The following is a 57,671-nucleotide window of genomic DNA, read 5'->3' as shown; positions in this document are numbered from 1 at the left end:
TAAATCCATTGCCTGCAAAGCCAATCATTGAGCGAGTACCACGGACTAAGAAGCAACCCAAAATGGTTGAGCAAATTAAGTATGCGCCGCAGTTAACCCACATTACGAAAATGCAAGATTTGATCGATGATGAAGGTAATCCTGTTATTGTGAAAGGTCAGCCATTCCAAACCCCTGTTTCTTATATCCACACCGATCAAAACGGTACACCGATTTTAACCAATCAGCCCGTCATTAATGAAAACGGTGAAAATGTTTTTGAACTGGTGCAAATGGTCGATTTAGATGGCCAACCAGTATTTGAAGATGTACCAGTGTTAGATGCAGACGGAAACCAAATCTTTGATGAGGTAATTCATGGGCCTGAACAGTGATTTTCAGAAACTCTATGTCGATGGTTTAATTCGACTCTATGAACTTGATGCTGGTGCTTTGGGCGCTGGCATTTTACGTTTTCATGGGCATATTGCTTATGAGGACTGGCAGCGGATCTACAGCTATGCTGGTTCAGGTACAATGGCAGGTGATACCACTCAAATGGCTGGCAAGTTATTTGAGAATGGCACAGATAAAGTGTGGATGCGAAATATCATTTTCAATGGTCAGACTTTTGAGCCGATGGCTTTAGAAGTTTCAGGTCTTGAAATGCGTAGCGATGGCAAAGCCTCTGCACCCACTTTGAGTATGGCCAATAATATCAATGGTATCCAAAATGCTGTATCTGCCTACTGTTTGAAGTTCGGAGACTTTGCAGGAGCTAGACTCAAAGTTATTACAACTTTGGCTAAGTATTTAGATGCTGCTAATTTCAGTACAGGTAATGCCAGTGCCAACATAAACGAAAAACGAGAACAGCTGTGGTTCATTGAACAAAAGACCTCTGAGAATGCCCAGCAGGTAAGTTTTGAATTATCTAATCCCGTGGACTTTGAAGGTTTAAAGATCCCAACACGTCAAATCACTAACTACTGCGGCTGGGAATATCGTAGCGAAGAATGTGGCTATATTGGTTCTGCTAAATTTACCGATAAAGATGAACCTACAGATAACCCTGCATTAGACCGTTGCAGTTATCGAACCTCAGGTTGCGATTGTCGTGATAATGCAATGCGTTTTGGTGGCTTCCCTGCATCAAGTATGGTGTAAATATGAAACTAACGAAGAAATTAAAAGCCGATATCTTGGCTCATGCTGAACAATGCTACCCCACAGAATGTTGTGGGGTTGTTGTTTTAGGGCGTTATATTCCTTGTCGCAATGTTGCTGAACAAGGGCAATTTCAAATCCATCACCAAGATTTAGCGAATGCTGAGGATATTGGGGAAATTGAAGCCTATGTACATTCCCACCCCAATGCAACGGCACGTGCTTCCGATCTTGATCTGTTACAGATTGAACTACACGAAAAGCCTTGGGTAATTTGCGCATGGCCAGAGATTGAATTTCAGGTCTACGAACCTTGTGGTTATCAAGCGCCTTTGATTGGTCGTGATTATCACCATGGCTATCAAGACTGTTATTCGATCGTACGTGATTTTTATCGTCGTGAGCTCGGTATTCAATTACCTGACTTTGAACGTCAAGATGATTGGTGGAGTGATAAGGATCATCAATCACTTTACCTTGATAACTTAGAGATAGCCGGATTCTATGAAGTCAGTGAACCACGGTATGGCGACATGTTGGTGTGTAACGTAGGTCGCACGGAACATCCGAATCATGCAGTGATTTGGTTGGGTGATCAGTGGCAATTGAAGTCCGAAGAAAGCACTGCGTGTTTTGGTGGGCCTTTGATTTTACATCATCCCTATGGGCGTAAATCAATACGTGAAATCTTTGGCCAGCAATGGCAAGAGCGTGTTGCAAAGATAGTGAGGCATAAAGATGCTTAAAACCATCAAGCTTTATGGGGTACTGGCCAAGAAGTTTGGTAAAGAGTTTAAGTTGGCTGTTGAAAGTACCCGTGAAGCTGTTAAGGCGTTATCTGTGCAAGTACCAGGCTTTGAACAATTCATGATGACAGCACATGAACAGGGTTTAACTTTTGCAGTATTCCAAGATGGCGAAAACATTGGTGAAGGTCAGATTGATTTCGATACTGGTGCCGAAGTTATCAAGATCGTACCAAAGGTTATTGGGGCTGGTGGTAATAGTGGAATTTTGCAGACCATTTTAGGCGTTGTACTTATTGTCGCTGGTGTGGTTGTAACAGGTCTTTCCTATGGCTCGGCTGGTCAAATTGGTGGTGCAATGATTGGTGCTGGTATAGGTATGTTAATTGGTGGTGTTGCGCAAATGCTAATGCCTAAGGTTGATGATCAGGATCAAAACCAAGATGGTAATAGGGCTAACCATGGTTTCGGTGGTGCTGTGACCACTATCGCACAAGGCAATCCTGTTCCAATCCTTTATGGCCAACGTGAAGTCGGTGGCTTCATTGTTAATGCTGGCCAGTTTGCGGTAGATACTTTTAGTTCTGCTGATGCTGGGCATACTGGTGGAAGTGGTAGCGGTGGTAAAAAATAATCTTGGGGAATATATGGGCGCAATAAGCGCCTTTTTTATTGCGTGGTGAAAAGTATGCATAAAGTTGTAATGGGTGCCAAAGGTGGTGGTGGAAAACAACGACAACCCAAAGTAGCTAAAGACACGACTGCATCCAAAACTTATGCTCGGTTGCAATACGGTATGAGCGAGGGAGAGGTTGAAGGTCTAGCTAATGGTCTTAAATCTGTATATCTCGATGACACGCCAGTTGAAAGTGATAGTGGGGCTAAGAATTTTCAAGATTTGACACTAGATTTTCGTACCGGTACAAATGATCAAACCTATATGGAAGGGTTTGAAAGCATCGCCTCTGAGTCGGCTGTTGGTGTAGAGCTAAAAAGCGGTACACCTTGGGTGAAAGGTGTAACAAATTTAGGTTTGGATGCTGTGATTGTACGGGTTCGTTTTGGCGCACTGAAACAACAAGATCCAAGTACTGGTGATGTGAATGGCGTAAAGATTGACTATTCAATCGAAGTCCAAGCAGATGGTGGTACGTGGGAGTTAGCGCTTGAAACTCAGATGTCAGGCAAAACCTCAGCAAACTATGAACGTACACACCGTATTGGCCTACCGAAAGCCAATAAAAACTGGTTAATCCGAGTTACCCGTAAAACACCAAATTCAAACTCTGAATATGTTAGCGACAAGATGTATGTGCAAGCTATTACCGAAGTGGTAGATCTTAAACTTGCATATCCAAATACTGCATTAATTGGTGTGCAATACGACGCAGAAACCTTCTCGAATATTGCAAAACTTGCGGTGGAATTAAAAGGTATCAAAATTAAGGTACCAAGTAATTATGATCCTGTATCTCGTTCTTATGTGGGCATGTGGAATGGCTTATTTAAACGTGCCTATACGAATAACCCTGCATGGATTTATTACGATCTTTGTACCGCAAAACGTTATGCGCTAGGTCATCGATTAACTGAACAAATGATTGATAAGTGGTCCCTGTATCGCTTGGCTCAATATTGTGATCAGTTAGTCCCTGATGGTAAAGGCGGAGAAGAACCACGCTTTACCTGTAATGTGTACATTCAAAGTGCAGAAGCAGCTTTTGATATCTTAAGAAAACTCGCTGGGCTATTCCGTGCGATTAACTATTGGGATGGCACATCTATCATTTGTGAAGCTGATCTGCCTCAAGATACTTATTTTACCTATACGTCAGCCAATATTATTGGCGGTGTTGGGGCCATTAATTCCGTAGGTACAAGGAACCGTGATCGGCATAATGCTGTAAAGGTTGCTTGGGATAACCCACAGAATCGCTATAAAACCGAATACGTTTTTGTACGAGATGAAAAAGCGATTGCTCAAGATAGAACAGTAAAAATGTTAGAGCTTGAGGCATGGGGTTGTACTTCTGAAGGACAAGCACAGCGCACTGGACAATGGGCCTTAAAGTCCGAGCAACTCGAAACGCAAACAATAACTTTTAAAGTCGGTTTGGATGGTCATATTCCATTACCTGGTAAAGTAATCGAGGTTGCCAACCATCTACTTGCGGGTCGTGATAATGGTGGGCGTATTTCAGCAGTATCTAAAGACCGTAAAAGCATTACCATTGATCGTGACGATGTGGTGTGTCGTGCTGGTGATCGATTGGTTGTTAATGGTGAGGATGGCAAGTCCCAAGCACGTACTGTGTCGGGTATTAATGGTCGAGTGGTCACTGTCGTTGCTGCATTTGATAGCGTTGCAGCGCAGAATATTTGGGTTGTTGATGCTAAGGATTTAGCAACGGTTAAATATCGCGTCCTATCAGTTGTACAGGATGAACAACATCAATTTACGATTACTGCTTTACAACATAACCCAGCTAAATATGATGCAATTGATCACGGTGCATTCATTGATGAACGCCCAATTTCTATCATTCAGCCGACCACACAAGCACCTGTTGAATCTGTCACCATTTCTAGTGAGCAGATGGTACAGCAAGGTCTATCAGTTGAAACCATGATTATTGGCTGGCCTCAAGCCAAAGATGCAACCAAGTATCAGGTTGAATGGCGTAAAGATAATGGCACTTGGTTAAAGCTTCCAATTACAGGGAGTAATTCAGCAGAGGTCGCTGGTATTTATGCTGGAAAATATGAAGCACGAGTGATTGCTATTTCGGCTTTTGAGATTTCATCTTTACCGACATATTCCAAATTGACTGAACTCAAGGGTAAGCAAGGTAAACCGCCAAAGTTAGCATTTATTCGGGCTACTGGTGTTTTATTTGGAATGAAGATTGATTGGGGTTTTCCTGCCGTTGGTGCATTGGACACGGCCTTTGTTGAAATCAATGTTAGCCCTGATGGGAAATCAAATATTGCTCAGCTTGGTTTATTTGCTTACCCAACAACCACCCATACAATTCAAGGTTTGCAGCCGAACTTAACACAGTTCTATCAAGGTCGTTTGGTAGACCGAATTGGCAATAAAGGCGATTGGTCAAACTGGGTGAGTGGTACATCGACAGCAGATGCTAAAGATGTGCTGGATTTACTGCATGAGCAAATCTCTGAAAGCCAACTCAGTAAAGATTTAAAGACTAAGGTTGATCATATCGATCAGATTGATACTGATTTATCTGGTTTAAATGCTGCAGTTAAAAATGCTCAGACTACAGCAGATAAAGCAAACTCTGATCTAGCACTTGAACGCCAAGATCGTATCAATGCAATCAATACGACTCAAAATAAAATAGATCAGGAGGTGAAGGATAGAATACAAGATGTTAAAGACATTAAAGCGATAACAGATAAAACGAATGCTGATTTAGCAGCTGAACGTCAAAACCGCATTGATGCCATAAATTCAACACAGAAAAACATTGATAAAGAGGTTGCTGATCGAAAGGCGGCAATTAAGTCATCTGAAGATGGGTTAACACAAGTCATCAATCAGACGAATCAAAATACACTTCAAGTTATAGATACACTTAAAAAGTCTACAGATAGTGGATTTGCAGCTGTACAAAGTGACATGAAGGTCATTGCAGATGAACAAAAAGTTTTATCTGAAAAGACCGATGGTGTATATGCGCAATTAAATCCACAACTTGCTGGATCTGTAACAGATATGGCAGGTAGTGGTGAGGTGTTTGTGGGGAGTTGGTCACTTCAATCTGCCATGATTGAGGGTGATATGGCTCTTGCAAAGCGTGTAGATACTGTAAGTGTAGAAACCAGCAGCAATAAGGCATCAATTCAGCAAGAAATTATTGCAAGAGTTGATGGTGATAAAGCTTTAGGTCAAAAAATTGATACTTTGAGTGTTGATTTTAATGACAGTAATGCTGCGATTCGCAATGAGTTAAAAGTGGTTGCTGATAAAAATGAATCAACAGCATCAACGTTGAATACATATATCACAACGAATGATGGGAAAATGGCGACCATCACCAATGATTTAAAAGCGACAACCAATGCAACGAATGCCAATACCCAAAGTATTCAAGGGTTAAGTTCTGAAGTTGATGTAATTAAAGGAGATACTGATAAGGCACTTAAAAATAGTGCAACTGCTATATCTACAGCAGAAACGGCAGCGAGCGATGCTAAGTCTGCAGCAAGTATCTCAACTCAAGCCCAAGCTACAGCGCAGTCTGCCAATTCAAATTCTGCTGCAGCTGTTAATGCTTCGAATGATGCAGTGAACAAAGCAAATAAGGCGAATGAAAATTCGGCCCTTGCTTTGTCTAAGGCTGAGGTTGCTGCAAATGATGCGAGTGCAGCAGTTAAACAAGTAAATGCTGTAGAAGCTAAATTGGGTGATTACGCTACAACAGGACAACTAACCCAAGTAGATTCTAAGGTAAATACTATTGACCAAAAGTTGATAGCAGAAACTAAACGTATCGATGGCGTTTATGCTCAAGTGAATCCTGAACTCGCAGGTTCAACTACTGATATGGCTGGCAGTACTGCTTCACTTGTTGGTGTTTGGTCGGAGCAATCTGCACGTATTGAGGGAGATTCAGCTTTAGGTCAACGCATTGATACTATCGGTGTATCCGTTGGTGAAAATAAGGCATCTATTCAAGAGGAGCGAACAGCCCGTATCGATGGTGATCGTGTTACCACTGAGGCTTTAAACAGTTATATCTCAAGTAATGATACCGCATTGGCTTCTGTGCGTCAGACTGCCAATACCGCAGTGAATACATCCAGTGCTAATGCCGAAACTATTGATGCCTTAGATGTAAGTTTAAAGAAAACTCAGAAGGACACAGACAAAGCTTTAGAAAACAGTGCAACAGCCGTACAGCAATCTAAGGCCGCTGTTGATCAGGCTGGATCGGCTGCAAGTATGGCATCAAGTGCAACAGCAACCGCACAAAATGCAAACTCAAATGCTGCAAGTGCAGTTAACCAAGCTAACAATGCTGTAAATACTGCAAATGATGCTAAAAACACCGCAAACACAGCGAATCAAAACTCTGCTACAGCCTTATCCAAGGCAACAGTAGCGGCGAATGATGCAAGTGCTGCAGTGCAAAAGGTTGATGCTGTAGAAGCTAAGTTGGGGGGCTATGCAACAACGGGGCAATTGACCCAAGTCGATTCTAAGGTAAATACTGTTGATCAAAAGTTAGTAGTAGAAACAAAACGAATTGACGGAGTTTACGCTCAAGTGAATCCAGAACTTGCAGGTTCAATCAGTGACATGGCAGGCAGTACTGCTTCGCTTGTTGGTGTTTGGTCTGAGCAGTCTGCACGCATCGAAGGTGATATGGCTCAAGCCAAACGTACTGATCAAGTTGCAGCAGAAATGCAGCAGAATAGTGCAGTTGTTTCTAATCAAATTAGTACGCTTGTTGATGCAGATAAAGCTTTAAGTGAAAGCATCTCAACTGTTCGCTCTGATTTTGAAAGTAATAAATCTACGGTTCAAAGTCAGATAAAAACACTATCTGATGATCAATCATCTCAAGCTAATCGTATTGATACAGTGCAAGCTTCTGCTAAATCTGCCAATACCAAGGCAGATAATGCACAGTCTACAGCTAATGATGCTTTATTTAAGGCTAATCAAGCGAACACCAATTTAGCTACATTGAAAACCGAAGTTGATGCGGTGGCTAAGGAGTCTAGTGCTACAGTCAAACAAGTCAACACAATGCAAACAACGGTAAATGGTCATACTGCATCTATCCAAGAGCAAAAGCAGTCGATCGACGGTGTTTATGCTCAGCAATACATGAAGTTTGATGTGAATGGTCACATTGTTGGCCATGGTTCTATGAACGATGGTAAAACAGGGACCATGATCTTTAACTATGATGCAGTGCATTTTGGTGCACCAGTTGGAGTTGATGGTATTCAACCTAAGCCGCTCATGTCCTTACAAACAAAGGCGGATACATTGCCTAATGGCACTATTATTCCTCCTGGTCTGTATGTGTCTAATGGATATTTTGGACGAATTGATGCATCAAAACTTTGGGTTGACGATCTTAGTGCAATTACTGCGAGCTTTGGGAGTTTAAAGGCTACAGCTGCCAATATTGAAGATGGTGCCATTAAAAAAGCTCATATCGGCAGTGCACAGGTAGATACTTTACAAGTTGCAGGTGGGGCGATTACTGCAAATGCTGCTAGTGAATTTGCTGACCGCTATGATATTCCATACTTTGATACAGCTTTTTCTATTGCAGAAGCAACAATTAATCCAGCAGGTGGAAATGTTGTTGCATGGTTTTGTTTTGAGGCAATGGAGGTGTTTGGGGCTTGGACGAGCAGTTATTCCGCTCACGTATTAATTTCAATTAAAAGGGGTAATACAGTGATCAGTCAAGTAAAGTGGGATGCCCCCAAAATCTATTATGATGACAGCAATAGTCTCTATCCACCTATGTTGCAAAAGTTTGATCAGATTATGTTGCCTATTTTTGACAAACCTCCATCTGGTAGCCACAAATACTCGGTTGAGTTTTATATTTCAGGCTGGGGAAATAATCCAAGGGCTTATATTCGAAATCGAAAATTTATTTTACAAGGAGCTAAACGCTAATGCCTTCGTTATATATATTAAATGGTCGTGGTAAGGTCGTGCAGACCATTAAAGGTGATGATCAAACAGTATGTTTAAACATACCAGAAAACGCAGTATTTACGACTATAGAACCCGAAAACATGTACGAGCAATTATTTGATTTTATTAGTATGGAATGGGTCTATCCAGATCAGTGAAATGTTTATGTGGAATAAGTGGGCGCAATAAGCGCCTTTTTTTATATCTAAAATTTGGGGGAATATCATGTCTGAAACATCCGCTGCAGCAGAAGCATCTGTCGCAGCAATCGGATCAAAAGCAACTTTAACTGGTGGTGCGACAAGTGCCGCTGGTTTTTTTATGGGGATTAATTGGATTGGCTGGATCGGTGTAGGAGTTGCTGTACTTGGTCTACTGATTAATTTTTATTTTTCATATCAGCGAGATCGTCGTGAGCGGCGTGAACATCTCGCACGTATGAAGCAAATTGAAGGGGAATGTGATGTCAAAGACTAAGTATTGGGTCATTGGATCCACACTAGCAACCGCCTTAGGAACAGGCGGTTTTTTTATATCTGGTGTAAGTGATCAGCAGGTACAGGCAACTATGGCCAAAGAGGGTTTTACACCTAAACCCGTTATTCCAGTAAAAGGAGATGTCCCTACGATTGGTCCTGGTATTACGGTGTATCCAAATGGCCAACGTGTAAAAATGTCTGATCCGCCAATAACACGTAAACAAGGATTTGAGTATCTTAAGGCCCACATGGATAAAGATGCAGTGCGATTTAACAAGACATTGCAAAACGTAAAGGTGTCTCAAGGCGAATATGATCTGTATTTTGATTTCACCTATCAATATGGCACAGGTGCTTGGTCTAACTCTTCCATGCTACGAAATTTAAAAGTAGGTAAATACAAACAAGCTTGTGAGTCACTACTTAAATACAAGTATGTAGCAAAGCGTGATTGTAGTATTCGATCCAATGGTTGCTATGGCGTGTGGACCCGACAAAAAGAACGCTATGACAAGTGCATGAGGGAGAATGCATGATCGACATATTCTTAGCGAAATTCTATAAAGCCATCATTATCGTATTGATGGCTTTTTTATTACTAGGTGGTATTGGCTTAAGCATTCAATCTTGGCGTGTTGATCATTGTCAAGCTGAGTACCAGCTGCTCGATGTGAAATTCAAAACCCAAGTAGCTGAGTCGCAAGCCTTAACCGAAAAGGCTAAAGCAGAAGCTACAGCAAAAGAAAAACAATGGTCTGAACAACTGTTAAAAGCGGAGCAAAATTACAATGTTAAAATTAAAAAAGTCATGGCTGATGCTACTCGTGCTCAGTCCGTTGCTAATAGCTTGTCAAAGCAACTCGATACAGCCAAAAGCCGTATGTCCACAGCTTCCCGTGAGACCATTATTAAGTACGCCGATACCAGCTCAGACATACTCAAAGAGTGCATCGCTGAATATAGAACGCTGGCAGAAGCGGCTGATGGACACGCAGTTGATGTCGGGCGATTGAGTGAAGGGTGGCCGGAGTGAAAACATAGTCATAAAGCAGTAAAAGCCCTATTTATAGAAATAAGGCTAGTTGTAATTTAAGTGATTAATTAATTTTATTGTGTATAGGTTGTATTATGGGTATATATTACACAATATTTTAATAAATAAAGGATTTATGTGTTGCAATGCCTGTCATTGCACCATCACCGACAGATAAAGCAACAGAACCACCTGCGCGAGTTATATCGCCACACGCATAAATTCCTTTAATATTTGTTTCTTTTACAGGAGATGTTTTAATCGCCTCACCATATTCATTGATATCAATATCTAAGCCTAAATTACGAATCCAATTTGCTTGTAAACGAGTGATTGTGGACACAAATAAACCACTTAAAGTTGTATGATTTCCATCGATAAATACAAGGTCACAATGATTTTCAATACGTGCAATTTTACGACTCTCAATAGTGATTTGACGCTTAGAAAGTTTTTCTAAGAGCATATTATCTAGCTGTTCGATTTTTATAGTATTGTTTAAAAATAATGTGGTCTTTCCCCAATCAGGTAACATTAGTGCTTGATGTAATGAATGCATACCAGATGCAAGGATACCCACTTCCCCCATATTAAGTTCATATCCATCACAATAAGGGCAGTGATGGATAGATTTACCCCAACGCTCTGCTAAACCTTCAACCAAAGGTAATTCATCTTTTACACCTGTGGCAATGATAATTTTTTCAGCTTGGAACTGTTGCCGTCCAGCTATTACCAAATACTGCCCATCTATTGCTTTTACATCCGTTACTGTTTCAGAAAGCCACGAAACATTTGAATATTTTTCAACTTGTGATCGAGCTTTTTCTGCAATTACATCAGGTGCAATACCATCTTGAGTTAGAAAATTATGAGAATATTTTGCGAAGCGGTTTCTACGTTGTCCTGCATCAATAATTAAAATTTGACGACGAGCGCGAGCCAAAGGTAGTGCAGCAGATAGACCTGCATAGCTACCACCAATAATTATAACTTCATAGTTCATTTTTATAACCTAATATGTAACATTTAAAGTTACTATATCATTATTAAAATTAATATGGAACTTTCAATGTTACAATCTATTTAATCCATTCATTTGAAGATATACCAATGCGTAAAGACAGTAAGCTCTCTCGAATGCTTCATGTGCTTTTACATATGGCACGTGAAGATAAGCCTTTCACATCAGATTACATCTCAGAAATGTTAGAGACAAATCCAGTAGTTGTACGTAGAACAATGTCAGGATTAAAAAAGTATGGATTTGTGGATTCAGAGAAGGGGCCAGGTGGGGGGTGGAGTTTGATTAAGTCTTTAAGTGAAATATCTCTTTATGATGTTTATATAGCAGTAGGTGAGCCTTCAATTTTTGCTATTGGTAATGAAAATAAACAACCCAATTGCTTGGTTGAATTAATTGTAAATCAAGCTTTGGATCAAGCATTCATTGAGGCACAACAGTTATTGATGAATCATTTAAAGAATACAAAATTAGATAAGTTAGCACATGATTTTCAGGTTGAATGGGAAAAACATATTGAGACTAAATAGTTTGATTTAACTTTATTAGAGTTATGGGATATGTAATTTAGAATAGATTCTTACACATTTAAAAATGGCAGTTAATTTTCATCGGGATGTTTTGCTTTTCAGTGACGAGCATCATGTCGGGGTGAGATCATCAATTCTATGGTTATAAAATACACTAAGTGTTAGATGAAATATGTTGTTATTGTAGAGTCTATTTGATGTATGGTAATTCGATGATTATTGCTCTAAGTAGATCTAGTGCAATAAAGAAAAGCTTTGATAGGAAAATCAAGGCTTTAAAATAAATATCCAATTGATTTAACAAAGTTAATTTGGTGTGATATTTTTAATTAAATTGTTTTAAGAGCTGTATTTTGTTTCGGGAAGATGAGTTGAATATTCAATTTGAGCGTTTAAAAAAAATTAGCAACCAAGATATTATTGAAGTAAATACAAATGAACATGTGCTCAAACAAATGCCGCTAGCTAATGGTGTCATTTTTGATGAAGAGTTTTGCATTAAGTGGGTTGAAGAAAAAGAAAATCAATGGGAAAAATATGGATATGGTCCTTGGGCTTTTGTGGTTGATGGTAAATTTGCCGGATGGGGTGGATTGCAACATGAAGATGGTGAGGCAGACTTAGCTTTAGTTCTGCATCCATTATATTGGGGGGTAGGAAAACAAATTTTTTATAAAATTATTAAAAAAGCCTTTACTGAAATGAGTTTAGAGTCAATAACAATTTTATTACCATCAACTAGGAAAAAATTGAAAGGTATTTATTTATTGGGATTTGTATTTGATGGTACGGTTACTCTAGGTGGAGAATATTTTGCAAGGTTTAGATTGTATAATCCAAATGTGCTTGAGAAGTTAATAGATTAAATGAAAATAGTTATTGGTAATGTTAAGTCTATGACACAAAAAAAAGAGCCCACATATTTTTAAATGGACTCAAATGTGAGAAGCAGATCTTTTATACTAAACTTCTAAATATTTTTTTAATAGCTGCTCTTTTTCTAAGTCTTGTAGATTTGAATCATTTAACTGTAATTTCAAGTGATTAAATACTTCCGTAGAGCTAATTTGTTTTGTTTCTACAGCATACTGATAACCATAAGACATTCCTTTCATTAAGGATTCATAGGGTAAATTATTCTTGAAATTAAAAATAATGGAGCCAAGTACCCTTTCATTGAGGCTTAATTTTCTTAAAGGATCCCTTGCGACTCTTTCACATGGATCTTTATATGCATTTAAGCAAGCCTTTTTAAAATTCTCTGTAAATACATTTAAATCGCTATGCCTTGATGGGAATTGAAAGGATAGCCCAGACTTAACCTGCTTTAAAGCTTTATCCATAAAAGTAGTGATTCTTTCATCTGACATCGCAACACCTATTGTTTGATACCCTAAAAGTAATGCATACCAAGCCACTATGGCATGTACGCCATTCCATAATCTATTTTTAATGAATTGGATTTCTTTAATATCATCTACGAGTATCATCTGTCTCATTTTTTGTATTAAAGGACTTTGATTTTCAACATAAATAGGCATATCAGTTTCAGCATGAAATAAAATTAAATTTGTAGATTGTAAAGCTTGATTGGGTTTAGAATTATTCATGATTTCGCCCAAGTAAGATGATGCTAACTTTTTTTGATCAATATTAAGTTGTGAGTTGTCTAGTATATTTTTTTGTTCATAATTTATTGTTTTATTTTGGATTTTTATAATATTATTTTTTATTCTTAACTGTTTTAATAAATTTTGCTCTTTCGTTCTTGAGACCATTCGGTTAACAACAGTATCGCAAAAATAATGATGATCTAAAATTTGAACTGTAATTTCTGTAGTTGTAATTTTTTCAAGTGCATTATGAATTTTATCGAGCCATAATTTTTTTGCACCGATTTTATTTAAAATAATTAAAAGTGTTAAAGGGTTTGTAAATCTTTCGAGGTTTGCAATGTATCGTGCATACAAACCTTGAGCAATGATATGAGCTTCTTCCTCTATAGCCTCTTCTGGTAAACAGATGGCGATCATACTTGATTGAATATACATTTCATGCATTTTTTCAATACAATTTGAATTAATAATCTCTATATTTTCGATTCGCTCATCGTAAGAAAATTGATTATAACGAATTCCATAAGAGCCGAAAGCATTTACAGCTGACAGATATAATGGGTTATATGTCGAAGCATAAATTTTTTTTGGGCGAGTATATCCATCCCAATGAGAAAAAATTTGAGCAATATAACCACCACCAATAGCGCCAAATCCATGTATACCAACGGAAAGCTGATTTAAGGTCTGAGGAAATGGATCATTAAGTTGAGGCAAATCTAATTTGGGTGATACTTGATCAAGTGATTCTAAATAATCATACATACTTTCGAAGAAAAAGAACGATTTTGCAAGCATATTTTCAGTTGGTTCTTTTATATCTTGAAATAATACTGTGATTCCATTGGCATCATATGCCGATTGAATACCATTTTCCGAATCCTCAAACATAAAACATTCAGATGGTTTTACATTTATTTTTTCTGCTGCGGAGATAAAAATTTCTGGATTAGGTTTTCCTTTCTGAACTTCATCACCACATACTATTACATCGAAAAATTTATATACATTTGCATTAATAAGGTACTCCTCTGCTATAGCACGCCGACTCGATGTTGCAACAGCCATTTTCAAACCTGATTTACGTAGTCGCTCTAAAACCTGAACCAATCCTTTCTTTATTGGAACACCTGTAGATCTAATACTTTCTAATTCAAGCTCATCTGCACGCTTTCTAATATTAGCGTAGGGGATATCTTCACCATATTGTTGTTGAGCTAAATTATGAGCACTTTTTGCACTTAATCCTAGACAAGCAATTAAGTAAGTATCACTAAATTCAGTTCCAATAATTTCTTTAGATGCCTGTTTTAAAGTCTTGAGCCTTAAACGCTCTGTATCAAACATTGTGCCATCCATATCAAAGATTGCACCATAAACATCATAATTATTAAATTTAATCACTTAAAATCCATCTATTAATCTAAAAAACTAATTAAAGAATAAAAAGAATGGATTGAAATGTTTATAATTTAGGCTGTAAAAGTGTTTATTTGGGTATTTTTTGATCAATGAGGGTCGATATGGGATGTTATCTGTAACTTTATATGAATAAATTCCAGTTTTGATGTGAAGGTTTTTATTTATCAAGTTAACTTTGGCTTGCAAAAAAATGTACGGATTTGTGATCCTGTGACAAAGGTGGCTAGTGAAATGGACAGGTATTTGTTGTAGTCATACCGCTATGTTTGATTTAAAAATCTTTAATAAAATTTCTAATGAGGCACTGAGATTAAAACATGACCTTCAGCTTGGTTGTGACCTGCAATTAATCGATAGATATCACGCCTCTATTTCTAGGGATTGCACACAGGTCATTATTTTGATTTTACGATAACGTGGCTATACATGTTTAGAAATATGCCAATTACTTAAATAAGTTTAAAACTTTATAATTAAGCATATATAGTGTTAAGTCGTAATTAGGCTTAATAAAAAATTAATCCACTTTTTTATTCTATATTTGGAATATATAAGTTACAGGATGCTCTTACGTCTAATATCATAGTATTTGAAATGGATCATTCTGTTCTTACACGCGTACTATACTTATCGATCATAATTGAGCTTGCCTCATTCAGTCCACGTACAGTCACAGTAGTTCCATTTTTCTCAAATTTATTAACAACAGAATCTAGCATAGCTACTGATGTGATATCCCAAATATGAGATTGAGTTAAATCAATAATGACCTCATTGACATTTTCCTCAAAATCAAAGAAGTTAAAAAAACTATCTGATGAACTAAAAAATATTTGTCCTTTAAGGTTATATAATCGAGCTGCACCTTCGTAGGACACACTCACTTTAATATCATTTTCTAATTTGTTGGCCAAAAATAATGCTGAAAGCAGTACTCCGGTTAATACACCTAAAGCTAAGTTATGGGTGGCAACTACAACGAGAACTGTTGAGAACATTACAATACTGCTGCTTTTAGGGTTCTTCTTTAAATGAATTATGGAGTTCCAGTTAAATGTACTGATCGATACCATTATCATTACGGCTACTAAAGCAGCCATCGGAATTACACTTAACCAGTCACTTATAAAGACTACGAGAACAAAAAGAAATATACCTGCCGAAAAAGTGGATAATCGTGTAAGTCCACCTGATTTGACATTAATCATTGATTGTCCAATCATGGCACAACCTGCCATTCCTCCCATAAATCCAGAGGTGATATTAGCAATACCTTGTCCTTTACATTCTCGATATTTATCACTCGGGGTATTCGTCATTTCATCGATAATAGTTGCTGTCATCATAGATTCCAGTAAACCAACTGCAGCTAATGCAAATGAATATGGAAGAATAATCAATAGTGTTTCGATATTTATAGGGATATTAGGGATTAGGAAAATTGGCAGTGTATCAGGTAATGAACCCATATCTCCAACAGTTCTAACATCAACTGCAATAACTACCGAAAGTAAGGTTATAACAATAATACAAACTAGTGGTGATGGTAATAGTTTTCCAAGTCCAGGCATTAAAGGAAACAGATAAATAATAGCTAAACCTAGAGAGACAAATGCATATACATGCCATGTTACATGTAGTAATTCTGGAATTTGAGCCATGAAAATCAAAATAGCTAAAGCATTTACAAATCCAGTGACAACAGATTTGGATACAAACCTCATCAATTTTGCTAGTTTTAAATAACCAGCCAATATTTGAATAACACCAGTTAAAATTGTGGCAGCGAGTAGGTATTCCAAACCGTGTTCTCTAACCAATGTTGCCATAAGTAAGGCCATTGCTCCGGTAGCGGCAGAAATCATGGCTTGGCGACCACCAAAGAATGAAATTACAACAGCAATACAGAAAGAAGCATATAAACCAACTTTAGGGTCAACACCTGCAATAATTGAGAAAGCAATGGCTTCTGGGATGAGTGCAAGACCAACAACAAGTCCTGCAAGCAAATCTCCTCGGATATTAGAGAACCACTGTTCTCGCACACTAGACAGCATAAATATAGCCTTTTTGATTATATAAATAGGCTAGTAATGTGGTACATCAAATATTAAAAATAAATCACATCACTAGGTAATAATGAGAAACTTGCTAATTTAGGGGGTAGAAATATCAATGTGGTGTGAGTTTCATAAACACTTAAGATGATCTTAGAAATGAACTGTTGAGGGTATCAGTTTTTGATAATTCAAACTAGTTAGTGACTAGAGTGCTCAAACTTCTATACTTATATAAATATAAAATTATACTCAAGATAGTTAGTTAAGTAATTATTTGTCTTTGTACATAATATCTATAAATATAATAACTGTTTTTTAGTGTGTTTTAATTTATTTTAGTGATTTATGTAGCATGTACTATTAAGAGTTAGAATGTTTCTATTAATAAAGATAATATGATTAATATTCTTGAAAATATCATGCATTATATGGTTGTTATCTATTGTTTTAACTTAAAATATAGATGAATTTTCATGTTTTATAACTTATTGATATATAAAATATTATTTTATTTATTTTTGGTTTTTCTTGGATTTTATGTGCTAATTATTTAGTAAAATCATAAAGTTAATAAAAAAACATGGTATAATTTTTTCTCATTTATATATGTGTGTTTAGTAAAGTACATTTTAATCTTTACCTTAGCGTATATATCTTTTTATTTATTTCATATTCTGTTCAAGGGGAATAATCTAATTTTTGAGGATTATTGGTTATATTCTTTTAAGTCATAAATCTATTTTTCATGAGCAGGATTTGAAATTAAAATTAAAACTAATGGAGATAGCAATGGATCGAATCGCAATTATTGGAGCTGGACCTAGTGGTATGGCTCAACTAAGAGCATTTCAATCAGCAAAGGCCAAAGGTCTAGAAATACCAGAAATTATTTGTTTTGAAAAACAAGATGACTGGGGTGGATTGTGGAATTATACGTGGCGTACAGGCATTGATGAGCATGGTGATGCAGTTCATGGGAGTATGTATAGATATTTGTGGTCCAATGGACCAAAAGAGGCATTGGAATTTGCTGACTATACTTTTGATGAGCATTTTGGAAAACCAATAGCTTCTTATCCACCACGTGAAGTTTTATGGGATTACATTAAAGGGAGAGTGGAAAAGGCTGGAGTTAAAGAACTCGTGCGCTTTAATACCGCTGTTAAAAATATTAGTTTTGATGCAAAGTCTAAAATGTTTACAGTATCTGTGGAAAACTATGCAAGCGGCGAAAGCTATTCTGAAGAATTTGACTACGTAATTGTTGCCTCTGGGCATTTTTCTACACCGCGAGTTCCTGAGTATGATGGATTTAATAGATTTCATGGCCGAATACTTCATGCTCATGATTTTAGGGATGCTTTAGAATTTAAAGGGAAAAACATACTTTTGGTTGGGAGTAGTTATTCTGCTGAGGATATTGGATCTCAATGTTATAAGTATGGTGCAAAACAAATTTATAGTTGCTATCGCTCAAAACCTATGGGATACAAATGGCCTAAAAATTGGGTTGAAAAGCATCAATTAAAATCTGTAGATGAAGATACAGTTTATTTTGGGGATGGTACATCAGCGCAGGTTGACGTGATTATTCTATGTACGGGATATTTGCACCACTTTCCATTTATAGAAGAAAATTTAAGATTAAAAACTCATAACTGCTTATACCCTAAAGATCTATATCAAGGAGTTGTCTGGGAGGATAATCCAAAGATGTTTTATTTAGGAATGCAAGATCAGTGGTATACTTTTAATATGTTTGATGCACAAGCTTGGTTTGTACGCGATATTATTACTGGAAAAGCGTTATTACCTTCACGTAAAGATATGGTTAGGCATACTCATGTTTTACATGAGATGGAGAAAAGTCTAGGATCGGATGAGGAGTTGGCTAAATTTCAAGGTGATTATATTAAGGAGCTCATTTCTCTTACCGACTATCCTTCTTTTGATATAGATGCTGTCCACAAGATATTTATGGAATGGAAGAAGCATAAAAAGGAAGATATTATGGGGTTTAGGGATAAAGTTTATACTTCAGTAATGACGGGTAATTTAGCGAAACCACACCATACACCATGGTTGTATGCTTTAAATGATTCTCTAGAAAATTATTTAGGTAGTGGTGATGGAGATAAAAAATAAGCAGTACACAAATTTTTAACCTGATAAATGTTAAAAAATTATGGTGGTCATATTGGAATAATGACCACCATGTTGCAATTAATTAACCATATCTTTGTAATATGAATATATAAAGCCCTATTGACGTTGAGTGGTTCATATGATTATGCCACCTTTAACATCTTAGCAATCTCGCTAGCTGTAGGGTTGTAATAAGTATTTACCAAAACACTAATCATCTTGTGGCCTGTGATTTTCGCTAGAATTTCAACGGGAATCTTATAGTTATGAACAAATCTAGTAATCGCTTCGTGTCGCGTATCATGAAAGTGAAGTTTACCAGTGTACTTTGTCTTAGCTAAGTGTCTTTGCCAAACTAGGCGGAATGAGTTTGAATTGTGTGGAAATATTCTATCATCAGGATCCTTTGGTTTTAACCAAGTTAACATTTCTTGAGCTTGAGCTGTTAAAGGCACATCTCGATTAGTGCCATTTTTAGTATCATATAGCTTAATATAATCTTCAAAAATATGTTTTTGCTTGATTGATAATAATTCACCTTTACGCATAGTAGTTTCTAAAGCGAATAGAAAAGCCCATGCTACAAAGTGTCTTGGCAGTGTTGGAGTTTGTCCGCGCTTATAACCTAATGCCTTGATAATTACTTCTTCGTCTTCCTTATGAATACGTTGATGGCGAGGAGGAGGCATACTTGGTTTTGTGACTTCTTTGAATGGATTTTCTTTAGTTAAAAATAATTCTCTACGTGCATATTCAAAAGCAGAACTATAAACTCCCATCTGCCTAATAACAGTACTTGTCTTTACTGTTTTTAATCGTTGATCACGCCATCTTTTTACCATTGCTGGTGTTAGGTCATGGATTGATTCTTCAGCATCAGCACCCCAAGTACTTTTTAATGCTTTGAGTTGCTGTAAAATAAAGTCTGCACTTTTCATGTTCTTACCATGCTCATGGTAATACTGATCAAAAAGTGAATAAAAAGAGATATGTATCTTTTCTTCTTGTTGAGAAGCAGATTGGGATTGTAGTTCAAGAAGTTTCTTTGCTGCCCATTGTTCACATTCTGCTGATGTGTCACGGGTAGCTGTGAATCGTTGGCCATTGTGGCGAACAGTAATACGATAGGCGTTGCCGCGTTTGACCGGCTTTTGCATAATAACACTCCAAATTTCGTGGTGCCGCTGTGACACCAAATTTGGAAAAGGTCATTAAGACCTCAACTTTTTTGGTGTCGCAGGGGAAATATAAAGCGTTTTTTAATGCGAAATTTGATTATTTTGAATAACCAAAGCTGATCTATCGACAATAAAAAACAGGTCACAAAGTCATTAAAACCTTGTAACCTATTGATTTTTAAAACCATATTTTGGAGCGGGAAAGGAGACTCGAACTCCCGACCCCAACCTTGGCAAGGTTATGCTCTACCAACTGAGCTATTCCCGCAATAGGTCGCATTATAGAGAATTTCATTAAACTGTCAACTCTATATGCGACCAAGTGATGAATTAATCAGCACGACGCCAAACAGTACCTTGACGAGTATCTTCTAACACGACACCTTGAGCTAACAAAGATTGGCGAATTTCATCTGCCTTAGCAAAATCTTTTGCTTTTTTAGCATCTTGGCGTTGTTGAATAAAGTCCGCGATTTCTTCTTCAGATAAGGCAAGTGCTGTTTGACCAATATCTGATTTAAGAAAATCATCTACTGGGTGTTGTACTAGACCTAAAATATCAGTCAAGTAGCGTAGAGTTACATAATAGCTTGCTGCCTGATCTGCAGTTTCTTCTTTAATAGAGCGGTTAAGCTCTTTGCTGAGTTCAAATAATACCGCAATCGCTTCAGCGGTATTGAAGTCATCACGCATGGCACTATTGAAACGGTCAATAAAGCTTTGTTCTAGTGGAGCTGTACATTGCTCACCGTAAACTTGTTGGAATGCTTTGAATGCATGGTAGAAGCGACTCAGAGCGGACTTAGCTTCTTTGAGTGCAACATCTGAGAAATTAACTGGGCTGCGGTAGTGTGAAGAAACAATAAAGTAACGAATCACTTCGGGATGGAATTTATCCATAACATCACGAATGGTGAAGAAGTTACCCAAAGATTTCGACATTTTTTCGCCATCGACATTGATAAACCCAACATGCATCCAATAATTCACATATTGTTCACCTGTTGCCGCTTCACTTTGAGCAATTTCATTTTCATGATGAGGGAAGAGTAAATCAGAGCCCCCACCATGAATATCAAAGTGGTTACCTAAGCAGCATGTAGACATGGCAGAGCATTCGATATGCCAACCTGGACGACCTTTGCCCCAAGGAGAAGGCCAAAAAGGTTCATTTTCTTTGGCATGTTTCCATAGAACGAAATCAAAAGGATGTTTTTTCTCAACTTCAACATCAACACGGTCTGAAGCACCTGCTTGCATGTCATCAAGCTTACGACCAGACAAGCGGCCATAGCGGTCAAAGTTTTCTACACGAAAATAAACATCACCATTATTAGCAGCATAAGCAGCATCTTTTTCAACCAAATGACCAATCATGTTTTGCATTTGGTCAATATAATCGGTCGCACGTGGTTCTTCGTCTGGTGCAACACAACCAAGATTGGCAGAATCTTCATTCATCGCTTGAATGAAACGTGCTGTGAGCTGTTGAATAGATTCATTATTTTCGTTGGCACGTTTAATGATTTTATCGTCAATATCAGTAATGTTTCGGATATAACGCACTTTCCAACCTTGACTACGTAAGAATCTAACAATGTAGTCAAATGCAACCATGACTCGAGCATGCCCAATATGACAATAATCATAAACGGTCATTCCACATACATACATGTCGATTTGACCTTCTTTACGAGGAACAAATTCAACTTTTTTGCGTTGCTCAGAGTTATAAAGTACAAATGGTTGCATGGGCATACAGGTTTTTAATAAAGGTGCTTTATCATAGCCTAAGCACTATTATTCACAAAGTTTTATCAATAATTTTTCTATACAAGTGAATTTTATACATTAAAAAAAAGGCAGTTGAGTTTTGCTATGTTAGAATGCATCGAAAAGATTTTTATCTCTATTGTATTGAATTAAGGTTCATCATTTTGAATTTACCACAAACGCAGAATCAAATAGATTTTCAAAAGGTCGCATTACAAACGTTAAGCGTTGAAGTTGATGCTTTAAATACACTAGCTGGCCAAATTGATGAGCGTTTTGATCGCGCTTGCCAAATTATTTTGCAATGCCAAGGGCGTGTTGTGGTGACGGGTATGGGCAAGTCTGGCCATATTGGTCGTAAGATGGCCGCAACGTTTGCATCTACAGGTACACCTTCATTTTTCCTTCATCCAGCTGAAGCGGGACATGGCGATCTTGGTATGTTGGTTCGTGGTGATGTATTGATCGCGATTTCTAACTCAGGGAAAAGTGATGAAATCATGATGTTGATGCCACTGATTAAGCATCTACAAGTTCCAATGATTAGTATTAGTGGCGATGACAGTGGCCCTATGCCAAAAAATGCCGATGTTGCCTTAACATTAGGTGAAATTAATGAAGCGTGCCCATTGGGTTTAGCACCAACATCGAGCACTACAGCAACCTTAGCTTTAGGCGATGCTTTGGCTGTGGCACTTCTTGAAGCACGTGGTTTTACTGCAGATGATTTTGCTCGTTCGCATCCAGCTGGTGCACTAGGCAAGCGTTTACTTTTGCATGTGAAACACTTAATGCATACAGGTACAGATTTACCTAAAGTTTCACCTGATACACCAATGAATAAAGTGTTGTATGAAATTTCTAATAAACGCATGGGTGTTACAACAGTTGTCGATGAGCACGATGCGTTATTAGGGATATTTACCGATGGTGATTTGCGTCGTCTTATTGATAAACAACAAGGTTTTGATGTAAATCTACCTGTTTCAGCAGTGATGACTTGTAATCCAATGACAATTTCAGCTGAAGCTCGTGCAGTAGAAGCTTTAGAAAAAATGAATGAAAAGAAAATAAGTCAATTTGTTGTTGTAGATGCTGCAAATAGAGTCACTGGTGTGATTAGCATGCATGATCTGATTCAAGCTGGGGTAAGTTAAGTCATGTCTTCATATGTATTATTAGAACAAGCACGTGACATCCAAGCTTTGGTATTGGATGTAGATGGTATTCTTAGTGATGGATTTGTCACTTTAACCAATACCGGTGATGAAATAAAATCATTTGATATCCGAGATGGTTTGGGTATGAAATTGGTGCAACAGGCGGGTATGAAAGTAATTATTATTACAGGGCGCCAGAGCCAAATTGTCCATAAGCGGATGAGTGATTTAGGCGTGGATTTGGTTTTCCAAGGCCGAGAAGATAAAGGTATTGCATTAAAAGAGGCATGTGCTCAATTTGATTTGCGACCAGAAGATTGTCTTTATATGGGAGATGATTGGCCAGATCTTTCTGCTTTTGCTATAGCGGGTATGAAAGTCACAGTTCCAAACGGTCATGTTGAAGTGCGTAAACGTGCAGATCTTGTAACACAAGCGATGGGGGGGCGTGGTGCAGTGCGTGAAGTTTGTGATATGTTATTGACAGCCAAAGATGTTTACCAAGAATTACTTGAAAAATATTTGACCGTCCCACATTAATCAGTCTTGAGTCTGCGTTAAGCAAGTGATCTACAATTTATGGATACACGCCTTTTATATACCCTAGCCGTAGTGATTGCCTTGATTAGTGGAGGCTATTATTACTACAGTGGTAAAAATCAAAAACTCAAAGTTGATACTGCGCGGAATATGACTTATTCCGCCGATGCAGTACAGCTTTTACAAACAGATGAAACGGGTATCGTTAGTGTGCGTGCCCAAGTGGATCATCTTGAGCAAAATTTACAGGATAAAAGCTCTAAGTTGACCAATCTGAATGTATCTATGTATCGAAATGATCAGGTTGATATCAATTTCCGTGCTGATCAAGGCTACGGTTTTAATGACAATGAAAAAGTTATTTTAAGTGGTAATGTCCGTGCCAGTAAAACGAGTGCTGGTGGACCATTGAAGTTTTTTACCGATGAGCTGACAGGTTATCCTGAATTGGGTACGCTAGAGACAAAGCATCCAGTACGTGTTGAATCTCCAGGTGGCGTGTTTTTAAGTCAGGGATTAACAGCAGATCTTAATCAGGGTCAATTTGATTTTTCTAATATTCGAGGAACTTATGCAGCACAATAATCACTTTACGATATTGACCCGCTTAAGCCAAAAAAGTGTTTTAGTTGCAGCATTGGCCTGCGCTTCTGCTTCTGTTTTTGCATTACAGTCTGACCGTAATCAACCGATTTCATTGGTTGCAGATCATGCGACATTTAATGATAAAACAGGTTTGACGACTTACAGTGGTAATGTTGTTATTGAGCAAGGCACAATGAAGGTTCAGGCGAATTCGATCGTGGCACAGCTAAATGCGAATAAGCAAGTCAGTGTAGTAACAGCAACGGGTTCACCTGCAAAGTTTCAGCAGCAAATGGATGGTAATAAAGGTCTAGTCCGTGGTGAAGCACAAAAGATTATTTATAACGCTGAAACTGGCATTTTAAATATGAGTGGTAATGCGTATCTTGACCAAAATGGTGCAAGTATTCGCAGTAGTACTTTGAAATATAGTATGAACAAAGGTGATGTTGAGGCAAATGGTGGTGCTGGTTCAGGGCAAAGTAATGGCGGTCGTGTGAAGATTGTTATTCCACCATCTACTAACAAAACCTTCCCAGGAGCGCGAGATTAATGCAGTCAAGCAATAGTCCACAACGTATTTTATGTATTAAACATTTGGGGAAGAATTACAGTAAACGATGGGTCGTTAAAGATGTGTCGTTTAGTATGAAAAGTGGACAAATTGTTGGTCTACTAGGCCCCAATGGTGCTGGGAAAACAACAAGCTTCTATATGGTCGTTGGCTTGGTTCGTATGGACCGTGGTGAAATTCATTTAGATGACTTGGATATTTCTGATCTAGCTATGCACGAACGTGCACGTATAGGCATTGGTTATTTACCTCAAGAGGCTTCAATTTTTAGAAAATTGAGCATCGCTGATAATATTATGGCAATCTTGGAAACACGTAAGGACTTAAATAAGGCGCAGCGTGTACAAGAATTACAGCGTTTACTTGAAGATTTTAAAATTACCCATATCCGTGATTCTTTGGGTATGAGTGTGTCTGGTGGTGAGCGCCGCCGTGCTGAAATTGCACGCGCTTTAGCTGCTGATCCAAAGTTTATGTTACTCGATGAACCTTTTGCAGGTGTAGATCCTATTTCTGTTGGTGACATTAAAGAGATTATTCGTACACTTAAAGATCGCGATATTGGGGTATTAATTACGGATCACAACGTACGTGAGACACTTGCGATTTGTGAACACGCCTACATTGTCAGTGAAGGTGCGGTTATTGCTGAGGGTTCACCCGCAGAAATTTTATCCAATGAAACTGTGCGCCGTGTTTATTTGGGCGATGATTTCGTTGTTTAATCATAAAAAAACGCGATCATTTTGATTGATCGCGTTTTTTATTTTTGAATGTGTTGTGTTTATGCCATTTACTTTAGATACCACTTATCGATATCAAGAAGAAATAAAAAAAAGCCGTTTCGAAGCCATTGCAGCACCTGTTGATAGTGAGGAGGCTGTTCGCTCTTTTCTTGCATTGCACAAAGATATTACCACGACTCACCAATGCTGGGCTTGGAAAATAGGTCATCAATTACGTTTTAATGATGATGGTGAGCCCTCAGGAACTGCTGGTCGACCAATTTTAGCTACGATTGAGGGACGTGATCTCACTAATACGATTGTGCTAGTTAATCGTTGGTTTGGTGGTGTTAAATTGGGGACAGGTGGTTTAGTCCGTGCTTATGGTGGTTGTGCGGGGCAATGTATATTACTGGCCAATAAGATTGAACTTATAGAAAAACATGAATATTATTTTGAATGTAATTTTGCAGAATGGCCTATTTTACAATATGAGTTAAAGCAACTTGATATTGAATATAGTGAACAGTATCTAGAGCAGGGGATTCATGTTCAACTTAAATTACAACACAATCAGGTTGCCGCTTTTGCCTTGCGTTTACAAGATGTTAGTCGTGGTCGTGCTCAATTACTCGAACTGAAGTGAATTAATTTTTATGCAACAGTCCAATCAGCATGCTACTCAAGAATTAACATCCTCAATGGATCAGGATGATCGTTTATTAAAATATCGGACTCAGCATCAATACCGTTTAAATTATATGCCTTGGTTATATTGGCGTCTAAAAGCTAAAAACCGAATTTGGGCAGAACAGTGGCAACAAGAGTATCAAGACTATTTGATGCAAATGGAAACAGTGCATATAGGTAAAAACTGCTTTATTTCACCTTTAGCACATATTTTTGCAGAGCCTGGGCGTGATATTGTGATTGGTGATCATAGTTTTATTGCCGCAGATTGTACTTTGCATGGCCCTTTGAAAATTGGTAATGAAGTTGCAATTAATCATCACTGTATCTTAGATGGTGGGCGTAAGGGCATTATATTGCATGATCAGGTTCGTATAGCAGCTTATTGTCATCTCTATGCTTTTGATCATGGTATGGCGCTTGATAAACCCATATATCAACAAGCTGTGCGTTCTCAAGGCATTGAAATTGGTCAGGATGTTTGGTTGGGAGCACATGTAGGGGTAAAAGATGGTGTACAGATTGCTGCACATGCCATTGTTGGGATGCAAAGTATGGTTACTAAAAATGTTGCAAGCCGAGAAATCGTTGCAGGCAATCCTGCTCGATTTATTCGTTACCGTGACTAATCTCACTAAAGTTTATGAAAAGTATAAAATATATTGAGTTGATAGCTAATTTATTAGAGTATAGGGGGAGTAAAATTTAACCCTAAAATGAAATTGTAAGAACAACACTTGAGCTAATAGCTAAGAAGAGGTGAATATGAACCGTGTAATCGCTTGTATAGATTCTTCACCCTGTATTAATGCACTTGCTGAAGCAGCTGCTTGGATTGCAACAAAAACTGGGCGTGAGTTGGTTCTATTGCAAATTTTGGATTATTACCCTGCGAGTTATCATTTGGGTGAAATTAGTGGTGTAATTGGCTTTGAAAGTAATGCCATGCTATTAAAAGAATTAGCGGAGTTAGAGCAAAAGCAAAGCGAATTAGCATTAGATTATAGTAATACTTTGCTTCAACATATTTCAGAGATGGTGACTGAAAAATATGGGATTGTTCCTAAGCAATTGCAAGAGAAGGGTGATTTTCTTGAGCAAAGTCTTAGTGTATTGGAAAGTGATGATATTGTCGTGATTGGTCGTGTAGGTGAACAATCCGCAGAAAGAAAAAAATATATTGGTAGTAATGTTGAAAATTTCATTCGTGGTGCAAACTGTACAGTGCTAGCTGTAGGTGAAAACTTTAAAGCGCCAACACGTTTTATTTTTGCTTATGAAGACTCTCCAACGTGTAAAAAGATGTTAGAGCGTGTGGCGAAAAGTGATTTGCTAGGACATTTACAATGTCATCTCTTATATGTTGGTGATCATCCTGAGATATTGAATTATCCAAGCCAAGTACTCAAAGATGCTGGTCTTGATGTCGTAGTAGAGTATCGTTACGGTGATGTCGCAGAAAATATTTTAGATTATCAACAACAGTTGCAAATTCAGTTTATTTTATTGGGTGCTTTTAGTCACAGCAAAATTCATCAATTTTTCTTAGGCAGTGTGACAACAACAATTTTTAGACATGCAACAGTGCCTTTATTAGTGGTGAAGTAATAGCAATTTAGAGTTATTCATAGGTGGGTATTTATATCCACCTATTTTTTTTGCACTTATCTGTTATATAGGTCATGCTTTAATAGATATTTATAGAAATATTGAGCATTGTTGATCGATTTTAATTAAATTGGTTGATAAACAGCCTATTGTTTTATTGCATATATAACAATGGGTTAGTGGTGATTTTTGTGTTTATCCACAGTACTACAAACAGCTTAGGGGGATAACTTTAAGCATGGTTTAATGGAGTGGGGATTACAATTTGTGGGAAAAGACGCTACTTATGCTTTGAGATAAGTAGCGCTAGAGGTTATTTGACTATGGCAATGGCAAAACCATCATGACCTTTACAGCCTACAGTTTGAAGAGCTGTACAAGATAAAATCTGAGGATGGTTGTGCAATTTGTTATAGGCAGCGCGAATCCCTTCAATGCTCGGTTTATGATTTGAAGGATCAATAATATCACCAGCACGAATAACATTATCTAAGACCAGAATCGTGCCAGAATGAGCATGTGCTAGGCATAGATCAATATATTCTGGATAGCTTTGTTTATCAGCATCAATAAAAATAAAGTCAAAAGCTGCTGTATCTGGAGGAAGCTCACGTAATACGTCTGCTGCACGACCAACTTTAAGTTCAATTTTAACAGCAAGTTTTGCATTGTTGATATTTTCTTGACCAACAAGAGCATGTGCTTCTCGCCCTTCAATGGTTAATAAATATCCATCATCAGGCAGCGCACGCGCTAACCACATTGTGCTATAGGCAGCAAAAGTTCCTAACTCTAATACACGTTTACATTGATTCATTTGAATCAACATTTGTAATAACATCCCTTGGTTTGGGGCAACGGCAAGATGTTCTGCTAAACCTTTATCGTGCGTATTTTGTATGGTTTGATTTAAGATCGGATCTTGGGGAAGCAAATGAGATTCGATATAAGTATCAATCTCAGACCACTGTTGTTGCATAAGAACTTTCCACAATTAAAACTACAGGCATTTTAATCCTTTATTGCTAGAGCGCAATTCAATTGCATATTTTACTTTGGATGATCAAAGCTTAAAATTGACACATTGAACTATTACGTGTGAGATCAGGGCCCCAAGTTCGATAGCCTTGCGTATCAATATGGATTTGTCCTGAAGCATATAGTCCTAAGCCCATATTAAAACTTTGACCATACTGTGACCAAAATTGACAGAGTTTAAACTTTGAGTTTTCAATGCGAGCATAATCTTCCGCATGCGGATAGATTGGACCAAGCCTAAAATCAATGGCTGAGTTAAATAAGTGACGAGAAGAAGGCGCTCCACCAGCACACTGATTTAATGTCAGATCGCGATAGACTGAAGTAACTTCAAAATTAGTTAATACCTTAGCTGCAACTAAATATTTAAAAACTTTTAGGGTTGGTAGTTGGTTCTGCCATAATTCTCGGTTGGGAACCATATATTCATTACTATTACATTTTTGCCAATCACGAGCAGTTTTAAATAACTCGAAACTAGGAATAATATTTCCAACATTATTTTGTTCTAAAAAGCGTTCATATTCACGTGCACGAACACGATTATCCCCAACGGAAAGCCAATAGTTGTATGAGGCTGGCACTGTTTTCGGTGTAACAGGTTGCTCGATACTTACTTTTTCTTGAGGGATCGGAAGACGATTATTATGATTATTTACTGTTGTTTTTTGTGGAGCAGTAGTACACGCAGCTAGCCCAATACCAGCAAAGCTGATTAACGTTAACCCTTTTAAGATTTTCATCATATTTGATTTATAACTCATGCAAAAGCAAGGGGTATTTTAGTTTAGTTTTCCAAAGGAGTTGGCGTTATTTTGCAAGTAATTGTACATTTCAATGAAAAAGACCAGCAAAAGCTGGTCTATAGTAGAGACAGACTTATTTTTCAAGGTATTGTAATTTATCTGTTTTACCATTCCACTCTTCGCGATCAGCTGGTTGATCACCAATTTGTGTAATATTAGGCCACTTTTGTGACAAGTCCGCATTGAGTTCAATAAAGACTTCTTGACCTTCTGGAAGCTCATCTTCTGAGAAAATTGCATTCGCTGGGCATTCTGGTTCACACAATGCACAATCAATGCATTCATCTGGATTGATAACTAAAAAGTTTGGTCCTTCATAGAAGCAGTCCACAGGGCAGACTTCTACACAGTCTTGATATTTACACTTAATACAATTTTCAGTGACAACAAAGGTCATGGCGTCAGCTACCTAAAAAACGGTTCTTAATAATGGTGGCTATTTTAGGCAAAAAAGCTGCTAACTAACAATCGCTTTTACTGATAATTCATATAGATCACACTGCTATTTTGTAAAATGAGCTTTTTGGAGTGAATAAAAACACATTATTAGGCTGTTATTTGAGCTTTTTAGCTAAGATGTTCTTTATCAGACAGTAAAAGGCAGATAAAAAATTGTATCAAAGCTTTAGTATATTTAAAGAATAGTAAACCAGATTTAATGCTATGGGGTCTGTAAGGCCAAATAAGCGACTGACGAGTTATAGCGATTGAACAAAACAGAGATCATAGTGCTAAAAAATTGGATCGAATTACAACGCTCATTTTTGCCATCAAGAGCGCAAATCCTCAACCTCTGAACATTATTTACACTGAATGCTGTAATTAAGGGATCTGTTTATCGTTATTTTGAAAAAAACGAACAAGTGTTAAGCATAAGATTGACATGATATAGATGGCAATCATGAGACCAGTGGAGGAGGTAGTGTTTGCTTGTGAAAGAATTAATAGGGCGAGTGCAGCACCAGCCATTTTTAAGCTTCCTTGTAGTGCACTTCCGACTCCTGCAATTTGTGAATGTGAATGTAAGCTTAAACCCAGTAAAAGAGGCGATGCTAATCCACAACCTAGAGCAATTAAAAAGCCATAAAGTAGAAAAAAAGGAGTCGAATTAAAATCAAAAAATAAATGAAGGACTAGAAATAACGAACCAATAATAAACAAATAAAAGAGAGAATTGAGCAATATTTTTTCAGGATGATTATTTTGTAGAAGTTTTTTTGTTAAAAATGATCCGATGACAATTCCTAATGAATAAAACAAGAATAAGTATCCATTGAGCTGGGAGCTTAATTTATATTCTTTTTGTATAATAAATGGATTTGCTGTTAAATAACCAATAGTTATTGCAAATAAAATAGCAGACACAATGCTATAAATCATAAAATGACTGTCTTTAAAAAGAGTTTTAAAATTTCTCCAGTGATTTAAATGATTGTGCTTAATGATATTTGTTTCTGGTAAAGTGATTTTTACAAATAAAGTGGCTATGATTATAACGATAGATAATGCAAGGAAATTATAATTCCAAATAAAATAACCAGAGATATAAGCGCCAATTATAGGTGCAAATGCTGGTGAAATTTGGGATGCCATTGAGAAGATTGATAATGCTTTAGAAAGTTCAACTTTGTCTTTAAATATATCACTTAAAATGGCTCGACTAATAACTGGGCAGCCACCAGCAGCAATACCAGTTAAGGCCCGAAGTATAGAAAGCTGAGTAAATGATTCTGCAAAAAAAGATAAAAAATTAGCTAGAGCCGTTGCTGTTAGTGAAAATATAATCACTGGTACTCGGCCTTTTTGATCAGATACGGCTCCATAAATTAATTGTGATAGCGCAAAACCAATTAAATAATAAAATACTAGTGATTGTATTTGGCCATCTGTGACATTGAGTGTTCGAGACATTTCAGGCAAAGCTGGGTTATACATATCTATTGAAAGTAAACCCATGACCAAGATGAGGCATGCGTTTGTAATGATAATTTGGCTTAATTTCATATGTTAGTCTCACAATAGTCAACTTAACCTAATGCTTTAAATGAAAATAATTTATTATTTATTTGAGTGGGGTGATAATGATTTTTTAGCTAATCAATTTTTAAATAATTATATTAAAATGAATGATCACTTTAACCAAGTGATCATAATGATATTGTTTTTTTATAATTATTGGCTATAAATTATTTTATTCATGTTAATAAAGGTAATTATATTTTTACTTTATTCTTTTGAAGAAAATTAACAATATGCTTTTCAATAAAATTTCAAATAATTATAATTAAATCAACTTAATTATGTTTACAAATAGATAAGGTTATTCATGTATTTTTAAAATACATTTGATCCATTTCGCGATGAAGTCTGGTGCTAGATTATTTTTCTCATCATTGATGTGTGATTTAACTAAGGTTTTTGTGCTTAAGGGTTTATATGCGTACTCATGAAGAATTAAACAAAAAAATACTTCAAAAATCAAAATGTTATTTCTAGAATGTAACACAAAATAGTGAGTGAGACAGTGAATACAATGCGTAAAATGGTAATGGCTCTACTAACAACTGTATCAACTTTTAGTGTTGCTGCTGATCTTGGGCCAACAAGGTCAGATGTTGGTAAAATCGCAATCAAAGAAGATAAAACCTTTAGATTGGATGGTGATCTCAGTTATTTATTAAATAGTAGTCGTTCAAATGGTTCATCTAATACTAAGGAAAATTTATCAGCAAATATTTTATTTCAGCACCAATCTGGAATTTGGGGACAAGAGTTTAAAGCTGAAGCTGTGACTGCTAACGATGATGGTGATGCAGCAAAAAATGTAGAGCGTTACATGGTATATGGGAAATTATTACATCGTAACCCAGAAAGTTCAGATAACGTATATCAATTTTTAAAACTACAAGGTGATAAAGATTTAAGAAGTAGCTTTGATTATCAGCTTGGGTTGACTGCTGGAGCAGGTTTTGATTTATTAAAAACGGATAAGCAGGAATTGGTTACGGAGTTAGGTGCTGGTTATCGTTTTAGTAAACTGGATGATGGAGAGCATCATAAGCATAGTGACTATAATGAATTGATCGGTACAACTGCACTATTTTACCAATATAAGTTCAATGACATTGTCTCTTTCAATCAAGGATTAAGTTATGCCTATGGTGCAAAGGCACAAACCTTTCGCAGTCGTAGTAGTGTAAATGCAGCCTTGACCAAATCAATTTCAGGCTTAGTTAGTTATCAAGTCAAAGATTTAAAGTCTGATGATGGCAATAGCCGAGATTCGTTACTTTCTGTTGGTCTGCGCTATAGCCATTAATTAATAAAAGAATTTGCCAATATAGCCTGAGAGTGGACTATATTGGCGAAAATCAATTTGTTGATTAAAGCTGCGCTTTTAGAGAGTAGAGTGCTTCAAGAGCTTGACGTGGTGTTAGATTGTCAACATCAAGGGCAGCTAATGCATCCAGGGCAGGAGATTCTTTTTCCACCTCAATAACTTCTACGATTGGTGTGGTAGATTCTGCAATTGGGGCAAATAAGTCATTTTGTACAGTGGTATTAACTTGAAGCTGTTGTTGTTTCTCTAAAATTTTCAAACGCTTTTGAGCTTCTTTAATCACAGTATTTGGAATACCTGCTAATTTGGCAACTTGTAGGCCATGACTTTGGCTTGCAGGGCCTTGTTGAACTTTATGGAGCAGAATTAAGTTTCCATTGAGTTCTTTGGCTGTTACATGGTAGTTGTCGATTCCCGCTTCATGACTGAGTTCAGTTAATTCGAAATAATGTGTAGCAAATAAACACAAGCACTTAATCCGTTTAGTGAGATCAAGTACACAAGCCCAAGCAAGGGATAAACCATCATAGGTACTGGTACCTCGACCAACCTCATCCATTAACACCAATGATTGATGTGTAGCATGGTGTAAAATCTGCGATGTTTCTGTCATTTCCACCATAAAGGTTGACTTACCCGTGGAAAGGTCATCAGCAGAACCAATACGTGTGAAGATCCGATCAATAGGCCCCAGTTTGGCTGCTTGTGCTGGGACAAAACTACCACAATAGGCCAGTAAGCAAATTAATGCAGTTTGTCGCATATAGGTAGATTTACCCCCCATATTAGGACCTGTAATTATCGCCATACGGTGTGGATAATCGAGTAATGTATCATTGGGTGTAAAAGGAGATTTACTGAGTGACTCTACGACAGGGTGGCGACCAGCACGGATTTGGATACCAATGTCTGGGGTAAATGTTGGACGGTTCCACTGTTGTAACCGAGCTTGATAGGCAAAGTTAGCAGTTAAATCAATTTGTGCAATAGCACTGCTCATCATTTGCAGTTGAGCGATATTTTGGCGTAACTTTTCTAATAATTGTTCAAATAGCATTTTTTCGCGTGCGAGAGCACGTGATTCACTAGACAGTACTTTATCTTCAAAGCTTTTTAATTCAGGTGTGATATAGCGTTCAGCATTTTTCAGTGTTTGGCGACGGATATAATGATCAGGTGCTTGTTCAGCCTGTGCTCGGGTCAGCTCAATGTAGTAACCGCTAACACGGTTATAACCAATTTTGAGTGTGTTAATGCCAGTGTTTTCACGTTCTTGTATTTCAAGATCAATTAAGAATTGTCCTGCATGATCACGAATTTTACGTAGTTCATCTAATTCAGGGTCGAAGCCTTCTGCGATAACATTACCATCACGTAGTAACACAGGTGGATTTTCAACAATTGCAGCCATCAATAACTCATAAAGCGCTTTAAAATCACCTAGCTCTTGATTTAATTGATCTAAATAGCTGACTTTTTGTTGTAATAATGGTGTAATTGATTGACGCAATGCTGGAATTTGAGCGCAAGCTTGGCGTAACTGAACCAAGTCACGTGGACGTGCACTTCCTAAGGCAACACGGCCTAGTACTCGTTCAATATCACCAATTTCCTTGAGTACGTCTCGTACAGGAGCTTCATGATAACCTTTGACTAGTGCTTCAATTGCATCTAAACGTTGGTCAAGTATTTTGGTATCACGTAATGGTTGCATTAAAGTTCGGCTGAGTAAACGTCCACCCATTGAAGTTTTACAATCATTAATCAATTGAAAAAGTGAGGTGCCGTGTTCAAATAGGGGATCTACAATTTCAAGATTACGACGTGTTACTGGGTCAAGCGCAATAAAGTCTGTACTTTGTTCGAGCTGAATGGAATGAATATGCGGTAAAGCTGTTTTTTGAGTTTCTTTGGCGTAGTGAATAAGTGCAGCAGCAGCAGCCTTGGCAAGTGGTAAATGATCAATACCAAAGCCTGATAAACTACTTACTTGTAATTGGTCACATAATGTTTTTTGAGCATTATTTAAATTAAAGTCTACATTAGGTCGTTTACTAATAGGACAATCTAAGTATTTTTTGATTTGTTCTATAATGTTTTGATCAATAAGATCTTCATCAATAATAATTTCACTTGGCATGAGTCGTGCTAATTCAAGTGCTAGACTTTCTGCTTGGTAGTTTTGTTGTTGAACCTTAAAAACCCCAGAACTAAGATTTAGTAGTGCAATCCCAATTTGATTTTGTTGTAAACATAAAGACACCAGATGTGAATTTTGATGGCTGCTGAGTAGTGCATCATCAGTTAATGTGCCTGGAGTAAGAATACGAACTACTGCGCGCTCTACAGGACCCTTTCCAGTAACTTCACCGACTTGCTCACAAATTACGACGGTTTCACCCTTTTTGACTAAACGGGCAAGATAGCCTTCGGCTGCATGATAAGGCACTCCAGCCATTGGAATGGGTTCACCATTGCTTTTACCACGGTGGGTAAGGCTAATACCAAGTAGTTTTACTGCCTTATGTGCATCATGAAAAAAGAGTTCATAAAAATCCCCCATACGATAAAACAATAAGGAATGGGGATGTTGCATTTTTACTTTGAGATATTGCTGCATCATTGGCGTATGGGAAGACAGATCAGCTGGTATTTCAGTGCTATTCATTTAGTATAAGTCCTTAAATATAAATAATAAAAATCTATTGATTGAAAGCTTTGCTGTCTAACCAAGTCTAATGAAATCTGAGCAGATAAAATCCAAACCGGTTAAAAAGTATATTTCTAGTGCGGTAGATTTAGCTCATTAGTGTTTTAGAAATGGGTTTTTGCTTCTCACGGTTGTCATCTTAGCAAATTGAGATTAATTCACAAAAAGGAATAGGGGGAAGAGTGCGGAAATAATAACCAAACCTTAAGTTGCATTGTTTGCATATGCTATAAAAAGATAAAAGTTGGTGATTCTAACAAAGTTGATATTGGGGAGTATGCAAGCCTAAGAGTGACATGCGGTAAAATTGGTCTTAAAAGTTTTGTTTATCGTTATCGGAGTCCCATTGATAATTCACTGAAGAAAATTACATCGCGAAACTACCCAACGATATCTTTAGCTGAAGCTCGTGAGGAATATCTTAAAATTGTGCCCACTTTTAGTTGATCACTACAGTTCAGTGGGTTTTAGGAGATTGATGTACAAGGGGATCAAATTCAATATACTTTGTATCAGATTAATTCGACTGAAGTTAGAATTCAACGAATAGTTGAATGGAGTTTAATATGAGAAAACTATTTGATTCGGAGATTAATTTATTGAATAAGTTTTTTGAAAATATTGGCGATAAAAGCATTATTTTAAATAATAAATCTTTTTTGGATATTTATGTTGAAGAATTAAGTGATGGAGAAATGGGCTCAATTGAGTTTGTTTTTGACGAAAAAAAAGATCGTAAATTTGGAAATGTTTTGTTAGAAGCAGTAGTAAATGATATTGATGAAAGAAATATTATGCTGGAATTGTCATTAGATAATCATGGTATTTTATATCAGTTAGATGCATTTACAGAGGATTTCAAGCCATTAAAAGGCCATTTAGGAGAAAATGACAACATTGTTGAAGTAACTTTTAGAAGATCATTAAAATGAAAAATTGTTTAAGTTTTAAATTTGGTAATAATAACTTAAATCATCAAGAAATTGTTGATAGAAAAAATACTGATTTTTTTTTTGAGTTTTATAATAATTATTATTGATACATCACGCTTTGCTATCCTAAGGCGGTTAACACATTAGGGCGTGAAATTGCACAGGGTCAAGATGTTACTGGTGAAAAGTCTGCATTAGGAAGGCATCATTGGTGTATAAGAAGATAGGTCGGCTGTAATTCCAGTGCCATTCATTTAGTAAAATTTCCTCAAAATGAAATAAGGGTAAATAAGTATGCAGAGGTACATAAATTCATTGTTTTTAATATCAGTCTTCATGATTATAACAAGCTGTGATTCATCTGATAAAGTAGATGTAGATAAAAAAAGTACGAGTGAAACTAATGAGATAAGTAATGCAGTTGATTCAAGTGTCATTATTTATTCGGATGAAAAAATGAATGATTTACTGGATAAATCATTAAATTATGGAGATTGTGATAGTTTTCATAACGCCATCATAAACAGTACATTTTCTGGTAAGACAACTGCACTTTTTTATGAAACTCAGATCATGGCATATAAATATAACTGTTCTATAGCATATTATTTCTTAGGGATGGATATGTATTCAGATCCAGACTTAGTAAAATATAAGTACGATTTTGTATCGGATTCAGATAAGTTGAATGATATAAGTTCTCCTCCAGTGTGGAGTGAGGACAATATGATAAAGAGTATGGCTATATATTATTTTTTGAAAGCATATGAATTAGGTGAAAAAGATGCATACTATGAGTTAATTAAATATTTTGGAGAAGATCCTAAAAAATTCCCGAAATCAAGTGATTTTATTAAGGGTAAGAAATAGTGATTTTTAGTTAAATAATGATTCAATGACGAATCACCCATTTGTATTGATTTATGCTGTAGAAGGTGGCATTTGTGGGGTGAAAAGTTCTTCAAAGAAACAACCTATGCGCACTCATTTCAAGCAATCAGAGTTGGAGTCATTTAATAAAACGAAAAGTTATGAGCAGTGGGAATTTAAATATAAGTTAATAGTATTATGTTGTGTTGAGTGATTAAAGTAATTTAAAGTTGGAAATTTAAATTTCAGTACTTGTATAATTACTTTTTTATAATTTATATGGCTTCGAATGAATACTATAAGATTTATTGTAGCTTTTTTGTTTTTTAATGAAATGGCTTTCTCTCAGCCAGCTGTTGATCGCTATGATGATAATTTGGGCGATGTATATTTAATACCTTTAAATGTTGATTTATTAACATCTGTTTCAGTATTTTCCATTGAGAAAAAGGCCTGGTGTTATGGGGGGATTTCAAAAAAAGAGTTTGAAAAACATTTGAAATTGACTGAAAAAAAATATGCGGAAGGTGGTATGAGGGTGAAAATAAATTTTTTTGAAAAGAGTTATTTTATTGATTATCAAGGTGTCGTTTCTGGTTTTGATACTTATTATGAAATAAAGAATTACGATGATTTTTATAACGAAATAAAGTTTTTAAAATGTCCTATGAAAATTACAGGAAACTATTACGATTTAATGTGATCTGAATACTTTGGAATGGGTTTATTAATGTTGTTAAACTCTTAGTTGTTTTTTGATAGTAATAATCTAATTTGAGTGGTGAAATATGAGGTATTTAATATGGCTTTGTTGCACAAAGATGTATGAGTTAAAGCAATCCTAAGACTATTCATATTTAAGTTACAACTTGGGTATGAGGACAACCTAATTCAGTAAATTTATTGAGTACTGCCACACGTACGTGAATCTCATTCACTTGGCTGTCAAAGTTCCTTGCACTCAGTTTATCGCTTGAGAAGCACTGCTTCGCAAGATTGATGTAATGCATCTTGGTTTCCACCAAACTGCGTCGATGATAACCTGACCATTTTTTCCATAATGTTCTGCCTAAACACTTAACTGTTCGAAGTACCTCATTTCGCTCCCAAGAGTGAACTTTTGTATCTTTCTAAGGCTTCGCATTTTTTCTTGGCGGAATCACTGCATGTGCTTGTCGTTATGAAATAACCTGTCTACAACATTTTGTGTCATAGGCTCCATCGGTATAAACAAAATCAATCTGCTCATCAAGTGGAATTTGATCCAGTAAATCACCAAGTACCTGCGAATCACTGACATTATTTGTAGTCAACTGTACAGCTCGTATTTGCAAGGTTTTAGCATCTATACCAATATGTAGTTTACGCCATTGCCGACGATATTCAGGCTGGTGTTTTTTGCGTTTCCATTCACCTTCGCCTAGAAACTTAAGGCCAGTTGAGTCTATCAATAGATGTAATCCTTCATGAATTTTTTGATAGCTGATCAGAATATCAATCTGCTTTTGTCGTCTGCAAAGTGTGGAATAATCTGGTGCTGTCCAACTTAACCCACTGAGTTGAATAAGGCTTTGCACAAATACTATGACCATACGTAAAGAAAGTCGAAATAGAGATTTAATCATCAAACAGCATTGAATTGCTGAATCAGAATAAGTTTGATTTCGCCCTTGTTTGGCCTTGGAATGAGCATACCATTGTGTTTTTGGATCAAACCAAATGGTGATATTTCCTCGATTAATGAGAGCTCGGTTATATGTGGGCCAATTGGTTGTGCGGTAGATTTTGTGTGTAGGCTTCTTCATTTGAAAATTATATTGCTGAAGAAGCCCTTAAGGGTAGGTTTATGCAACAAAGCCCTTACTATTAGAAAGAGATATATGTGATATTGCACATATATGTATATTCGTATATAAATATATGTAAAGTTTCAACTGAGTTTGAGCAAATGTCTGCTACTCCAAAAGTTAAGATTTATCACAACCCAGCTTGTGGAACGTCTAGAAATACCTTGGCTTTGATTCGTAATGCAGGAATCGAGCCGATCGTCATTGAGTATCTCGTTACACCCCCAAGTTACGATGAACTCGTTAAATTGATTCAAGATGCTCATTTAACAGTAAGGGATGCTATTCGTAAGAACGTTGATCCTTTTCGTGATTTAGAGCTAGAGCGTAATGACTGGACAGACCAACAGTTGCTCGGTTTTATGCTTGAATATCCTATCCTAATTAATCGTCCATTTGTGATTACTGATTTGGGGACCAGATTGAGTCGTCCATCTGAAGTCGTATTGGATATATTACCTTTACCACAAAGAGGGGCTTTCACTAAGGAAGATGGTGAACAAGTTGTTGGTGTTCATGGGGAAAGATTGAAATAAAAATTTGAATAAAATATATGGATATTAGTATGTACATATATATGGAGTAAACATGGATCAAATTAACTTTTTTAAATGTTTAGCTGATGAAACCAGATTCAATATCATGATGTTGGTGGTTATTAATAATGAACAGTGTGTTTGTGATTTAACTGAGAAGTTAGCACTTAGTCAGCCCAAGATTTCAAGACATCTCGCCTTACTTCGTACTTCGGGTATGTTGCAAGACCGAAGACAAGGGCAATGGGTATATTACAGTCTTAACCCAAACTTGCCAGCCTGGTGTTTAGAGATATTAAGCACGCTTAAAAATGCAAATATACAATCCCAAAATGAAAGCATTTTTGCGCAGATCAATAGTTATTGTGAGTAAGACAATGATTGCTGCAATCCATTAAATTTCACATATTGAATGAGAATAGCATGGCTCAACACAAATTATCCTTTTTAGATCGCAATCTCACGCTATGGATTTTTATTGCCATGGCATTAGGGATTGCGATAGGTGTGTTCTTTCCGCAAGCTTCTATTGCTTTGGACAAAATGAGTGTGAATTCAGTCAATATTCCGATTGCGATAGGATTGATTTTGATGATGTATCCACCTTTGGCTAAAGTGGATTATGCAGCTTTGCCACAAGTATTTAACGATAAGAAAACACTAACATTATCCTTAGTACAAAACTGGCTCATCGCACCTGTTTTGATGTTTGCCTTAGCTATCATTTTTTTACATAGTTATCCTGAATACATGACAGGTTTAATCTTGATTGGTTTAGCACGTTGTATTGCTATGGTTTTGGTGTGGAATGGTTTGGCTTGTGGTGATAATCAATACGTTGCAGCGTTAGTTGCTTTTAACAGTATTTTTCAAATTTTATTCTTTAGTAGTTATGCTTGGATATTTTTGACTTTCTTACCACCTTATTTGGGCGTTGCTGGGCAGGTCATTAATGTAGACTTTTGGACCATTACTCATGCTGTACTGGTCTATTTAGGTATTCCATTTTTTCTTGGCTTTATGTCTCGTTTTATTTTAGTGAAAGCAAAAGGTTTGCAGTGGTATAAAAATGTCTTTTTGCCAAAAATTAGCCCTCTGAGTTTATTTGCCTTATTATTCACAATCGTTGCCATGTTTAGCTTAAAAGGTAATGACGTTGTTAGTTTACCTCTTGATGTTCTTCGTATTGCAATTCCACTCACTATTTACTTTGTGACGATGTTTTTCGTTAGCTTCTTTATGAGTAAGTGGATGGGAAATAATTATTCAAAAACCACCGCAATTTCCTTTACAGCTGCTGGTAATAACTTTGAACTGGCACTTGCTGTTGCGATTGCAACTTTTGGTTTAGCCTCACCTGTTGCATTTACTACAGTAATTGGTCCTTTGGTTGAAGTCCCAGTGCTTATTGCATTGGTTAGTGTCTCATTGTGGTTAAGAAAGAAGTATTTTAAAGCGGCGTAATGATATGAATTTCCCAAATATTGATGTTAATTTGCTTGATCAACCAACTTTTGAGAAAATCCAAGCAAAAGATCTGAATTATCCACCACGTATTTTATTATTATATGGATCTAATCGTGAACGTTCATATAGTCGATTTGCTGTGATGGAAGCAGGACGAATCTTGGAGAAATTTGGCGCTGAAGTAAAAATTTTTCACCCAAAAGGTTTGCCTTTACCTGAAGATACTGACGTAGATCATCCAAAAGTCAAAGAATTGCATGCGTTGCTTGCTTGGTCAGAAGGGATGGTGTGGTGTTCACCAGAACGACATGGCTCAATGAGTTCAATTTTTAAAGCACAAATAGATTGGATTCCATTGGCTGGGGGAGCCATTCGTGCAACTCAAGGTAAAACCTTGGCCCTCATGCAAGTCAGTGGTGGCTCACAGTCATTTAACAGTGTGAATCAAATGCGTATTTTGGGACGTTGGATGCGGATGATTACCATACCAAACCAATCATCTGTTCCTAAAGCATTTTTAGAGTTTGAAGAAGATGGAAGAATGAAACCGTCAGCTCTTTATGACCGAATTGTAGATGTTATGGAAGAACTATATAAATTTACATTACTCACTCGTGGACAAAGTGATTACCTAACTGATCGATATTCAGAAAGAAAGGAGTCTGCTGAAGCGTTATCTAAGCGAGTAAATCAACGTAGTTTATAAGTGTGGCTGACAAAATACCAAAGAGATATTTTGATGAATTTAGAATAGTGAATGTGCTGCTGATCATTATTATAAAACGTTCTAGTGAGTGTAACTCAAGAGGAAGATTATATTGATGATGGTAAATAATATAGGGGAATATCTTGGCTCAATTACAAAGTGATATTGATGTCATTATTATCGGTGGCGGTCAGGCTGCACTTGCTACAGCCTATTTTTTGAGACGTAAAAAAATTCCATTTGTTATTTTAGATGATCAACCACAAGCCGGCGGTGCCTGGTCACATGCTTGGGAATCTTTACGTCTTTTTTCACCAAACACTTGGAGTTCTTTATCTGGTTGGATGATGCCATCAACTGAGCAAACCTATCCCACTCGAAATGAAGTGATTGAATATCTAACGGCATATGAACAACGATATCAGTTTCCAATCATTAGACCTGTGCATGTAGATCGTATCGAACAAAAAAATGATTATTTAGATGTATATTCAGGTGAAATATATTGGAGAGCGAAGGCTGTCGTGAGTGCAACAGGGACATGGAGCCAACCTTATATTCCGCATTATAAGGGGCAAGAATGTTTTAGAGGGATACAAGTTCATTCAGCCCACTATGTTAATGAACAAGCTTTTATTAAAAAAAATGTATTGGTTGTTGGTGGTGGCAATTCAGGTGCACAAATTTTAGCTGAGGTTTCAAAAGTTGCACATACAACTTGGGTAACGACGACACCTCCTCAGTTTTTAGCAGATGATGTGGATGGGCGTGTCTTATTTCTTCGGGCAACTGAGCGATTAAAAGCACAACAGCAAGGGCGAAAGATCGACCAGCCTGTTGGGGGGCTTGGTGATATTGTCATGATTGATAGTGTGAAAGCAGCACGCGAACGGGGTGTATTACATAGTAGAGCACCTTTTCGAGAGTTTACTGAGCATTCTGTTATTTGGAGTGATGGTTCAACACAAGACGTTGATGCTGTGATTTGGTGTACAGGATTCAAAGCTTCACTTCATCATTTAAAAAATCTTGATGTAGTGGAAGCGAATCAGACCGTTGCTGTTCAAGATGGTCGATCCACAAAAATAAATAACCTTTGGTTGGTTGGATATGGGGAATGGACAGGTATAGCATCTGCGACTCTAATAGGTGTTTCTAGAACAGCTAGAGACATTGTGGAGCAAATATCTACTTATTTGGCTGATATTTAAGAAGTATAGAGTTGGACTAGTCTTATGGGGCATCTTATCCATAGGTTACGGAGGTTTTAGTTTCTCATTACAGTATAAAACCATTAGTGAGTAAGTAATGGGTCATTTGCATGGTGAACCTTTAGAGGAATGTCCCTTAGAAAAGAATAAAAAAGCGTGTATGTACTTTACATTTCTAGATTGCAAATCGTTGTAGAGATCATTTACATAATATTGCAGCCAAAGAGTTGAATGTTGAGAGTTTACAAGACAAAGCAACCTATAAGAGCAAACAGCAAAATGTTGAGGGGCAGGTAACGGTTGGTTATGGTTTCTCGGCATCGGGTAGTTTTAGTAAATCAAATATTAATGCTAACTATGCTTCAGTGAATGAGCAGTCTGGGGTATTTGCTGGTGATGATGGTTACCAGATTAAGGTGGATAAAAATACCGATCTTAAAGGTGCCTTAATTACTTCAACACAAAAGGCAGAAGACCTCGGTAAGAACCGTTTAGAGACAGGCACTTTAACCAGTTCAGATATTCACAATATCAGTGAATATGATGCTAAAAGTATCGGGATCAGTGGCAGTGCAACAGTTAAAGGTGGTTGGGATGGCAAGGCCCAAGATAAAGAAGGTCGCCCACAAAATGCTGTGAATAAATCAATTGGTTTTGGCTTAGATAGCGCGAAGGATAAGAGCACAACGCATAGTGGCATTAACACTCAAAACATCATTATTAAAGATGAGCAAGTGCAGCAACAATTAACAGGTAAAACTGCTGAGCAAACCAAGCAAGATATTCTTACTCAAGTGACGACTGATAATGCCCGTGAACATAGTGGTGCATTGGCCAATAACTTTGATAAAGATAAAGTCCAGAAGGAGATTAATACTCAGGTTGAGGTGACTAAGCGTTTTGATCAAAACCGTCAAGAAGTGAAAGCTGAAATCAATAAAAAGATAGATCAAGCTAAATCTGAAAATCAATCGATTTTAGATAAACAGAAAAATAAGGTGGCTTTGACAACAGAGGAGCAAGAACAGTTAAGTGCTTATGATAAGAAAGTTGAAAACTATCAGCAGTTAGGTGTGTTACTTGATGTTGTTGCTTCTGGGCTTTCGGCACCGACCAATAGTGGCTTGGGTATCGCTACATCAAGTTTAAGTCCAGTTGCGAGTTACGAGATTGGACAATACTTTAAAGCAAAAGCTACAGAAGGCTCTAGCGCACATATCCTTGCCCATACAGTATTAGGTGCAGCCGTAGCTGCTGCAGGTGGTAATGATGCCCTGACAGCAGGACTCACTACTGGTGGAGCTGAAGCTGCTGCTCCAGTCTTATCCAACTTCTTATATGGTAAAAAAGCAAGTGATTTAACAGCCGAAGAGAAATCAACGATTAGTGCGATCACTGGTTTAGTGGCTACAGGTATCGGTGGTGCGGCGTCTGGTGATATTTCAACTGCAGTACAAAGTGGGCAAGGTGCTCAAAATGCGGTGGAGAATAACGATCAATATAACTTTATTAACGTTAATCCTCAGACAGTGCAGAATATAGAATCAATTATTCAGGATGGCCAGAAAAAAGGGCAGACTGATGCACAGATTCAGCAAGCCATTTCAAAAGAAATTAGAGGTCGAGATTTCAACGGGGAAGCATATACGAAAGGTCTTGTTTACGGATCTGTGGCTCTTGGATCAGTTGGCTTAGCTCCTGAAGTGATAGGAGGTACAGCTTTGACTGGAGCAGCAATTGGTGGTGGATCTAACCTTTTGACTTATATACTTACAACTCCTAAAGGTGAAATGAAATTGAGCAAAATGTTGATATATACTGGTGGTGGTGCTGCCACAGGTGCGGCTGTAACAACATTTAAAAATCCAGTTTTAATTGGTGGAGGCTCTGTTGCAGGGGCTTACTCTACACAATATGCGGCCGAAGGAAAAGCTAATGCATCATCTGCAGTAGCATCTGGTATTTTTGGTACAGCTGGAGCAAAATTAGGATCTGCTGGATGTGGAAACTCATGCCAATTTACTTTGTTGTATGTCCCATCAACTGCTACTACAACCACAATTGATCAGGTGATTAAAAAGTACGAAAAGAAACCAGCACAACAGGGAAATCCAAATGGGAAAAAATGATCAATTTGAAGTAGATATTTATGACGGGCTAATTGATGAGTCTTGTATAAAAACTATGAAAGGTGAAATTTATGGTCTTATATTTTTTTTAATAACTTCTACAGGCCTTGGGCATGCAGTATTGAATTCTGAAAGAGGTATTTATTATTTTGATGGGATTCAAATTTCACTATATTACTTATTTCCATTTTTTTTAGGTATTTTGTGCATAATGATAATATTTTCTAATATTTTAAAGGAGTATTGGAAAGTGGTTTTTGAGGTTGATGAAAATAATAGAGGAACATTGATACGAATCTTAGGTGGACAGGATATTTACTTGAAGAGTTTTGAAATTATATTGGATGAAAATAAACTTGGTTTTAAAAACAAAGGACATTTAGAATATTTTAAAAGAGTTTATTATCACTACATTGGTGTTAAAGTTGGAAAAAGAGTATATTTAATACCTTATGCTGATGGTAAAAAAGAAGATGTTATTAATATATTATTGGAAAAAGGTGGTATTTTAAGTTAACCCTGCTTGACTCTGTAAATATGACTTAATTTTTCAGACCATTCAAGGTGACTATTTCCGCAGTCACCTTTATTTAACTTTACTTGTTACTGCGACGCGTATTTATAGCCAAAATCCACTAGCAAAAGCTGATGTTGAAAAGCAAGCTAAAGAAAAAGTTGCACTTGATGAGTTGAAGGCTAAAGGTGGAGCTGATTGGGATGCTTATCAGAATTTTAAAACACCCGTAGCCCAAGAGGATTTCTTAAAATCTAAAAATAGTGACTATAAAATAGCTGCAGAAAGTGCCCAAGCTTGGGGCATTGGTGGCTCAAATAGCCGTGCTTTAAATGCGGTCACTATTGCAATCACAGGCGCACTTGGTGGTCAAACAGACTTACAAGTTGCAGCGAATAGTTTGTCCCCTTATGCGGCCTCTGTGATTGGTCAGCAATGGGGTCATGGTGAAGACAAAAACAAAGCAGCGCAACTCACTGCACATGCGATCCTTGGTGCAACTTTAGCTTATGTTAATGGGGGGAACCCCGCAGCAGGTGGTAGTGCTGCGGTAGCTGCCGAATCAGCAGCAGATTATTTAAGTCAAAAATATAAGAGTAATCCAGATTATCAAAATGCCAATGGTGAGTTTGAGACCAATCGTTTACCCGAAGATGTGAAAACCCAGATTCGTGATCTCACTGCAGCGATTGGTGCTGTAGTTGGTGGCACAGTCGGTGATTCTGCATTTAGTGCACAACTTGCGGGAGTGGTTGGACAGAATGCAGTGGGGAATAATTATTTAACATCGTCTCAGCTGAGTTATTACGATTTGGAGTTGGAAACATGTGGATCTAAAACAACTTGTGATTAAGTGAGAGATAAATACCGAAAACTGGCAATAGCCCAACAGGACGAGTTGGTCGCTATTTGTTCAACCAATGCTACCTTATGCAAGCAGAAGTACACATTTATCATAAATCAGAAGAAAGATTTTTTAAATGAAATTGGAACATTTAAGAATGTGGGGAGTGATCAAGCTGCATTGCTATCACACCAAATAGAATCAACTAATGTAGTTTCATCTACAGGGTTTGCTAAACGCCTACAACAAAAGTATGGCATTGATAGACAAGAAGCAGACCTCATAGCCTCGAGTGTATATGGGGCATTGACAGGAGTTAGAAAAACAAGTACCAAAGCGAGTGCGTCACAGGTACAAGGAGATAGACCTGTAAACTATACTTCTACTGGTGCAGGACGTAATGGTGCCTTCAATCAGGCAAAAAAGATGCTGGTATTCCTGTCAGCATGCAACCCACAAGAGTGAAGCCTAACGTTGATAGAAGAGGTAATATACAGCCTGGTAAACAATATGAATATGAAGTTCCCAAGTCTGGAGGTGGGACTCAAACTGTTATTATTCGAGATGATAGCAAAGGGCATGTTTTTTTGGATGATCCATCACAGAATAGAGGTCCGCATTTTAACACTCTAAATGGGAATCATTATGATTATTAAAACTGAATTAGATGTTGAAAAAAATGAATTATTTATTCTCGCAGAAGATAGAATGAATAATATCCAGTTAATGGAGGAAATGATATCTAATTATATTAATGAAAATATTAATAGTAAATTTAAATTATATTTGTTTTTATGCGACAGTACTTGGAGTACAAACTCTAAAATAAATTGCCATAAGGGATTGTGGAAACAACAGTATATTCGAGAAAAATTTGGAAAATATTCAAATAATGAGGAAAAAAAATTTATAAATGATGAAGGGGAAATAATATTCGCAACATATTTTAATCTAGATAATTCCGATTTACCTTTAGGGATAAGTGAAAATGCATTTGTATTATCAGGACATTCATTTATTTTTTTATCTGATAAGGAGCCTGAATTAGAAACTCAGGATATATTTAATTCTTTAGATATATTTGGGGGCAGTACATCTGGAAATAATTGGGAAAAGGTAGTTGAAGTATTACATAATGATCGATGTATACCAGTGCAACGATGGCAGGGAGGCAATGAATTGTCATTGAGGTTTTTTTTATATGATGAACGACTTTGTTGTACAAACCTATTTTTAAAGGAACCCTGTAAATAACTTTGGTTAAATCCGATTTAATTCATCAGACGACCCAAGGTGACTATTTCCGCAGTCACCTTTTTATTTAATTTTAATTGTTACTGTAACGCGTACTTATAGCCAAAATCAACAAGCCAAAGCTGATGTTGAAAAGCAAGTCAAACAACAGATTGCTATTGATGAATTACAGAGCAAAGGTGGATCTGATTGGGATGCCTATCAGAATTTAAAAACACCAGCAGCCCAAGAGGATTTCTTAAAATCTAAAAATAGTGACTATAAAATAGCTGCAGAAAGTGCCCAAGCTTGGGGCATTGGTGGCTCAAATAGCCGTGCTTTAAATGCTGTAACTATTGCAATCACAGGCGCACTCGGTGGTCAAACAGATCTACAAGTTGCAGCGAATAGTTTGTCCCCTTATGCCGCACAGTTGATAGGCGAGCCATGGGGTCATGGTGAAGACAAAAATAAGGCTGGAGCTTGTACTGAGGTTTCTGCTGTGGATCAGCTGGTTAGGCAAGGAATTGATCCATCAAGGATCAAGTTTATTGATGCACTCCGTCCAAGAATTGTTTATGAAAATGGAAAAATTGTTAATGACGCATATATTAAGCCTTGTGAAAATTGTAAAATATCTTGGTCAAAGGGTACAAAATAATGAGTAATCTAAACCTAGATTGGAAACCAGAGTTCGGGACGATTTATACTTGGTTCGCTATGGATAAAAATGGGCTAATTTCTATTATGATAAATAATAATTGGGGAGATATTCCCAAGGTCATTCTATCATTGGATAAAGCTGAAAATCTTTTAGATAATTTGAATGAATATATCTGGGAGGATTCATTATTGTTTAATCAATATCCAAAATACAAAGAAGGAATAACAATTTTGGATTTATATTCTCATTTGTTTTTTCCAAAAAGTAGGATTGAGGTTGAAAGAATAATTCATGAAAGATCTATAAATACTTCTAGAATAACAGAATATAATATTCCTGCTCGTAAGGGGTTTATTATTTACCATGCGGTTGATGGCGATAATGAAGATATGGATTACCCTGTAGGGTATTCAGGTCGTACCAAAATGGGGGATTATTTTAGATATTTGGTTCCGAGTATATATGTTAATACTAATGACATTCCTAAAGATTTATGGTGTGCAATAGCTGCTTCAGATAACTTGGATTTTACAAAAGACAGGCTTTTAGATAATGATCAAATTAATTCTTATTTTAAATATAGAGTTGATGAATTATATAAGGTGTAGAATTAGCAACTAGCTTTAACATACTATTTTATGTATAGGAATAATAAGATATTTATGTGGTTATTTAAGGTGACTGTTCCTACAGTCACTTTTTATTTAACTTTAATTACTGCTTCAATATATGCTTATAACCAAACTTCACAAAAAAAACTTGATATATATGGGAAAAAGAAGGTATGTATTATTGATCCCAAGACATTTAAGAATACAGCAAAAGAATCAACTTTTTATAATCAAAGTAGGCAAAAGCTTAAGTATGAAAATGAAAAGTATATAGTGGAGTGATAATGTTAGATATTAATGTAAAAGCAGAAATTGGAAAATCATTAGCTGGTTTAAAACTTGGTAGTAATCTATCAATGTATTTGCCGTATGTAGATCAAATAGTTGATGAGCATCAAGTCGAATGGACTATAGATATAGAGCTTGATAATAAAGGTATCTTGCTCTACAAGTTTAAAGACGATGAGAGCATTTTATATTTCAGTGAACCGAGGTTAGAGCTTTTTTTTAGTAATAAAGGTATTTTATTTAGCATACGGGCAAGCTATGGATATCTTGGTAAAATATTTGAAGGTGGTGTTAAAATTGGTAGTCGTATAGGTGATATTAAACATCCTTTAATTCTAGATGATACTGAGGATGTCCATTATTTAGCAAATGGTGAGGATATTATTGAAGGAATTCTATTTTTCGCTGGTGGATTAGAGGTGGATGAAGACCCAGATTCACTTATTGAAGAAGTTCGAGTGTATGATTATAGTCTAAAATAAATTTAAAGTTTAGTTGTAGAGCCCTTAAATGGAACTATGCAAATATTTTTTCTTTAACGCTATGAATCAATGTGATTGTTTCCGCAGTCACCTTTATTTAATTTCAATTGTTGTTCCGACACATATTTATAGCCAAAATTAACAAGCAAAAGCTGATGTTGAAAAGGAAGTCAAACAACAGATTACTATTGATGAATTACAGAGCAAAGGTGGAGCTGATTGGGATACATTTCAAAGTTTAAAAACACCAGCGGCCCAAGCGAATTTCTTAAAGTCTAAAAATACTGACTATAAAATATCTGCATGGTGGACAATAGAAATACGAGCTAATAATTCCATTTCAGATGATATTACTATTGATAAAAATAGTAATAAAATATTAGGGGACATAAGGCCTTCAGTGAATATTTCTAATCATGATTATTTTAATTCTGTTGAAAATATAGCTGATGACTATAATAATGTCATTGACTATGAATTTTCCTAAAAAATAATAGTAATAATTTAAATTGTTGTTCTGAATTTCTTATCAAAGATAAATAGAAGATAGATTGTTTTGGGATGTAAGTGCTAATAAGCTATTTCTATTTTATGAATATTAAAAGTAACAAGCTAACGGAGGTTAAAAATGAAAAAAATACTTATACTGTTAGCTCTTTGTATTCCGATTTCTAGTTGTATGATAACGGGAATAAATGATCTATACCGAATTATACCAGTGGAAAATCAGTCTTATGAAATCGTTTCTTATTTTGAAAAGAAGAAAAAAATATTCCCTCAAAATTTATTGCTTTACAGAGAGGGGTATATAATTAATATACTGATTGAAGATTCTATAGATAATAGCATCGCTATGCCAATAACTTTCCATATTGAAGATAGAATTCTTTGTATGAATAATCTTAAGATTAATATTGGACCTCATGGGGGATCTAGCCCATTGAACTTGGCGTATTACATGGATGGTATTTATTTACAAAAGTCTAGTCTAGAATATGGTTATGATACTTTTGTGTTTGGTGATTCTACATATTTTTATAAAAAAGATGGTTCTTACGGAATGATATTTGATCAAAGAGAAATTACTTTTGATATTATTAACTGTGAGACAAAGCAGAAAGTAGGGACTGAAGTATTCAGGTATGTTCCTAAAAAAATTGGATGGTACTTTGTTGTTGATGCTCTTTAATACTATTTAAACTCTCAGGATATTCAGTATTAGATTAATGGATAATCACTTCATTATTTGTCCTACTCATTAAGATGGTTTGGATTATAGTTTTACAGGTATAGATAATTTTGAGGATTTTATCCTTGATAAAAACGGTTCTGATGAGGAGCTAGAACAGACTGTAAAATTGGCGTATGAGAAGGGTACAAGTATTTATTGAGTATTCAGGAGATTTAGTAAGTAAAACGTATGATTCTGTCGGTGATTTTCTCTTTCAGACAATGAGAGACCCTATATAAATAAAAATTAATCTAACGTAGGTTTAATCTAAATCATTATTTGAGTTTTTAGATTATTTGTCGGTGTAAAATTTCCAAAGCATATCATTTATACAGAAAGTTAAGTCATGTTAGGCCAACCTCATGATCATTCCCTTATGCATGATTGACAACAAATAGTCGCTTGGTTATTTTCCCCTTAGTTCTATTTTAGAACTTAATTATATTTTAATTAGATGTCTAATAGATTTATAGCCTGATGAGGGTGAAAGGAAGAGTGCTATTAAGTCGGCAGATTGAAAAAATTGAAAGCATGGGAAGCAATCTCGATGAAACGAATATTAAGAAAAAACTCTTATACTGACTGGCCGTTAATTGCACGTAAGGTGACTTTTGATTGGCATAATGTACCGTTAAGATGGATTCCAAACAATCCTTTGGCTAGCCATGGAGTTAATCATTTTAGTTTTACTTTGGTACGAGGAGAATATTTTTTTTGTCGAATGTTGAATAAAGCATTACCGCTAATAGATGACAAAAAACTTAAAGAAGATGCTCAAATATTTATTCGTCAAGAAGCGATGCATTCCCAAGCACATAAGCATTCCATTGATGAATACTTAAAGCATTATGGTGTAGATATTGAATCACAGTATAAACGAGCCAGCTATATTTTTGATCAATTATTACTTGATCAGCCTTTAGGTATTCAGCTACCAGCCATTTTTCAACGGTCGTGGTTAAATGCTCGGGTGGCCTTAGTAGCGGCTGCAGAACATTTTACTTCAGCGATTGGTCAATACGTTCTTACCCGATCATATTGGCAGGAGCGTGGTTGTGATCCAACAGTGAGTGATTTGTTTACCTGGCATTGTGCTGAAGAAGTTGAACATCGGGCTGTAGCCTATGATGTTTATCAGTATATCAGTGGCAATTACTTATTACGCGCAGCAGTTATGGCCATTACCGCACCAATGTTCACATATTTAATGGCAGCCGGTACAGTGCATTTAGCTGAGAGTGATGATGAAGTGCCATCATCTCAAAAAAGTTTATTGAGTTGGGATTTTTGGAAAGCTTGGCATTTAGCCGATAAAAATGGATATTTACCAGGGCCTGTATGGTATTTAAAAACATCACTCTCATTTTTTAAGCCAAATTATCATCCTTTGACAGAAGCTTCAACTGAACTGGCATTAAAGTATCTAGATCGCTCTGCCGCAGTTAATCGTGCAGCGCGAGAGATTAACGCTGTAGAAGGAGCATATGTATGAGCCATGATGAAAAAATAAAGACCTATGTTCATTCTGACAATATCTGTCTGGCTGCTTATCATTGGGGTGAACTAACACCTGAAAAAGAAAGCATTATTTTTATTCATGGTTATCCAGATTCAGCAGAGGTTTGGAATAAACTTGCTGAAAGTTTGGCAGATGAATTTAATGTTATTGCATACGATGTTCGTGGCACGGGTTTATCCGATATTCCTGCGCACTCATCTGAATATGACTTCAAATATCTGATTAACGATTTAGAACAGGTCATTCAAGCGTTTAGTCCACATCAGCCTGTTCATTTGGTTGGACATGATTGGGGAGCATTACAAGGATGGGAGGCTGTATTGGGTGATCGACTAGAAGATAAAATTCAATCATATACAGCATTGGCACCAAGTCTTGATCATGTAGGGTGGTGGTTTAAACGAGAATGGTCAAAAGGGAGTTTTCAAGGCTACCGTAATGTCATTCAACGTGGTATTAGCTCGGGTTATATGGGGATTTTTCAAATTCCATGGATACCAGAGCTCGTTTGGAACTTAGGTTTGGCACAGTTGTGGCCTAAATGGGTTGCTAAAAGTGAAAATACCGAGGTGCAACCAGACCCCAAACAATTACGTAATGGTGTAAACGGCTTAGGGTTATATCGCCAAAACTTAATACAGGCACTATTACATCCAACTTCACGTACAACATCTATTCCTATACATATGTTGGTTATGACGCAAGATCCTTTTGTACCAAAGCATTTGAGTTTAGGAATGGGCGAGTGGGCGAGTGATATTCACTATACTCAGATTGAGTCAGGACATTGGGGAATTTTAAGTCACTATGCTGAAATTTCTAAAAAGATACGAGATTACATTCAGCAATTAAATTCATGATACCCAGATTGAAAGTTAATCTATATCTTTAAGCTATTACTGATTTAATTTTAGGGAGATATACACATTTCTCCCTTTTATATTTGAATCGACTGTGAGTTTATTTGAGGAGCCTCAACAAACTGTTTCATAACTTCAGCTAAGACCTCAAATATACGATCATCATTGCACTGCACAACATTAAAACGTAAAAAATCCTTGGCTGATAATGATTGACTAAAGGCATTTCCTGGTGCGAGTACAACTCCTTGTTTTAAACAAGCTTGGGCAATAAGCCCAGCATCTAAGCCTTTGGGGAGTTTACACCAGAGAAACATGCCCGCTTGAGGTATGATCCAAGGTTGAATATTTATGGCTTCTAATTTACGGATGACTTTAAGCATTTCGCTGGCTAAGCGAGTGCGTACCATGTCCATGTGTTTACGATAGCCACTGTCTTTTAATGAAAGTAGTACCATCTCTGCAGAAAGTCGTCCACCACCAAAGGACGTGGCAATTTTTAAATTGACTAGATTTTCAACCCAGTCATTTTTTACTGCAATATAACCACAGCGTAATGATGCGGATATTGTTTTTGAAAAACTACCGATTTGAATGACACGTTGTAGGCCATCTAAAGCAGCCAAACGGGGAGCTGGATTGAGCTCAAAATCTGCAAATATATCATCTTCAATAATAATCAAATTGGTAGAATCAATTAATTTTAATAAGTGGTGTGCTGTAGATGGAGATAGTGTTGCGCCTGTTGGGTTGTGGATACCAGAATTTGTAATATAGAGTCGTGGGTTATGTTCAGCCAGAACTTGCTCAAAAATTTCAAGCTGAGGGCCTTGTGCAGTATAGGGCACGCTAACAATATTGGCTCGATGTGCTTTGAGTAAAGCATGAAAATTAAAATAACAAGGATCATCAACAATAACGGTATCACCTGGCTCAAGAAAAAAACGACAGATGAGGTCAATCGCTTGAGTGCCTGATTCGGTAAGAATAATTTGGTTGGGGCTGACCTCAATGTTGTTGCCACTTAAACGACGAGAAAGTAACTGACGTAATTCAGGATGTCCCAACGAAGTTGCATATTCTGCTAAATCTAGGCTATCCGCCCGAGCCATTGTTCGTAAAGCTTTTCTCATGCCTGTTTCATAGAGCCATGTTGGCGGTAGCCAACCACAACCCGGTTTTAGTGTTGTTGTATCTGTATCTAAAGCTTGTCGTGAAACCCATAAGGGATCTACTTCACGGTCAAGTTTCGGCTCTATTTGGGTTAAAGAAAGCGGAGCGATTGGGCCTGCAACGTAGAAACCAGAACCTGGTTTAGAGAGAATCACACCTTCAGCCATTAATCTTTCATAGGCTTCTACAACTGTAGACACAGATACATGCATGAAACGAGCTTGAGCACGAACTGAGGGGAGCTTGGTTCTTGGTAGATAGATTCTTGAAGAAATTTTGTTTTGAATTTCTTGCATCACCATGTGAATACGCGTTTGATTTTTCTTCACGTTGTGTCCAACTGTAAGGGAATAATAAGCATAACAGTTCTTAATAACTGTACTGAACTGTAACTCGTTTTACTGTTGTCGTCCATGTTCAAATGAATGTATTGTAAAACTGAGAAAATGACATGAATGAGGCAACAAAAGGTTGGGTTAATGGTTTGATTGGTGTGACGATTTTTGCAGGTTCTTTACCTGCAACGCGTGTTGCTGTAGCCGATTTTGATCCACTTTTTCTAACAGCTATACGGGCACTGATTGCTGCATTATTGGGTGTATTTTTATTGATCGTACTCAAACAACCAAAACCCAAACTGACGGATTTACCATCTTTGGCGATGAGTGCTTTAGGCGTGGTAATCGGTTTTCCGCTTTTAACTGCATTGGCTTTGCAATATGTAACTTCTGCTCATTCAATTGTATTTATAGGTTTATTGCCACTATGTACGGCGTTATTTGCTGTATTACGTGCAGGTGAACGACCAAAACCTTTATTTTGGGTATTTTCTATTCTTGGTGCAGCTTTTGTCGCAGGTTATTCCGCATTTGGTAGTAGTGGTGCTTCATTAAAAGGAGACTTACTCATGCTTGCGGCAGTGTTGGTATGTGGCTTTGGATATGCAGAAGGCGCAAGAGTTTCTCGTACTTTGGGCGGATGGCAAGTCATTTGCTGGGCTTTACTTCTCTCTTTACCCATTATGTTGCCGATTGCTTTATGGGACATGCCGAGTAGTTTTAGTCATGTCAGTTTATCGGCATGGTTTGCACTAGCTTATGTTTCTATTTTTAGTATGTTTTTAGGTTTTGTTTTTTGGTACAAAGGTTTGGTTCAAGGTGGCATTGCCGCTGTTGGTCAATTACAACTCTTTCAGCCTTTTATAGGTTTGACATTAGCAGCCGTGCTTTTACATGAATCTGTGAGTTGGACGATGTTAGTGATAACGCTGATTGCTGTGCTTTGCGTAGCTGGATCAAAAAAATACGCGTAACATACAAAGCTCCAAAGCTGTATTGAATCAACTTTGGAGCAACATAAAACGGATGAAAAAAATGCATTCTCACAAACATTGATGAACAAAAGCTGCTTGTTTAATAATTTGCGCCAATTGTTGCATTGCATAATGTAGCTGTTCAGAGTCAAAGTCACTTAAACCCATAATGAGTCCAGGACGCTGTTGTGCTAGAGAATAGGTGGTTGAAATCGCCTTCACTGCTACGTCAACGTTCACAGCAGCAATCGCAATTTCTACATCGTTTAGTTTGGGGTGCAACCACAGCACCATATGCATGCCTTGATCACCTGATTGTAAATGTGCCAAGGAGGGTGGCAGGTATTGTTTAACCAATGCTATGAGTTGGAGACGATTCTCTGCATAGACTTTGCGGATACGTCGGATATGTTTTTCTAAGTAGCCTTCCTGAATAAATGCAGCAAGTACATGTTGCTCTGCTGAAGGAGGGTGTCGATCTATTAAAGCACGAAGTCCGCAAAAAGGAGCAACCAATGCAGGTGGGAGTACTGCATAACCGAGACGTAAAGACGGAAAGAGTACTTTACTAAAGGTCCCTAAATAAATCACCTGATCGGGAGACATCCCTTGTAAAGATGGAAAAGGTTGGCCATAGTCGCGGATTTCACTGTCATAATCATCTTCAATAATCCAAGCATGCTGTTGTTTGGCCCAAGCGATGAGCGCTGAACGTCGTGCCAAGCTCATGGGCATACCTAGTGGATATTGGTGTGAAGGGGTGACAAAAGCGGCTTGTGCATGTGGTGCAATATTCAGCGCATTTTCAACTTGTATCCCTTCTTCATCAACGGGTATACGAACAATGTCAATTTGCTGAGATATATTAGCCAAGAGTGCAGTTGTACCTCGGTAGGCAGGATCTTCAACCCAAACTTGAGCATGCGGTTGAAATAAAATTTGGCTACAAATATAAAGGGCTTGCTGAATACCGCTGCAAATCACAATCTGTTCGGCTTCACAATGTACAGAACGAGAGCGCCGCACATAAGCAGCAATGGCATGTCTCAAAGAAAATACACCTTGTGGTTCATCGTATCCTGTGGGAATTGCTTCACCACGGGCACGAAATTTATTGCCAAATTTACGCCAAACGTCATTTGGCCGTGTTCGGCCAACAGGTACAGATACTGCAAAGGGTCGGTGAGGAATGGGTTGAAATTCTTTGAGTATTTTCGCGTAGGCTTGTGCTGATGACGTTAAATGCGGTTTTAAATCTGAGGGTTGCTTGCCAGTTTCATCTATTATCACCACGGTATCAGATAAATCATGAGAAACAAAAGTACCTGTGCGTGTTGCCGTGCTGAGCACCCCCTCAGCAATTAATTGATCATATGCTTGAATTACAGTCCCTCGTGAAATTGCTAGGCTGCTGGCTAACTCACGAGAAGAAGGCAGTGGGTCACCAGCTTTTAGTTCTCCATTTTGCACGGCATCACGTAGTATTTGGGTGAGTTGCGCACTAATTTTTCCCTTTGATTTATCAAGCCTTGTAATCGCAGGGAGGTCTACAATTTTTGCTGTTCTTGCCATAATTCTGGTCTACTCAAAAAAAATCAAAGTGGTACTTTTTAATAATCC

Annotated in this window: 54 protein-coding genes, 1 tRNA gene and 2 pseudogenes (1 of these 57 only partly in view); 43 read left to right on the top strand and 14 right to left on the bottom strand. The window is 37.0% G+C overall.

The genetic code is table 11. The features are described 5' to 3' along the window. The 9 genes from RFH42_RS09430 to RFH42_RS09390 form a co-directional block, all read left to right on the top strand. Positions 1 to 374, top strand: the final stretch of a protein-coding gene (locus RFH42_RS09430) for a phage tail fiber protein (RefSeq protein ID WP_308975333.1). The gene continues 847 nt to the left of window position 1, outside the view; only the last 374 of its 1,221 coding nucleotides appear in the window; the start codon falls outside the window, past its left edge; its stop codon occupies positions 372 to 374. Then, positions 358 to 1,146, top strand: a complete 789-nt coding sequence (locus tag RFH42_RS09425) for a phage minor tail protein L (protein ID WP_308975332.1) — start codon at positions 358 to 360, stop codon at positions 1,144 to 1,146. The genes RFH42_RS09430 and RFH42_RS09425 overlap by 17 nt, the downstream gene beginning before the upstream one ends. 2 nt (positions 1,147 to 1,148) lie before the next feature. After that, on the top strand, positions 1,149 to 1,892 hold the full coding sequence (locus tag RFH42_RS09420) for a C40 family peptidase (RefSeq protein ID WP_308975331.1): 744 nt from the start codon (positions 1,149 to 1,151) through the stop codon (positions 1,890 to 1,892). Then, positions 1,885 to 2,526, top strand: a complete 642-nt coding sequence (locus RFH42_RS09415) for a tail assembly protein (RefSeq protein ID WP_308975330.1) — start codon at positions 1,885 to 1,887, stop codon at positions 2,524 to 2,526. The genes RFH42_RS09420 and RFH42_RS09415 overlap by 8 nt, the downstream gene beginning before the upstream one ends. A gap of 54 nt (positions 2,527 to 2,580) precedes the next feature. Continuing rightward, positions 2,581 to 8,565 (top strand): TipJ family phage tail tip protein, encoded by a 5,985-nt coding sequence (gpJ, locus tag RFH42_RS09410; protein WP_308975329.1) that lies wholly within the window; start codon positions 2,581 to 2,583, stop codon positions 8,563 to 8,565. Further along, positions 8,565 to 8,744: a hypothetical protein gene (locus RFH42_RS09405; protein WP_308975328.1), complete on the top strand. Its 180-nt coding sequence runs from the start codon at positions 8,565 to 8,567 to the stop codon at positions 8,742 to 8,744. The genes gpJ and RFH42_RS09405 overlap by 1 nt, the downstream gene beginning before the upstream one ends. Positions 8,745 to 8,811: 67 nt before the next feature. Continuing rightward, the gene (locus RFH42_RS09400; protein WP_308975327.1) at positions 8,812 to 9,063 is read left to right on the top strand and encodes a holin; all 252 of its coding nucleotides are present in this window, start codon (positions 8,812 to 8,814) and stop codon (positions 9,061 to 9,063) included. Further along, complete coding sequence (locus RFH42_RS09395) at positions 9,047 to 9,601, top strand: glycoside hydrolase family protein (protein WP_308975326.1); 555 nt, start codon at positions 9,047 to 9,049, stop codon at positions 9,599 to 9,601. Before RFH42_RS09400 ends, RFH42_RS09395 begins: the two co-directional genes overlap by 17 nt. After that, positions 9,598 to 10,098 carry a hypothetical protein gene (locus RFH42_RS09390; protein ID WP_308975325.1) on the top strand — a complete coding sequence of 167 codons (501 nt, stop codon included), beginning with the start codon at positions 9,598 to 9,600 and terminating at the stop codon, positions 10,096 to 10,098. Before RFH42_RS09395 ends, RFH42_RS09390 begins: the two co-directional genes overlap by 4 nt. Before the next feature lie 118 nt (positions 10,099 to 10,216). Here RFH42_RS09390 and RFH42_RS09385 read toward each other — a convergent pair whose 3' ends face one another. Continuing rightward, the gene (locus RFH42_RS09385; RefSeq protein ID WP_308975324.1) at positions 10,217 to 11,104 is read right to left on the bottom strand and encodes an NAD(P)/FAD-dependent oxidoreductase; all 888 of its coding nucleotides are present in this window, start codon (positions 11,102 to 11,104) and stop codon (positions 10,217 to 10,219) included. A gap of 107 nt (positions 11,105 to 11,211) precedes the next feature. On the opposite strand from RFH42_RS09385, the gene RFH42_RS09380 reads away from it, so the two are divergent. Further along, positions 11,212 to 11,652, top strand: a complete 441-nt coding sequence (locus RFH42_RS09380; RefSeq protein WP_308975323.1) for an Rrf2 family transcriptional regulator — start codon at positions 11,212 to 11,214, stop codon at positions 11,650 to 11,652. Positions 11,653 to 12,023: 371 nt separating this feature from the next. Beyond that, a complete protein-coding gene (locus RFH42_RS09375; protein WP_308975322.1) occupies positions 12,024 to 12,518 on the top strand; it encodes a GNAT family N-acetyltransferase in 495 nt (164 codons plus the stop codon). 96 nt (positions 12,519 to 12,614) lie between these two features. Here the strand turns inward: RFH42_RS09375 and mtlD are convergent, their stop codons facing one another. Both mtlD and RFH42_RS09365 read right to left on the bottom strand, forming a co-directional pair. Beyond that, positions 12,615 to 14,672, bottom strand: coding sequence for a bifunctional mannitol-1-phosphate dehydrogenase/phosphatase (mtlD, locus tag RFH42_RS09370; RefSeq protein ID WP_308975321.1), 2,058 nt, complete (start codon positions 14,670 to 14,672; stop codon positions 12,615 to 12,617). Positions 14,673 to 15,289: 617 nt separating this feature from the next. Then, positions 15,290 to 16,747 (bottom strand): SulP family inorganic anion transporter, encoded by a 1,458-nt coding sequence (locus RFH42_RS09365; RefSeq protein ID WP_308975320.1) that lies wholly within the window; start codon positions 16,745 to 16,747, stop codon positions 15,290 to 15,292. Between the two features lie 792 nt (positions 16,748 to 17,539). Between RFH42_RS09365 and RFH42_RS09360 the strand changes: the two genes are divergently transcribed. Further along, positions 17,540 to 18,895, top strand: coding sequence for an NAD(P)/FAD-dependent oxidoreductase (locus RFH42_RS09360; protein ID WP_308975319.1), 1,356 nt, complete (start codon positions 17,540 to 17,542; stop codon positions 18,893 to 18,895). 143 nt (positions 18,896 to 19,038) lie between these two features. On the opposite strand, the gene RFH42_RS09355 is transcribed toward RFH42_RS09360, so the two are convergent. From RFH42_RS09355 to cysS, 3 genes are all read right to left on the bottom strand, one after another. Then, positions 19,039 to 20,052: a tyrosine-type recombinase/integrase gene (locus RFH42_RS09355; protein ID WP_308975318.1), complete on the bottom strand. Its 1,014-nt coding sequence runs from the start codon at positions 20,050 to 20,052 to the stop codon at positions 19,039 to 19,041. Between the two features lie 213 nt (positions 20,053 to 20,265). Then, positions 20,266 to 20,341 (bottom strand) — tRNA-Gly (locus RFH42_RS09350). A gap of 62 nt (positions 20,342 to 20,403) precedes the next feature. Beyond that, positions 20,404 to 21,825: a cysteine--tRNA ligase gene (gene cysS, locus RFH42_RS09345; protein WP_308975317.1), complete on the bottom strand. Its 1,422-nt coding sequence runs from the start codon at positions 21,823 to 21,825 to the stop codon at positions 20,404 to 20,406. Positions 21,826 to 21,959: 134 nt separating this feature from the next. Between cysS and RFH42_RS09340 the strand changes: the two genes are divergently transcribed. The 8 genes from RFH42_RS09340 (at position 21,960) to RFH42_RS09305 (ending at position 27,728) form a co-directional block, all read left to right on the top strand. Beyond that, a complete protein-coding gene (locus tag RFH42_RS09340; protein ID WP_308975316.1) occupies positions 21,960 to 23,003 on the top strand; it encodes a KpsF/GutQ family sugar-phosphate isomerase in 1,044 nt (347 codons plus the stop codon). A gap of 3 nt (positions 23,004 to 23,006) precedes the next feature. Further along, entirely contained in the window at positions 23,007 to 23,546 is a 540-nt protein-coding gene (locus RFH42_RS09335) for a KdsC family phosphatase (protein ID WP_308975315.1), read from the top strand. A gap of 39 nt (positions 23,547 to 23,585) precedes the next feature. Further along, positions 23,586 to 24,131 (top strand): LPS export ABC transporter periplasmic protein LptC, encoded by a 546-nt coding sequence (gene lptC / locus RFH42_RS09330; RefSeq protein WP_308975314.1) that lies wholly within the window; start codon positions 23,586 to 23,588, stop codon positions 24,129 to 24,131. Then, positions 24,118 to 24,684, top strand: a complete 567-nt coding sequence (lptA, locus tag RFH42_RS09325; RefSeq protein ID WP_308975313.1) for a lipopolysaccharide transport periplasmic protein LptA — start codon at positions 24,118 to 24,120, stop codon at positions 24,682 to 24,684. The genes lptC and lptA overlap by 14 nt, the downstream gene beginning before the upstream one ends. Further along, positions 24,684 to 25,430 (top strand): LPS export ABC transporter ATP-binding protein, encoded by a 747-nt coding sequence (lptB, locus tag RFH42_RS09320; protein WP_308975312.1) that lies wholly within the window; start codon positions 24,684 to 24,686, stop codon positions 25,428 to 25,430. The genes lptA and lptB overlap by 1 nt, the downstream gene beginning before the upstream one ends. A 61-nt stretch (positions 25,431 to 25,491) precedes the next feature. Continuing rightward, positions 25,492 to 26,076 carry an IMPACT family protein gene (locus RFH42_RS09315; RefSeq protein ID WP_308975311.1) on the top strand — a complete coding sequence of 195 codons (585 nt, stop codon included), beginning with the start codon at positions 25,492 to 25,494 and terminating at the stop codon, positions 26,074 to 26,076. Between the two features lie 55 nt (positions 26,077 to 26,131). Next, positions 26,132 to 26,749 (top strand): acyltransferase, encoded by a 618-nt coding sequence (locus RFH42_RS09310; protein ID WP_308975345.1) that lies wholly within the window; start codon positions 26,132 to 26,134, stop codon positions 26,747 to 26,749. Positions 26,750 to 26,885: 136 nt separating this feature from the next. Continuing rightward, a complete protein-coding gene (locus tag RFH42_RS09305; RefSeq protein ID WP_308975310.1) occupies positions 26,886 to 27,728 on the top strand; it encodes a universal stress protein in 843 nt (280 codons plus the stop codon). A 313-nt stretch (positions 27,729 to 28,041) separates the two neighbouring features. Here RFH42_RS09305 and RFH42_RS09300 read toward each other — a convergent pair whose 3' ends face one another. From RFH42_RS09300 to RFH42_RS09285, 4 genes are all read right to left on the bottom strand, one after another. Next, complete coding sequence (locus tag RFH42_RS09300) at positions 28,042 to 28,707, bottom strand: O-methyltransferase (RefSeq protein ID WP_308975309.1); 666 nt, start codon at positions 28,705 to 28,707, stop codon at positions 28,042 to 28,044. Positions 28,708 to 28,798: 91 nt separating this feature from the next. Further along, a complete protein-coding gene (locus tag RFH42_RS09295) occupies positions 28,799 to 29,512 on the bottom strand; it encodes a D-Ala-D-Ala carboxypeptidase family metallohydrolase (protein ID WP_308975344.1) in 714 nt (237 codons plus the stop codon). A gap of 133 nt (positions 29,513 to 29,645) precedes the next feature. Next, the gene (gene fdxA / locus RFH42_RS09290; RefSeq protein ID WP_086197921.1) at positions 29,646 to 29,969 is read right to left on the bottom strand and encodes a ferredoxin FdxA; all 324 of its coding nucleotides are present in this window, start codon (positions 29,967 to 29,969) and stop codon (positions 29,646 to 29,648) included. Positions 29,970 to 30,394: 425 nt separating this feature from the next. Next, positions 30,395 to 31,576, bottom strand: a complete 1,182-nt coding sequence (locus tag RFH42_RS09285) for a Bcr/CflA family efflux MFS transporter (protein ID WP_308975308.1) — start codon at positions 31,574 to 31,576, stop codon at positions 30,395 to 30,397. A 529-nt stretch (positions 31,577 to 32,105) separates the two neighbouring features. Here RFH42_RS09285 and RFH42_RS09280 point away from each other — a divergent pair. Further along, a complete protein-coding gene (locus tag RFH42_RS09280; protein ID WP_308975343.1) occupies positions 32,106 to 32,891 on the top strand; it encodes a DUF481 domain-containing protein in 786 nt (261 codons plus the stop codon). Positions 32,892 to 32,955: 64 nt separating this feature from the next. Here RFH42_RS09280 and mutS read toward each other — a convergent pair whose 3' ends face one another. Then, positions 32,956 to 35,580, bottom strand: coding sequence for a DNA mismatch repair protein MutS (gene mutS / locus RFH42_RS09275; RefSeq protein WP_308975307.1), 2,625 nt, complete (start codon positions 35,578 to 35,580; stop codon positions 32,956 to 32,958). Positions 35,581 to 36,188: 608 nt separating this feature from the next. On the opposite strand from mutS, the gene RFH42_RS09270 reads away from it, so the two are divergent. The 3 genes from RFH42_RS09270 (at position 36,189) to RFH42_RS09260 (ending at position 38,127) form a co-directional block, all read left to right on the top strand. After that, positions 36,189 to 36,554, top strand: coding sequence for a DUF6984 family protein (locus RFH42_RS09270; RefSeq protein ID WP_308975306.1), 366 nt, complete (start codon positions 36,189 to 36,191; stop codon positions 36,552 to 36,554). A 336-nt stretch (positions 36,555 to 36,890) separates the two neighbouring features. Further along, positions 36,891 to 37,424, top strand: a complete 534-nt coding sequence (locus RFH42_RS09265; RefSeq protein ID WP_308975305.1) for a hypothetical protein — start codon at positions 36,891 to 36,893, stop codon at positions 37,422 to 37,424. A 289-nt stretch (positions 37,425 to 37,713) separates the two neighbouring features. Beyond that, a complete protein-coding gene (locus RFH42_RS09260; protein WP_308975304.1) occupies positions 37,714 to 38,127 on the top strand; it encodes a hypothetical protein in 414 nt (137 codons plus the stop codon). Positions 38,128 to 38,281: 154 nt separating this feature from the next. Here RFH42_RS09260 and RFH42_RS09255 read toward each other — a convergent pair. Beyond that, positions 38,282 to 39,229, bottom strand: a pseudogene (locus tag RFH42_RS09255) (IS5 family transposase). Between the two features lie 143 nt (positions 39,230 to 39,372). On the opposite strand from RFH42_RS09255, the gene arsC reads away from it, so the two are divergent. From arsC to RFH42_RS09170, 18 genes and pseudogenes are all read left to right on the top strand, one after another. Then, entirely contained in the window at positions 39,373 to 39,807 is a 435-nt protein-coding gene (gene arsC / locus RFH42_RS09250; RefSeq protein WP_308975303.1) for an arsenate reductase (glutaredoxin), read from the top strand. Positions 39,808 to 39,859: 52 nt separating this feature from the next. After that, positions 39,860 to 40,180: a metalloregulator ArsR/SmtB family transcription factor gene (locus tag RFH42_RS09245; protein ID WP_308975302.1), complete on the top strand. Its 321-nt coding sequence runs from the start codon at positions 39,860 to 39,862 to the stop codon at positions 40,178 to 40,180. A gap of 50 nt (positions 40,181 to 40,230) precedes the next feature. Next, positions 40,231 to 41,271: an ACR3 family arsenite efflux transporter gene (gene arsB, locus RFH42_RS09240; protein ID WP_308975301.1), complete on the top strand. Its 1,041-nt coding sequence runs from the start codon at positions 40,231 to 40,233 to the stop codon at positions 41,269 to 41,271. Between the two features lie 4 nt (positions 41,272 to 41,275). Continuing rightward, on the top strand, positions 41,276 to 41,980 hold the full coding sequence (gene arsH, locus RFH42_RS09235) for an arsenical resistance protein ArsH (protein ID WP_308975300.1): 705 nt from the start codon (positions 41,276 to 41,278) through the stop codon (positions 41,978 to 41,980). A gap of 143 nt (positions 41,981 to 42,123) precedes the next feature. Further along, positions 42,124 to 43,191 carry an ArsO family NAD(P)H-dependent flavin-containing monooxygenase gene (locus tag RFH42_RS09230; protein WP_308975299.1) on the top strand — a complete coding sequence of 356 codons (1,068 nt, stop codon included), beginning with the start codon at positions 42,124 to 42,126 and terminating at the stop codon, positions 43,189 to 43,191. Positions 43,192 to 43,403: 212 nt separating this feature from the next. Further along, a pseudogene (locus tag RFH42_RS09225) lies at positions 43,404 to 44,684 on the top strand (VENN motif pre-toxin domain-containing protein); the annotation flags it as partial. Positions 44,685 to 45,306: 622 nt separating this feature from the next. Then, the gene (locus RFH42_RS09220; RefSeq protein ID WP_308975297.1) at positions 45,307 to 45,837 is read left to right on the top strand and encodes a hypothetical protein; all 531 of its coding nucleotides are present in this window, start codon (positions 45,307 to 45,309) and stop codon (positions 45,835 to 45,837) included. A gap of 172 nt (positions 45,838 to 46,009) precedes the next feature. Continuing rightward, positions 46,010 to 46,687 carry a VENN motif pre-toxin domain-containing protein gene (locus RFH42_RS09215; protein ID WP_308975296.1) on the top strand — a complete coding sequence of 226 codons (678 nt, stop codon included), beginning with the start codon at positions 46,010 to 46,012 and terminating at the stop codon, positions 46,685 to 46,687. Beyond that, entirely contained in the window at positions 46,688 to 47,143 is a 456-nt protein-coding gene (locus tag RFH42_RS09210; RefSeq protein WP_308975295.1) for a hypothetical protein, read from the top strand. Further along, positions 47,125 to 47,334 (top strand): HNH/endonuclease VII fold putative polymorphic toxin, encoded by a 210-nt coding sequence (locus RFH42_RS16900; RefSeq protein WP_374990825.1) that lies wholly within the window; start codon positions 47,125 to 47,127, stop codon positions 47,332 to 47,334. The genes RFH42_RS09210 and RFH42_RS16900 overlap by 19 nt, the downstream gene beginning before the upstream one ends. After that, entirely contained in the window at positions 47,324 to 47,932 is a 609-nt protein-coding gene (locus tag RFH42_RS09205; protein ID WP_308975294.1) for a hypothetical protein, read from the top strand. Before RFH42_RS16900 ends, RFH42_RS09205 begins: the two co-directional genes overlap by 11 nt. A gap of 391 nt (positions 47,933 to 48,323) precedes the next feature. Continuing rightward, a complete protein-coding gene (locus RFH42_RS09200; RefSeq protein WP_308975293.1) occupies positions 48,324 to 48,572 on the top strand; it encodes a hypothetical protein in 249 nt (82 codons plus the stop codon). After that, entirely contained in the window at positions 48,572 to 49,183 is a 612-nt protein-coding gene (locus RFH42_RS09195; protein ID WP_308975292.1) for a hypothetical protein, read from the top strand. Before RFH42_RS09200 ends, RFH42_RS09195 begins: the two co-directional genes overlap by 1 nt. 69 nt (positions 49,184 to 49,252) lie before the next feature. Continuing rightward, positions 49,253 to 49,468, top strand: coding sequence for a hypothetical protein (locus RFH42_RS09190; RefSeq protein WP_308975291.1), 216 nt, complete (start codon positions 49,253 to 49,255; stop codon positions 49,466 to 49,468). A 2-nt stretch (positions 49,469 to 49,470) separates the two neighbouring features. Continuing rightward, positions 49,471 to 49,956, top strand: coding sequence for a hypothetical protein (locus tag RFH42_RS09185; protein ID WP_308975290.1), 486 nt, complete (start codon positions 49,471 to 49,473; stop codon positions 49,954 to 49,956). 628 nt (positions 49,957 to 50,584) lie between these two features. Continuing rightward, on the top strand, positions 50,585 to 51,145 hold the full coding sequence (locus RFH42_RS09180; RefSeq protein WP_308975289.1) for a hypothetical protein: 561 nt from the start codon (positions 50,585 to 50,587) through the stop codon (positions 51,143 to 51,145). A 589-nt stretch (positions 51,146 to 51,734) separates the two neighbouring features. Beyond that, on the top strand, positions 51,735 to 52,679 hold the full coding sequence (locus RFH42_RS09175; RefSeq protein WP_308975288.1) for a metal-dependent hydrolase: 945 nt from the start codon (positions 51,735 to 51,737) through the stop codon (positions 52,677 to 52,679). Next, on the top strand, positions 52,676 to 53,566 hold the full coding sequence (locus tag RFH42_RS09170) for an alpha/beta fold hydrolase (protein WP_308975287.1): 891 nt from the start codon (positions 52,676 to 52,678) through the stop codon (positions 53,564 to 53,566). The genes RFH42_RS09175 and RFH42_RS09170 overlap by 4 nt, the downstream gene beginning before the upstream one ends. 77 nt (positions 53,567 to 53,643) lie before the next feature. Here RFH42_RS09170 and RFH42_RS09165 read toward each other — a convergent pair whose 3' ends face one another. Further along, positions 53,644 to 55,035: an aminotransferase-like domain-containing protein gene (locus RFH42_RS09165; protein ID WP_308975342.1), complete on the bottom strand. Its 1,392-nt coding sequence runs from the start codon at positions 55,033 to 55,035 to the stop codon at positions 53,644 to 53,646. A gap of 155 nt (positions 55,036 to 55,190) precedes the next feature. Here RFH42_RS09165 and RFH42_RS09160 point away from each other — a divergent pair, with 155 nt between their 5' ends. Beyond that, a complete protein-coding gene (locus tag RFH42_RS09160) occupies positions 55,191 to 56,051 on the top strand; it encodes a DMT family transporter (RefSeq protein ID WP_308975286.1) in 861 nt (286 codons plus the stop codon). Positions 56,052 to 56,120: 69 nt separating this feature from the next. Here the strand turns inward: RFH42_RS09160 and pdxR are convergent, their stop codons facing one another. After that, the gene (pdxR, locus tag RFH42_RS09155; RefSeq protein ID WP_308975285.1) at positions 56,121 to 57,623 is read right to left on the bottom strand and encodes a MocR-like pyridoxine biosynthesis transcription factor PdxR; all 1,503 of its coding nucleotides are present in this window, start codon (positions 57,621 to 57,623) and stop codon (positions 56,121 to 56,123) included. Positions 57,624 to 57,671 lie beyond the last annotated feature (48 nt).

Origin of the sequence: Acinetobacter rudis (assembly GCF_031157835.1) — a bacterium.
Classification (GTDB): Bacteria; Pseudomonadota; Gammaproteobacteria; order Pseudomonadales; family Moraxellaceae; genus Acinetobacter; species Acinetobacter rudis_A.
Note: the sequence above shows the minus strand (reverse complement) of the source record. Positions and strands in the feature narration are given on the sequence as shown.

Coding starts and splice junctions, on each gene's coding strand:
- RFH42_RS09195 (WP_308975292.1), top strand. CDS start 48,572: ATGAGTAATCTAAACCTAGATTGGAAACCAGAGTTCGGGACGATTTAT.
- RFH42_RS09220 (WP_308975297.1), top strand. CDS start 45,307: ATGGGAAAAAATGATCAATTTGAAGTAGATATTTATGACGGGCTAATT.
- arsH (WP_308975300.1), top strand. CDS start 41,276: ATGAATTTCCCAAATATTGATGTTAATTTGCTTGATCAACCAACTTTT.
- RFH42_RS09365 (WP_308975320.1), bottom strand. CDS start 16,747: ATGCTGTCTAGTGTGCGAGAACAGTGGTTCTCTAATATCCGAGGAGAT.
- RFH42_RS09305 (WP_308975310.1), top strand. CDS start 26,886: ATGAACCGTGTAATCGCTTGTATAGATTCTTCACCCTGTATTAATGCA.
- RFH42_RS09360 (WP_308975319.1), top strand. CDS start 17,540: ATGGATCGAATCGCAATTATTGGAGCTGGACCTAGTGGTATGGCTCAA.
- RFH42_RS09355 (WP_308975318.1), bottom strand. CDS start 20,052: ATGCAAAAGCCGGTCAAACGCGGCAACGCCTATCGTATTACTGTTCGC.
- RFH42_RS09165 (WP_308975342.1), bottom strand. CDS start 55,035: ATGCAAGAAATTCAAAACAAAATTTCTTCAAGAATCTATCTACCAAGA.
- RFH42_RS09245 (WP_308975302.1), top strand. CDS start 39,860: ATGGATCAAATTAACTTTTTTAAATGTTTAGCTGATGAAACCAGATTC.
- RFH42_RS09340 (WP_308975316.1), top strand. CDS start 21,960: ATGCATCGAAAAGATTTTTATCTCTATTGTATTGAATTAAGGTTCATC.
- gpJ (WP_308975329.1), top strand. CDS start 2,581: ATGCATAAAGTTGTAATGGGTGCCAAAGGTGGTGGTGGAAAACAACGA.
- cysS (WP_308975317.1), bottom strand. CDS start 21,825: ATGCAACCATTTGTACTTTATAACTCTGAGCAACGCAAAAAAGTTGAA.
- RFH42_RS09385 (WP_308975324.1), bottom strand. CDS start 11,104: ATGAACTATGAAGTTATAATTATTGGTGGTAGCTATGCAGGTCTATCT.
- RFH42_RS09420 (WP_308975331.1), top strand. CDS start 1,149: ATGAAACTAACGAAGAAATTAAAAGCCGATATCTTGGCTCATGCTGAA.
- RFH42_RS16900 (WP_374990825.1), top strand. CDS start 47,125: ATGCAACCCACAAGAGTGAAGCCTAACGTTGATAGAAGAGGTAATATA.
- RFH42_RS09300 (WP_308975309.1), bottom strand. CDS start 28,707: ATGCAACAACAGTGGTCTGAGATTGATACTTATATCGAATCTCATTTG.
- RFH42_RS09390 (WP_308975325.1), top strand. CDS start 9,598: ATGATCGACATATTCTTAGCGAAATTCTATAAAGCCATCATTATCGTA.
- RFH42_RS09285 (WP_308975308.1), bottom strand. CDS start 31,576: ATGAAATTAAGCCAAATTATCATTACAAACGCATGCCTCATCTTGGTC.
- lptB (WP_308975312.1), top strand. CDS start 24,684: ATGCAGTCAAGCAATAGTCCACAACGTATTTTATGTATTAAACATTTG.
- RFH42_RS09425 (WP_308975332.1), top strand. CDS start 358: ATGGGCCTGAACAGTGATTTTCAGAAACTCTATGTCGATGGTTTAATT.
- RFH42_RS09270 (WP_308975306.1), top strand. CDS start 36,189: ATGAGAAAACTATTTGATTCGGAGATTAATTTATTGAATAAGTTTTTT.
- RFH42_RS09170 (WP_308975287.1), top strand. CDS start 52,676: ATGAGCCATGATGAAAAAATAAAGACCTATGTTCATTCTGACAATATC.
- RFH42_RS09265 (WP_308975305.1), top strand. CDS start 36,891: ATGATTATAACAAGCTGTGATTCATCTGATAAAGTAGATGTAGATAAA.
- RFH42_RS09205 (WP_308975294.1), top strand. CDS start 47,324: ATGATTATTAAAACTGAATTAGATGTTGAAAAAAATGAATTATTTATT.
- arsC (WP_308975303.1), top strand. CDS start 39,373: ATGTCTGCTACTCCAAAAGTTAAGATTTATCACAACCCAGCTTGTGGA.
- RFH42_RS09315 (WP_308975311.1), top strand. CDS start 25,492: ATGCCATTTACTTTAGATACCACTTATCGATATCAAGAAGAAATAAAA.
- RFH42_RS09380 (WP_308975323.1), top strand. CDS start 11,212: ATGCGTAAAGACAGTAAGCTCTCTCGAATGCTTCATGTGCTTTTACAT.
- pdxR (WP_308975285.1), bottom strand. CDS start 57,623: ATGGCAAGAACAGCAAAAATTGTAGACCTCCCTGCGATTACAAGGCTT.
- lptA (WP_308975313.1), top strand. CDS start 24,118: ATGCAGCACAATAATCACTTTACGATATTGACCCGCTTAAGCCAAAAA.
- fdxA (WP_086197921.1), bottom strand. CDS start 29,969: ATGACCTTTGTTGTCACTGAAAATTGTATTAAGTGTAAATATCAAGAC.
- RFH42_RS09415 (WP_308975330.1), top strand. CDS start 1,885: ATGCTTAAAACCATCAAGCTTTATGGGGTACTGGCCAAGAAGTTTGGT.
- lptC (WP_308975314.1), top strand. CDS start 23,586: ATGGATACACGCCTTTTATATACCCTAGCCGTAGTGATTGCCTTGATT.
- RFH42_RS09160 (WP_308975286.1), top strand. CDS start 55,191: ATGAATGAGGCAACAAAAGGTTGGGTTAATGGTTTGATTGGTGTGACG.
- RFH42_RS09405 (WP_308975328.1), top strand. CDS start 8,565: ATGCCTTCGTTATATATATTAAATGGTCGTGGTAAGGTCGTGCAGACC.
- RFH42_RS09185 (WP_308975290.1), top strand. CDS start 49,471: ATGTTAGATATTAATGTAAAAGCAGAAATTGGAAAATCATTAGCTGGT.
- RFH42_RS09295 (WP_308975344.1), bottom strand. CDS start 29,512: ATGATGAAAATCTTAAAAGGGTTAACGTTAATCAGCTTTGCTGGTATT.
- RFH42_RS09310 (WP_308975345.1), top strand. CDS start 26,132: ATGGATCAGGATGATCGTTTATTAAAATATCGGACTCAGCATCAATAC.
- RFH42_RS09260 (WP_308975304.1), top strand. CDS start 37,714: ATGAATACTATAAGATTTATTGTAGCTTTTTTGTTTTTTAATGAAATG.
- arsB (WP_308975301.1), top strand. CDS start 40,231: ATGGCTCAACACAAATTATCCTTTTTAGATCGCAATCTCACGCTATGG.
- RFH42_RS09400 (WP_308975327.1), top strand. CDS start 8,812: ATGTCTGAAACATCCGCTGCAGCAGAAGCATCTGTCGCAGCAATCGGA.
- RFH42_RS09175 (WP_308975288.1), top strand. CDS start 51,735: ATGAAACGAATATTAAGAAAAAACTCTTATACTGACTGGCCGTTAATT.
- RFH42_RS09280 (WP_308975343.1), top strand. CDS start 32,106: ATGCGTAAAATGGTAATGGCTCTACTAACAACTGTATCAACTTTTAGT.
- RFH42_RS09180 (WP_308975289.1), top strand. CDS start 50,585: ATGAAAAAAATACTTATACTGTTAGCTCTTTGTATTCCGATTTCTAGT.
- mutS (WP_308975307.1), bottom strand. CDS start 35,580: ATGAATAGCACTGAAATACCAGCTGATCTGTCTTCCCATACGCCAATG.
- RFH42_RS09335 (WP_308975315.1), top strand. CDS start 23,007: ATGTCTTCATATGTATTATTAGAACAAGCACGTGACATCCAAGCTTTG.